The 54,405-nt window shown below is 62.2% G+C and carries 60 protein-coding genes and 1 tRNA gene (1 of these 61 only partly in view); 52 read left to right on the top strand and 9 right to left on the bottom strand.

Features of this window, described 5'->3' with window-relative positions:
- On the bottom strand, positions 1-135 hold the 5' portion of the coding sequence (locus JYG36_RS23065) for a SirB1 family protein (protein ID WP_213602399.1). It extends 672 nt beyond the left edge of the window; 135 of the gene's 807 nt are visible here — the first part of the coding sequence; its start codon is at positions 133-135; its stop codon lies off the left edge, out of view.
- A 125-nt stretch (positions 136-260) separates the two neighbouring features.
- Here JYG36_RS23065 and JYG36_RS23060 point away from each other — a divergent pair, with 125 nt between their 5' ends.
- Entirely contained in the window at positions 261-1,280 is a 1,020-nt protein-coding gene (locus JYG36_RS23060; RefSeq protein WP_045196126.1) for a Leu/Phe/Val dehydrogenase, read from the top strand.
- 7 nt (positions 1,281-1,287) lie between these two features.
- On the opposite strand, the gene JYG36_RS23055 is transcribed toward JYG36_RS23060, so the two are convergent.
- Entirely contained in the window at positions 1,288-1,551 is a 264-nt protein-coding gene (locus tag JYG36_RS23055; RefSeq protein WP_045196128.1) for a YebG family protein, read from the bottom strand.
- A gap of 226 nt (positions 1,552-1,777) precedes the next feature.
- On the opposite strand from JYG36_RS23055, the gene JYG36_RS23050 reads away from it, so the two are divergent.
- From JYG36_RS23050 to JYG36_RS22965, 18 genes are all read left to right on the top strand, one after another.
- Positions 1,778-2,284 (top strand): disulfide bond formation protein B, encoded by a 507-nt coding sequence (locus JYG36_RS23050; protein WP_045196130.1) that lies wholly within the window; start codon positions 1,778-1,780, stop codon positions 2,282-2,284.
- 565 nt (positions 2,285-2,849) lie between these two features.
- Positions 2,850-3,794 carry a ubiquinol oxidase subunit II gene (gene cyoA / locus JYG36_RS23045; protein WP_045196132.1) on the top strand — a complete coding sequence of 315 codons (945 nt, stop codon included), beginning with the start codon at positions 2,850-2,852 and terminating at the stop codon, positions 3,792-3,794.
- Positions 3,795-3,797: 3 nt separating this feature from the next.
- Entirely contained in the window at positions 3,798-5,816 is a 2,019-nt protein-coding gene (cyoB, locus tag JYG36_RS23040; protein ID WP_045196135.1) for a cytochrome o ubiquinol oxidase subunit I, read from the top strand.
- A gap of 3 nt (positions 5,817-5,819) precedes the next feature.
- Complete coding sequence (locus JYG36_RS23035) at positions 5,820-6,449, top strand: cytochrome o ubiquinol oxidase subunit III (protein WP_026001353.1); 630 nt, start codon at positions 5,820-5,822, stop codon at positions 6,447-6,449.
- Entirely contained in the window at positions 6,450-6,782 is a 333-nt protein-coding gene (cyoD, locus tag JYG36_RS23030) for a cytochrome o ubiquinol oxidase subunit IV (RefSeq protein WP_038997063.1), read from the top strand.
- An 11-nt stretch (positions 6,783-6,793) separates the two neighbouring features.
- Positions 6,794-7,681, top strand: coding sequence for a heme o synthase (gene cyoE, locus JYG36_RS23025; RefSeq protein WP_038997062.1), 888 nt, complete (start codon positions 6,794-6,796; stop codon positions 7,679-7,681).
- Between the two features lie 194 nt (positions 7,682-7,875).
- A complete protein-coding gene (locus tag JYG36_RS23020) occupies positions 7,876-8,871 on the top strand; it encodes an isocyanide synthase family protein (protein ID WP_093388028.1) in 996 nt (331 codons plus the stop codon).
- On the top strand, positions 8,868-9,575 hold the full coding sequence (locus JYG36_RS23015; RefSeq protein WP_195885692.1) for an HAD family hydrolase: 708 nt from the start codon (positions 8,868-8,870) through the stop codon (positions 9,573-9,575). The genes JYG36_RS23020 and JYG36_RS23015 overlap by 4 nt, the downstream gene beginning before the upstream one ends.
- Positions 9,576-9,602: 27 nt before the next feature.
- Positions 9,603-11,363 (top strand): isocyanide synthase family protein, encoded by a 1,761-nt coding sequence (locus JYG36_RS23010; RefSeq protein WP_213602397.1) that lies wholly within the window; start codon positions 9,603-9,605, stop codon positions 11,361-11,363.
- Positions 11,364-11,477: 114 nt separating this feature from the next.
- A complete protein-coding gene (locus JYG36_RS23005; RefSeq protein WP_093388034.1) occupies positions 11,478-12,611 on the top strand; it encodes a hypothetical protein in 1,134 nt (377 codons plus the stop codon).
- 113 nt (positions 12,612-12,724) lie between these two features.
- Positions 12,725-13,945: an alanine transaminase gene (gene alaC, locus JYG36_RS23000; RefSeq protein WP_045196146.1), complete on the top strand. Its 1,221-nt coding sequence runs from the start codon at positions 12,725-12,727 to the stop codon at positions 13,943-13,945.
- 180 nt (positions 13,946-14,125) lie between these two features.
- Positions 14,126-14,500 carry a YkgJ family cysteine cluster protein gene (locus tag JYG36_RS22995; protein WP_045196148.1) on the top strand — a complete coding sequence of 125 codons (375 nt, stop codon included), beginning with the start codon at positions 14,126-14,128 and terminating at the stop codon, positions 14,498-14,500.
- A gap of 54 nt (positions 14,501-14,554) precedes the next feature.
- Entirely contained in the window at positions 14,555-15,124 is a 570-nt protein-coding gene (locus JYG36_RS22990) for a GNAT family N-acetyltransferase (RefSeq protein WP_093388037.1), read from the top strand.
- Positions 15,125-15,212: 88 nt separating this feature from the next.
- Complete coding sequence (locus tag JYG36_RS22985; protein WP_045196152.1) at positions 15,213-15,731, top strand: sigma-70 family RNA polymerase sigma factor; 519 nt, start codon at positions 15,213-15,215, stop codon at positions 15,729-15,731.
- A 6-nt stretch (positions 15,732-15,737) separates the two neighbouring features.
- On the top strand, positions 15,738-16,712 hold the full coding sequence (locus JYG36_RS22980; protein WP_213602395.1) for a FecR family protein: 975 nt from the start codon (positions 15,738-15,740) through the stop codon (positions 16,710-16,712).
- Between the two features lie 80 nt (positions 16,713-16,792).
- Complete coding sequence (locus JYG36_RS22975; protein WP_213602393.1) at positions 16,793-19,312, top strand: TonB-dependent siderophore receptor; 2,520 nt, start codon at positions 16,793-16,795, stop codon at positions 19,310-19,312.
- Between the two features lie 73 nt (positions 19,313-19,385).
- Positions 19,386-19,913 (top strand): hypothetical protein, encoded by a 528-nt coding sequence (locus tag JYG36_RS22970; RefSeq protein WP_052676506.1) that lies wholly within the window; start codon positions 19,386-19,388, stop codon positions 19,911-19,913.
- Positions 19,913-20,467: a hypothetical protein gene (locus JYG36_RS22965; protein ID WP_195885696.1), complete on the top strand. Its 555-nt coding sequence runs from the start codon at positions 19,913-19,915 to the stop codon at positions 20,465-20,467. The genes JYG36_RS22970 and JYG36_RS22965 overlap by 1 nt, the downstream gene beginning before the upstream one ends.
- Here JYG36_RS22965 and JYG36_RS22960 read toward each other — a convergent pair.
- Positions 20,464-20,946 carry a DMT family transporter gene (locus tag JYG36_RS22960; protein WP_045196159.1) on the bottom strand — a complete coding sequence of 161 codons (483 nt, stop codon included), beginning with the start codon at positions 20,944-20,946 and terminating at the stop codon, positions 20,464-20,466. The two genes, JYG36_RS22965 and JYG36_RS22960, sit on opposite strands and share 4 nt — an antisense overlap.
- 88 nt (positions 20,947-21,034) lie before the next feature.
- On the opposite strand from JYG36_RS22960, the gene JYG36_RS22955 reads away from it, so the two are divergent.
- Together JYG36_RS22955 and JYG36_RS22950 are read left to right on the top strand one after the other, a co-directional pair.
- On the top strand, positions 21,035-22,006 hold the full coding sequence (locus tag JYG36_RS22955; RefSeq protein WP_213602391.1) for a LysR family transcriptional regulator: 972 nt from the start codon (positions 21,035-21,037) through the stop codon (positions 22,004-22,006).
- A complete protein-coding gene (locus tag JYG36_RS22950; protein WP_249744377.1) occupies positions 22,003-22,386 on the top strand; it encodes a lysozyme inhibitor LprI family protein in 384 nt (127 codons plus the stop codon). The genes JYG36_RS22955 and JYG36_RS22950 overlap by 4 nt, the downstream gene beginning before the upstream one ends.
- Before the next feature lie 2 nt (positions 22,387-22,388).
- Here JYG36_RS22950 and mnmH read toward each other — a convergent pair whose 3' ends face one another.
- Both mnmH and selD read right to left on the bottom strand, forming a co-directional pair.
- Positions 22,389-23,492: a tRNA 2-selenouridine(34) synthase MnmH gene (gene mnmH / locus JYG36_RS22945; RefSeq protein ID WP_213602389.1), complete on the bottom strand. Its 1,104-nt coding sequence runs from the start codon at positions 23,490-23,492 to the stop codon at positions 22,389-22,391.
- The gene (gene selD, locus JYG36_RS22940; RefSeq protein WP_213602387.1) at positions 23,492-24,526 is read right to left on the bottom strand and encodes a selenide, water dikinase SelD; all 1,035 of its coding nucleotides are present in this window, start codon (positions 24,524-24,526) and stop codon (positions 23,492-23,494) included. Before selD ends, mnmH begins: the two co-directional genes overlap by 1 nt.
- 121 nt (positions 24,527-24,647) lie before the next feature.
- Here selD and JYG36_RS22935 point away from each other — a divergent pair, with 121 nt between their 5' ends.
- The 4 genes from JYG36_RS22935 to phnE are packed head-to-tail and all read left to right on the top strand — an operon-like array spanning position 24,648 to position 27,878.
- Positions 24,648-25,502, top strand: a complete 855-nt coding sequence (locus JYG36_RS22935; protein WP_213602386.1) for a putative selenate ABC transporter substrate-binding protein — start codon at positions 24,648-24,650, stop codon at positions 25,500-25,502.
- Entirely contained in the window at positions 25,499-26,293 is a 795-nt protein-coding gene (locus JYG36_RS22930; RefSeq protein WP_213602385.1) for a phosphonate ABC transporter ATP-binding protein, read from the top strand. Before JYG36_RS22935 ends, JYG36_RS22930 begins: the two co-directional genes overlap by 4 nt.
- Entirely contained in the window at positions 26,287-27,114 is an 828-nt protein-coding gene (locus JYG36_RS22925) for a PhnE/PtxC family ABC transporter permease (RefSeq protein WP_213602383.1), read from the top strand. Before JYG36_RS22930 ends, JYG36_RS22925 begins: the two co-directional genes overlap by 7 nt.
- Entirely contained in the window at positions 27,111-27,878 is a 768-nt protein-coding gene (gene phnE / locus JYG36_RS22920) for a phosphonate ABC transporter, permease protein PhnE (RefSeq protein WP_045196173.1), read from the top strand. The genes JYG36_RS22925 and phnE overlap by 4 nt, the downstream gene beginning before the upstream one ends.
- Positions 27,879-27,892: 14 nt before the next feature.
- On the opposite strand, the gene JYG36_RS22915 is transcribed toward phnE, so the two are convergent.
- Both JYG36_RS22915 and JYG36_RS22910 read right to left on the bottom strand, forming a co-directional pair.
- Positions 27,893-28,558 carry a hypothetical protein gene (locus tag JYG36_RS22915; RefSeq protein WP_213602381.1) on the bottom strand — a complete coding sequence of 222 codons (666 nt, stop codon included), beginning with the start codon at positions 28,556-28,558 and terminating at the stop codon, positions 27,893-27,895.
- A 289-nt stretch (positions 28,559-28,847) separates the two neighbouring features.
- Positions 28,848-29,324, bottom strand: coding sequence for a GNAT family N-acetyltransferase (locus JYG36_RS22910; RefSeq protein WP_213602379.1), 477 nt, complete (start codon positions 29,322-29,324; stop codon positions 28,848-28,850).
- A gap of 137 nt (positions 29,325-29,461) precedes the next feature.
- On the opposite strand from JYG36_RS22910, the gene sodC reads away from it, so the two are divergent.
- Positions 29,462-29,974: a superoxide dismutase family protein gene (gene sodC, locus JYG36_RS22905; protein ID WP_213602377.1), complete on the top strand. Its 513-nt coding sequence runs from the start codon at positions 29,462-29,464 to the stop codon at positions 29,972-29,974.
- A gap of 72 nt (positions 29,975-30,046) precedes the next feature.
- Positions 30,047-30,352, top strand: coding sequence for a HigA family addiction module antitoxin (locus JYG36_RS22900; RefSeq protein WP_045196588.1), 306 nt, complete (start codon positions 30,047-30,049; stop codon positions 30,350-30,352).
- 49 nt (positions 30,353-30,401) lie between these two features.
- Here the strand turns inward: JYG36_RS22900 and JYG36_RS22895 are convergent.
- Positions 30,402-30,486 (bottom strand) — tRNA-Leu (locus tag JYG36_RS22895).
- Positions 30,487-30,594: 108 nt separating this feature from the next.
- On the opposite strand from JYG36_RS22895, the gene queA reads away from it, so the two are divergent.
- From queA to JYG36_RS22865, 6 genes are all read left to right on the top strand, one after another.
- Positions 30,595-31,644, top strand: coding sequence for a tRNA preQ1(34) S-adenosylmethionine ribosyltransferase-isomerase QueA (queA, locus tag JYG36_RS22890; protein WP_213602374.1), 1,050 nt, complete (start codon positions 30,595-30,597; stop codon positions 31,642-31,644).
- 14 nt (positions 31,645-31,658) lie between these two features.
- Complete coding sequence (gene tgt, locus JYG36_RS22885; RefSeq protein ID WP_213604480.1) at positions 31,659-32,774, top strand: tRNA guanosine(34) transglycosylase Tgt; 1,116 nt, start codon at positions 31,659-31,661, stop codon at positions 32,772-32,774.
- A gap of 47 nt (positions 32,775-32,821) precedes the next feature.
- Entirely contained in the window at positions 32,822-33,157 is a 336-nt protein-coding gene (yajC, locus tag JYG36_RS22880; RefSeq protein ID WP_010223473.1) for a preprotein translocase subunit YajC, read from the top strand.
- A 63-nt stretch (positions 33,158-33,220) separates the two neighbouring features.
- Positions 33,221-35,086, top strand: a complete 1,866-nt coding sequence (gene secD / locus JYG36_RS22875) for a protein translocase subunit SecD (RefSeq protein ID WP_045196186.1) — start codon at positions 33,221-33,223, stop codon at positions 35,084-35,086.
- Positions 35,087-35,095: 9 nt separating this feature from the next.
- Positions 35,096-36,007, top strand: a complete 912-nt coding sequence (secF, locus tag JYG36_RS22870; protein ID WP_045196188.1) for a protein translocase subunit SecF — start codon at positions 35,096-35,098, stop codon at positions 36,005-36,007.
- Positions 36,008-36,127: 120 nt separating this feature from the next.
- Positions 36,128-36,676 (top strand): glycine zipper 2TM domain-containing protein, encoded by a 549-nt coding sequence (locus JYG36_RS22865; protein WP_045196190.1) that lies wholly within the window; start codon positions 36,128-36,130, stop codon positions 36,674-36,676.
- A gap of 126 nt (positions 36,677-36,802) precedes the next feature.
- On the opposite strand, the gene suhB is transcribed toward JYG36_RS22865, so the two are convergent.
- Positions 36,803-37,621 carry a type III secretion system regulator SuhB gene (gene suhB, locus JYG36_RS22860; RefSeq protein WP_010223469.1) on the bottom strand — a complete coding sequence of 273 codons (819 nt, stop codon included), beginning with the start codon at positions 37,619-37,621 and terminating at the stop codon, positions 36,803-36,805.
- A 145-nt stretch (positions 37,622-37,766) separates the two neighbouring features.
- Between suhB and trmJ the strand changes: the two genes are divergently transcribed.
- From trmJ to der, 19 genes are all read left to right on the top strand, one after another.
- Positions 37,767-38,525: a tRNA (cytosine(32)/uridine(32)-2'-O)-methyltransferase TrmJ gene (gene trmJ / locus JYG36_RS22855; RefSeq protein ID WP_093388088.1), complete on the top strand. Its 759-nt coding sequence runs from the start codon at positions 37,767-37,769 to the stop codon at positions 38,523-38,525.
- Entirely contained in the window at positions 38,526-39,308 is a 783-nt protein-coding gene (gene cysE, locus JYG36_RS22850; protein WP_115088644.1) for a serine O-acetyltransferase, read from the top strand. It abuts the gene before it with no gap.
- A 153-nt stretch (positions 39,309-39,461) separates the two neighbouring features.
- A complete protein-coding gene (gene iscR / locus JYG36_RS22845; protein ID WP_036993915.1) occupies positions 39,462-39,953 on the top strand; it encodes a Fe-S cluster assembly transcriptional regulator IscR in 492 nt (163 codons plus the stop codon).
- 42 nt (positions 39,954-39,995) lie between these two features.
- A complete protein-coding gene (locus tag JYG36_RS22840; RefSeq protein ID WP_045196198.1) occupies positions 39,996-41,210 on the top strand; it encodes an IscS subfamily cysteine desulfurase in 1,215 nt (404 codons plus the stop codon).
- Positions 41,211-41,256: 46 nt separating this feature from the next.
- Positions 41,257-41,643: a Fe-S cluster assembly scaffold IscU gene (gene iscU / locus JYG36_RS22835; RefSeq protein WP_002552476.1), complete on the top strand. Its 387-nt coding sequence runs from the start codon at positions 41,257-41,259 to the stop codon at positions 41,641-41,643.
- 28 nt (positions 41,644-41,671) lie between these two features.
- Entirely contained in the window at positions 41,672-41,995 is a 324-nt protein-coding gene (gene iscA / locus JYG36_RS22830) for an iron-sulfur cluster assembly protein IscA (RefSeq protein WP_045196204.1), read from the top strand.
- Positions 41,996-42,003: 8 nt separating this feature from the next.
- Entirely contained in the window at positions 42,004-42,525 is a 522-nt protein-coding gene (gene hscB / locus JYG36_RS22825; protein ID WP_045196206.1) for a co-chaperone HscB, read from the top strand.
- A gap of 42 nt (positions 42,526-42,567) precedes the next feature.
- The gene (hscA, locus tag JYG36_RS22820) at positions 42,568-44,430 is read left to right on the top strand and encodes a Fe-S protein assembly chaperone HscA (RefSeq protein ID WP_195885705.1); all 1,863 of its coding nucleotides are present in this window, start codon (positions 42,568-42,570) and stop codon (positions 44,428-44,430) included.
- A 3-nt stretch (positions 44,431-44,433) separates the two neighbouring features.
- The gene (fdx, locus tag JYG36_RS22815) at positions 44,434-44,775 is read left to right on the top strand and encodes an ISC system 2Fe-2S type ferredoxin (protein ID WP_045196210.1); all 342 of its coding nucleotides are present in this window, start codon (positions 44,434-44,436) and stop codon (positions 44,773-44,775) included.
- Positions 44,776-44,788: 13 nt separating this feature from the next.
- Positions 44,789-44,989 carry a Fe-S cluster assembly protein IscX gene (gene iscX / locus JYG36_RS22810; protein WP_045196212.1) on the top strand — a complete coding sequence of 67 codons (201 nt, stop codon included), beginning with the start codon at positions 44,789-44,791 and terminating at the stop codon, positions 44,987-44,989.
- A gap of 91 nt (positions 44,990-45,080) precedes the next feature.
- A complete protein-coding gene (gene ndk / locus JYG36_RS22805; protein ID WP_007964426.1) occupies positions 45,081-45,506 on the top strand; it encodes a nucleoside-diphosphate kinase in 426 nt (141 codons plus the stop codon).
- A gap of 28 nt (positions 45,507-45,534) precedes the next feature.
- Positions 45,535-46,680, top strand: a complete 1,146-nt coding sequence (gene rlmN, locus JYG36_RS22800; protein WP_213602372.1) for a dual-specificity RNA methyltransferase RlmN — start codon at positions 45,535-45,537, stop codon at positions 46,678-46,680.
- A 13-nt stretch (positions 46,681-46,693) separates the two neighbouring features.
- The gene (gene pilW / locus JYG36_RS22795) at positions 46,694-47,452 is read left to right on the top strand and encodes a type IV pilus biogenesis/stability protein PilW (RefSeq protein ID WP_045196217.1); all 759 of its coding nucleotides are present in this window, start codon (positions 46,694-46,696) and stop codon (positions 47,450-47,452) included.
- Positions 47,452-48,462, top strand: a complete 1,011-nt coding sequence (locus JYG36_RS22790; protein WP_213602370.1) for a RodZ domain-containing protein — start codon at positions 47,452-47,454, stop codon at positions 48,460-48,462. Before pilW ends, JYG36_RS22790 begins: the two co-directional genes overlap by 1 nt.
- Before the next feature lie 3 nt (positions 48,463-48,465).
- Entirely contained in the window at positions 48,466-49,575 is a 1,110-nt protein-coding gene (gene ispG / locus JYG36_RS22785) for a flavodoxin-dependent (E)-4-hydroxy-3-methylbut-2-enyl-diphosphate synthase (protein WP_038997015.1), read from the top strand.
- 28 nt (positions 49,576-49,603) lie between these two features.
- Complete coding sequence (gene hisS / locus JYG36_RS22780; RefSeq protein ID WP_213602368.1) at positions 49,604-50,893, top strand: histidine--tRNA ligase; 1,290 nt, start codon at positions 49,604-49,606, stop codon at positions 50,891-50,893.
- A gap of 72 nt (positions 50,894-50,965) precedes the next feature.
- Entirely contained in the window at positions 50,966-51,574 is a 609-nt protein-coding gene (locus JYG36_RS22775) for a tetratricopeptide repeat protein (RefSeq protein ID WP_176470444.1), read from the top strand.
- Complete coding sequence (bamB, locus tag JYG36_RS22770; RefSeq protein ID WP_045196225.1) at positions 51,567-52,718, top strand: outer membrane protein assembly factor BamB; 1,152 nt, start codon at positions 51,567-51,569, stop codon at positions 52,716-52,718. Before JYG36_RS22775 ends, bamB begins: the two co-directional genes overlap by 8 nt.
- Before the next feature lie 116 nt (positions 52,719-52,834).
- Positions 52,835-54,298: a ribosome biogenesis GTPase Der gene (der, locus tag JYG36_RS22765; protein WP_213602366.1), complete on the top strand. Its 1,464-nt coding sequence runs from the start codon at positions 52,835-52,837 to the stop codon at positions 54,296-54,298.
- Positions 54,299-54,405: the final 107 nt, after the last annotated feature.

The raw sequence follows: 54,405 nt of genomic DNA, 5'->3' as shown, positions 1-54,405 counted from the left end.
CAAGGCCTGAACCTCGGCCATGACGCGCGCAGGCACCACGCTGTCATCGTGCTCGGCAGCGATCCACAGCGCCGCCTCCAGCAAGGCGACCGGGTCACGTTCAAGGCAAGCCAGACAGGCACTACGTGGGTTCATCACAACCTCCGCTCAAGCTTCTGTTGTAGCGCTGGCGCGGCCTTTCGTCCAGTGGTCCGAGTGTTGTCATCGGGGTGTAAAGCGCGACCTATACTGGGATCAGCACCTCATCGAGGAGCCTGCCGATGTTCGCTCTCATGCAAAGCACTCGCACGCAGTCGCTGCACCTGTGCATCGACCCGCCGACCGGCCTCAAAGCAGTGGTCGCCATTCATAGCGAACACCTGGGCCCGGCCATGGGAGGCTGTCGCTACCTGGCTTACCCGGACGACGACAGCGCCATGGTCGACGCCATTCGCCTGGCCCAGGGCATGAGCTACAAGGCCGCCCTGGCCGGGTTGCCGTTGGGTGGCGGCAAGGCGGTGATCATTCGCAACCCCCATGTGGAAAACCGCGCGGCCTTGTTCGAGGCGTTCGGGCGCTTCGTCGAAACCCTGCAGGGGCGCTTCATCACGGCCGTGGACAGCGGCACCTCGACCCTGGACATGGACTGCATCGCCCAGACCACCCAACACGTCACCAGCACCACCGCTGCCGGTGATCCGTCACCCCATGCGGCCATGGGCGTGTTCGCCGGCATTCGCGCCACCTCGATGGCGCGCCTGGGCAGTGACAACCTCGAAGGCTTGCGCATCGCCGTGCAGGGCTTGGGCAATGTCGGCTACGCCCTGGCCGAGCAGCTGCATGCCGCGGGCGCCGAGCTATTGGTCAGTGACCATGACCCGGGCCGGGTGCAACTGGCAATCGAGCAGTTCAATGCCCGGCCGGTGGCCAACGAGATGTTGATCAGCACGCCCTGCGACATTTTTGCCCCGTGCGGGGTAGGGCCGATACTCACCGGCCAGAGCGTGATGCAGTTGCGCTGTGCGGCGGTGGCGGGGGCGGCGAACAATCAGCTGACCACCCTGCAGGTGGCCGACCAGCTGGAAAGCCGCGGCATTTTGTATGCGCCCGATTACGTGATCAATGCCGGCGGGTTGATCTATGTGGCGCTCAAGCACCGTGGCGAGGACCTGGGCACCATTACCGCGCACCTGGCGCGCATTCCCTCGCGCCTGACCGAAGTGTTCGCCCACGCCCAGGCGGAAAAACGCTCGCCGGCGCGAGTGGCGCAGATGCTCGCCGAGCAGATGATCTACAACTGAACGGCGCCTACTCGGCGGCGCCCTCGGCGAGCAGCTCGGACAGGGCGTCGGGCTGGCTCTTGAAGGCCTTGGCGAACACGTCACGGTTTTTCGCCATATAGATACCGGCATCCTCGACCTGCTGTTCGCTCAGCGACGGCACGGCTTTTTTCAGGACCTCGGCCAGCAGCTCGGCCAGCTCCAGCATCTTGTCGTGACGGTCTGCTTCGGCTTTATCCATGAACAAGCGCTCCAGGTCGCGGCTGCTGCGGTATACCACTTCGACGGCCATTCATCACCTCACATGCCTTTGGTAATCGATGTATTCGATACTGTTTATTTGTACAGTGTTAATGATAGGGTAATCCACAGGACTAAGATAGTGGCAAATCAGTATTCTGCTGTTGCCCATTCTTCACCAGGGCCTGGGACGGCACTTTTGCCGCTCTCTATGGTCTGCTTCAGCGTGTAGAATTGCGCATCGGCAGTCGAGCCATCCAGTCTACGAAGGAACAGCAATGAACGAGCAAACATCGCGCCTGAATCGGGAACGGCGCTTTCTGGTACTGCTGGGGGTGATCTGCCTGGCGCTGATCGGCGGTGCGCTGTACATGCAGATCGTGCTCGGCGAGGCGCCATGCCCGCTGTGCATCCTGCAGCGCTATGCGTTGCTGCTGATCGCCGTGTTTGCCTTCATTGGCGCAGCCATGCCCGGCAAGCGCAGCCTGACCCTGCTCGAAGGCCTGGTGGTGCTCAGCGCCATTGGTGGCATCGCCGCTGCCGGTAACCACGTGTACATCCTCGCCAATCCGGCGGTCAGCTGCGGCATCGACACCTTGCAACCGATCGTCGACGGCCTGCCGCTGGCCTCGGTGCTGCCGCTGGTGTTCCAGGTCGATGGCTTCTGTTCCACGCCGTACCCGCCGGTCATGGGTCTGTCCCTGGCGCAATGGGCACTGGTAGCCTTTATACTGACCGCCGTACTGGTACCCCTGGGCATCTACCGCAACCGCCGTCAGGCTTAGACAAAAGTCATGTATTGACGCAAGCCTGTTGTGCAATCAGGTTTGCAAAGTTTGTCGCACCAAACTTGATCCTGATCAAGTTCTAACCCTTGTAGAACGGGCGTTCCAGGGGTATTGAAAGGGGTGCGACAAACTGTCGCGAAACTGATTTTTCGGGCGCGATTGTTACACAATTGGTAAAGGACTGTTGCTCAATAAGTCATAGTCAACGATAGGTTACCTATCTACAATCGCCCCCAATTTCCGTTCGGCACCGCTTGCGAGTCGCAGGATTAAAGGAGCTCCAGGGCTCTTTTCGCTGACTCTGACGAGCATCGCCTGCGGCGATGCCGGGCTGACCCCCCTCCGTGATTTCCCGCACCAAATGGAATTGGTCTGAACACAGGCCTGTTGCCTACTGAAGTCAAAATAATAAACACCGCAATACCCGGTTTATGCCGAGCCGCCGCAGCTGGCCTCAAGGTATGACCGTATTCGATCCCATAAATGCTGACGCTTGGCAGGACGAAGTGTTGGCGACCAAAACACAAATTGCATTGAAGCAAGCTGCTCTAGAGGTCGTGAGATGAGTAAAAAGCGTTACCCCAGACTGTTTGGCATTCTGCCCTTTTTAGGCATGCTTTTACTCAGTGGGTGCAACTGGACCCTGCTCGACCCGAAGGGCCAGGTCGGCATTGAGCAAAAGAACCTTATCCTGATCGCTACCGGCTTGATGTTGCTGGTGGTGATTCCTGTCATTTTCATGACCCTGGCGTTTGCCTGGAAGTACCGCGCTTCCAACAAGGCAGCCACCTACACCCCGGACTGGTCGCACTCGACCAAGATCGAAGTGGCGGTCTGGACCATCCCGGTGCTGATCATCATTGCCCTGGGTTACGTGACCTACAAGACCACCCATGAGCTGGACCCGTATCGTCCGCTGGTTTCCGACGTGAAGCCGGTGCAGATCGACGTGGTCGCCCTGGACTGGAAATGGCTGTTCATCTACCCGGAACAAGGCATTGCCACGGTCAACAAGATCGTCTTCCCGGCCAACACCCCGGTCAACTTCCGCGTGACCTCGGATTCGGTGATGAACTCCTTCTTCATCCCGGGCCTGGGCGGGCAGATCTACGCAATGGCGGGCATGACCACCAAACTGCACCTGATCGCCAACGAGAACGGTGAGTTCGACGGTATCTCCGCCAACTACAGCGGTGCTGGTTTCACCGGTATGAAGTTCAAGGCAACCGCCACCTCCCAGGCCGATTTCGAAGCATGGGTGAACGAAGTCAAGCAATCGCCTAAAAAGCTGGATGCCGCTGAATACGCAGCATTGGCCAAAACAAGCGAAAACAATCCAGTCGCGCTGTACAGCGTGGCCTCGCCTGAGCAGTTCCAGTCCATCGTCGACAAGTACGAAGGCATGAACCGCGGCCGGCCGGTCCACGAACAAGAGCAGAGCAAAGAAGCGGCCGGTACCGAAGGGATGGACGTGAGTATGCATTCAGCTGCTGGGGCAGAGGAGTAAGAGATGTTCGGTAAACTAAGTCTGGATGCGATTCCGTATCACGAGCCGATAGTCATGGTGACGCTTGCCATGATCGCGCTCGGCGGTCTCGCGCTCGTTGGTGCTATCACCTATTTCAAGAAGTGGACCTACCTGTGGTCCGAGTGGCTGACTTCGGTCGACCACAAGAAGATCGGGGTGATGTACATCATCGTCGCGATGATCATGCTGCTGCGCGGCTTTGCCGACGCCATCATGATGCGCACGCAGCTGGCCATGGCCACCGGCGGATCCGAGGGCTACCTGCCGCCCGAACACTATGACCAGATCTTCACCGCTCACGGTGTGATCATGATCATCTTCATGGCAATGCCATTCTTCACCGGCCTGATGAACCTGGCCCTGCCTCTGCAGATCGGTGCGCGTGACGTTGCCTTCCCGTTCCTCAACTCCCTGAGCTTCTGGCTGCTGGTGTCCGGCGTCGTGCTGGTCAACGTCTCGCTGGGTGTTGGTGAGTTCGCCAAGACCGGCTGGGTCGCATATCCACCGTTGGCGGGTATCCAGTACAGTCCTGGCGTGGGTGTCGACTACTACATCTGGGCGCTACAGCTATCGGGCCTGGGTACGACGCTAACGGGTGTCAACTTCCTCGCCACCGTGCTGAAAATGCGCGCGCCTGGCATGAAGCTGATGGACATGCCGATCTTCACCTGGACCTGCACCTGGGCCAACGTGCTGATCGTCGCTTCGTTCCCGATCCTGACCGCTGCACTGGCTCTGCTGACCGTTGACCGTTATCTGGACTTCCACATTTTCACCAACGAGCTTGGTGGGAACCCGATGATGTACGTCAACCTGTTCTGGGCCTGGGGTCACCCTGAGGTTTACATCCTGATCCTGCCGGCCTTCGGCGTGTTCTCGGAAGTCACCTCGACCTTCGCCGGCAAACGCCTGTTCGGCCACAAGTCGATGATCTACGCTTCGGGCGCGATCGCGGTACTGGGCTTTGCGGTATGGCTCCACCACTTCTTCACCATGGGTTCGGGCGCCAGCGTCAACACCTTCTTCGGTCTGGCGACCATGCTGATCTCGATCCCAACCGGGGTGAAGCTGTTCAACTGGCTGTTCACGATCTACCAGGGCCGTCTGCGCTTCACCGCGCCGATCATGTGGACCCTGGGCTTCATGGTGACCTTCTCGATCGGTGGTATGACCGGCGTACTGCTGGCTGTTCCAGGTGCTGACTTCGTTCTGCACAACAGCCTGTTCGTAATCGCTCACTTCCACAACGTGATCATCGGTGGTGCGGTATTCGGCTACATCGCCGGCTTCGCCTTCTGGTTCCCGAAAGCCTTCGGTTTCACCCTGAACGAGAAGTGGGGCAAAGCTGCCTTCTGGTTCTGGATCTCCGGTTTCTACGTGGCCTTCATGCCGCTGTACGCACTGGGCTTCATGGGTATGACCCGTCGTCTGAACCACTCCGACAACCCACTGTGGGAACCCTACCTGTACGTAGCCGTTGTCGGCGCCGTGCTGATCCTGTTCGGTATCGCTTGCCAGCTGATCCAGCTGTACGTGTCGATCCGCGACCGCAAGGACAACATGGACGTGACCGGCGACCCATGGGGCGGCCGTACCCTGGAATGGTCGACTTCGTCGCCACCACCGTTCTACAACTTCGCCACCATGCCTGAGAAAGTCGGCCTGGATGCCTGGCACGAAGCCAAGGAAGCCGGTGTTGCCTACAAGGTTCCAGCCAAGTACGAAGCGATCCACATGCCGAACAACACCTCTACCGGTGTGTTCATGGGTGCCTTGCTGACCGTGTTCGGTTTCGCCTTCATCTGGCACATCTGGTGGCTGGTCGGCGCAAGCCTGATCGGTACCATCGCGGTCTTCGTCGCCCACGCTGCTCGTGACGACCAGGGTTACATGGTTCCAGCCGAGGAAGTGGCGCGCATCGAAGGTGAGCGCATGAAGTCCCTGGGCCTGGCTACCGGTACCCCGGTTGGCGCACGTGTCGAATCGTTTGAACGGGTTTAATCAATGTCCAGTCATGTAATTAACGCTGATACTCATGCTCATGGTCACGACCATGGGCATGACGACCACCACCACGACTCGGGCCAGATGACCGTATTCGGTTTCTGGCTGTACCTGATGACCGACTGCATCCTGTTTGCGTCGCTCTTCGCCACCTACGCGGTGCTGTCCGGCAGTTTTGCCGGCGGCCCGTCGGGTCACGACATTTTCCAGCTGGACTTTGTCGCGGTCGAAACCGCACTGCTGCTGTTCTCGAGTATCACCTTCGGCTTCGCCATGTTGCAGATGTTCAAAGGCAACAAGGGCGGCGTGCTGGGCTGGCTGGCTGTCACCTTCCTGTTCGGTGCCGGCTTCATCGCGATGGAAGTCTATGAGTTCCATCACCTGATCGCCGAGGGCTTCGGCCCGCAGCGCAGTGGCTTCCTGTCGGCGTTCTTCGCGCTGGTCGGTACCCACGGTCTGCACGTAACCGCAGGTCTGATCTGGATGGCGGTGATGATGTACCAGATCAACAAGCACGGTATCACTGGCACCGCCAAGACCCGCATGAGCTGCCTGAGCCTGTTCTGGCACTTCCTGGACGTGGTCTGGATCTGCGTGTTCACCGTCGTGTATCTGCTGGGGGTTCTGTAAATGGCTAACGCACATAACAGCCACGCCGAGGGCAACCACGGTAGCGTCAAGTCCTATGTGATCGGTTTCATCCTGTCGGTCATCCTGACAGCGATTCCGTTCGGCCTGGTGATGTTCCCGAGCATGCCGAAGGACATCACGATCATGGTCGTGGTGGCCCTGGCGGTCATCCAGGTCGTGGTTCACCTGGTGTACTTCCTGCACATGGACCGTTCCGCCGAGCAGCGCTCCAACGTGTCGACCTTCATGTTTACCGTGATGGTCATTGCACTGTTGGTCGGCCTGTCGCTGTGGATCATGTTCAGCATCCACACCAGCATGATGGCGAAGTGAGGTAAGACGACATGTCCGTTAAGCACTTTATCCAAATCACCAAACCGGGGATCATTTTCGGTAACGTGCTTTCTGTGGCAGGCGGTTTCTTCCTTGCCGCGCAAGGGCATGTCGACTTCATGCTGTTCCTGGCCACGGTGATTGGCACTTCGTTGGTGGTGGCGTCTGGTTGCGTGTTCAACAACTGCATCGACCGTGACATCGACATCAAGATGGAGCGCACCAAGAACCGGGCGATGGTCCAGGGCCAGATCTCGCTGAAAGTCGCGCTGGCCTACGCCACCCTGCTCGGGGTGGCCGGCCTTGGCCTGCTGTATGTGCAGGCCAATGCTCTGGCAGCGTTGTTCGGCCTGATCGGCTTTGTCATCTACGTCGGGTTCTACAGCCTGTACCTCAAGCGCAAATCGGTGCACGGCACCCTGGTGGGCAGCCTGTCCGGTGCCATGCCTCCGGTGATCGGCTATTGCGCGGTAAGCAATAGCTTCGACCTGGCTGCACTGACCCTGCTGGTGATGTTCAGCCTGTGGCAAATGCCGCATTCCTACGCCATTGCGATTTTCCGCTTCAACGACTACCTGGCCGCATCGATTCCGGTGCTGCCGGTCAAGCGCGGGATCCTGGTGGCCAAGAAGCACATCCTCTGGTACATCGTGGCGTTCCTGGTAGCGACCCTGATGCTGACCCTGGGTGGCTACGCCGGCATGAGCTACATGGCCGTAGCCGCGGCCATGGGCATGTACTGGCTGTACATGGCCTGGACCGGCTACAAGGCTGTCGATGACCGCCTGTGGGCACGCAAGCTGTTCGTGTTCTCGATCTTCACCATCACTGCCCTGAGCGTGATGATGTCGCTGGACACCAAAGTGCCGACCGAGCTGCTGCTGACTTACGCGCACTGATTCATCAGCGTGTAATGAAAACGCCCCAGGCTGCGAAGCCTGGGGCGTTTTTGTTTGTGCGGCGTTTCTACAAACGACCGAAACTGCTGTTGACAAGTACCCCGTGTTTGCCGGATTTTATCGCCGCGCAGGTAAGGAGTATCTGCGCAGGGCCAGAGGATGCTGGCCGTGATTCATCACACAAGGGACTGTTCATGACCGAGCCAAACGCCGTTGCTCAACGGGCGTGCCTCGCGCTGTTGCGCGAACGCCACACTTCCGCTCATTTCGACACCGCCTTGCAGGTGCTCGATTGCCTGTTCCGTCGTCGCAGCCTGGCGCCCGGGCAGGATGACGAGCTGTCGGCCGAGGTGCTCGAACCGCATCTGGATAAAGTCCTCACCGCCATCGAAGCCGGCCAGCGCATCGAGATGGTTCTGCCAGCCTTCCCGGGCAAATCGCCGAACCGGCAGAAAACCCTCAGCCACCTGCCAGACCTTGCCGAGCGCCACGCTATCGACGAGCTGCAGCAGCTGTGCGCGGAAATCCAGGCCCTGTACGCACCGGGTGCGTTGATTCACATCTGCTCCGACGGCTATGTGTTCTCCGACCTGGTGCGCGTGCCGGATGAGCACGTCAAAGCCTACACCGACGAGATCCAGCGCTACGCCGAGCAGCACTACCCGAACAGCTTCGCCCTGTTCGATCTCAAGGATGCCTATCCGCAACTGGGTTGCCTGGACTCCATGCGCGAAGAGCTGATGATCGAGTACGGCCAGTCGCTGATTGCGCTGGGCCAGCGCTTTCAGGACGAGCCACACATGATGCTGATGTACTGCGGCATCCACCGCTTTCTGTCCGAGGATTACTCAGGCCTTGGCGAGTTCGCCGGCATGAGCCTGAACGCGGTGAAGAAGATCGCCAAGCCGGCCTCGCAACGGGTGATCCAGCGCAGTGAAGCCTGGAGTGCCTTGCTGCAGGCGCGTTATCCACAGTGCCTGCGCCTGTCGATCCACCCGCAGTTGGCGGTATCGGCGAAAATCGGCATTCGCCTGGTGCCTACCAGCGACCTCTGGCGTACGCCCTGGCACTCGGTGGCGATCAAGCGTAGCGGGGTGGTGATGCTCGACAAGCGCAGCAACATCGATGAGCGCTACAGCCGCCTGGTGTTCCGCCAGGGCCGTCCTTGCCACTACGCCAGTGCGCAATGATGCCGGTAGCGCTGGCGGCTGATGCGGTGATCTTCGACCTCGACGGCACCCTGGTCGACACCTTGCCCGATATCGTCTGGTGCCTGAACCACGTGCTGCAAGAGCAGGGCTACCCGCCGCTGTCACTGGAGACCATCAGTGCCTACGTAGGCGGCGGTACCGGGGCGATGCTCGAGCGGGTTGCCGCGCGCCTGGGGATTGTCGACGACAAGGCTCTGCATGAGCACTACATCGCCTGCTACCAGCAGCACCTGGTGCAGTTCTCGCGACCGTTCGATGGCGTGCCGGAGCTGCTTGAAGGCTGTCGCCGGCTGCAACTGCCGATGGCCATCGTCACCAACAAGGCCCATGACATGGCGCTGCAGGTGGCTGCGCAGCTGTTCCCGTCGGGTACCTTCGAGCTTGTCCTTGGCCAGCGCCGCGGCCACCCGCTCAAGCCGCAGCCTGACGCGGCTCTGGAGGCGGCCCGCTACCTGGCCGTCGAGCCCGCGCGTTGCCTGTTTGTCGGCGATACCGTCATCGATCTGATGACCGCGCGGGCGGCCGGCATGCACTGCGCCGCCGTGACCTGGGGCTATGGCCCGGTCTATGCCCTGCAAGCACAGGCGGCGGATCTTTACTGCGAGCAGCCGGCAGAGCTGTTGCGGGCCCTGCAACAGGCACTCACTTCTTGCATGGCTGGCACTCTCGCCAGCCAACGTTGAAACACCACCTCTCAAGGAAGAAAGGTCATGCAACACAAGGACACCTGGATCAAGGCGGTCAGCGACGTGCTGGCGGGTTATCTGCTCAAGGACAATGACGATCGCTTTGACGCGGCGGGCAGGGCCAATCTGGCCGTCAGCCTGGCCCGCTTCTACGATCAGCAGGCGCCGGTGCGTCTGGTGCTGCCGGGCTTCCCGTGCAAGTCGCCGAACGCCCGCGACCAGACCTTCGGCACGATGCCGGATTACGGCGAAGCCATGGCCATCGAGCGCCTCGACCAACTCGGCCAGGACATCGCCGCGCTGCACGCGCCGGGCTGCGTGGTGTCGATCCTCAGCGATGGCACCACCTTCAACGACATCGTTGGTGTACCTGATGACCTGCGCAAAGCCTACAACCAGGCCCTGCGCGAGTTGTGCACCACCCACACGATCAACTGGGTGAGCATGGAAGACCTGTTCCCCCAGGCCAGCAGTGCCGATGCCGTACGCGCGACCCTGGTCAAACAGGCACGTTTGCCGTGGAAGAACGTCGAGGCACTGATCGAGCAGAGCCGCCATGATGAAACCCTCAGCCACGCCCACGACAAGCTCTGCAGCCACCTCTACAACGACTTGCGCCTGTGCCGCGAAGCTGGGCAGAGCGAAGACGAGCACCTGCAGCAGATCGGCTACAAGGCCTACCAGATGATGTTCCGCGGCCAGGCGTTGAATGCCGCGGTCAATCGCTTCTTCCCCGACGACATCCGCCTGTCGGTGCATCAGTACGACAATGCCGGGCCAAAATTCACCGTGGCCCTGGCCGACGGCCTGACCCGGGTGTCCAGCCCCTGGCATGCGGTGCCGGTGCGCTACCTGGATGGCAGCCAGACTCTGCGCGGCCGTGCCGAGGTGGACATCGACAAGCATGTGCTGGTGCAGTACCAGGGGCGCCCGTGGCTGTACCACGAGAGCACCGGCGAAGCGCTGCAGGGCTTCGAGTTCGAGCTGCAGAAGCGTCCGTTGTTCGGCTTGGTGGTACGTGACCCGTTGGGGCTGGGCTTCGAACGTTTTTCGACGCAGCTGCTCGAAGCGCTGGTGGAGACCTTCGGCTTTGTCTGCCTGCGTGGCTGCCGCTTCGAAGACCGCGACAGCTTTGCCCGCGACTGCGAGCGCTTTGGCACCATCTACCAGTGGGCGTTCGGCAAGGTGCATGTGGTCAAGCCGGCGGACAAACCCGAAGGCGTGGTGCACTCGCTGGAAAAGACTCCATTGCATTGGGACCTGAACATGCTGCCGGACAGCGATGCTCAGGTTCAGCGCGATCCGAAGTTCTGCGCAAGCAAGTTCATGCTCTATTGCAAGACTGCGCCGCAACCGGGGGAAGGGCAGACCACCATCGTCGACAGCCGCAATGCCTTGCGCAAGGTTGGCAACCAGGTGGCGCGGTTGTGGCAGGCGGTTGATATCACCTATTACACGCGCATGACTTACTTTGGTGGGTCGCCGCGTCACTACAGCCTGGTCGACCTGCACCCGCGCACCGGCGAACGCATTCTGCGCTATCAGGAAGGCACCGACTCCAGCCTGCAGACCTTGAGCCAGGAGGTGCAAGGCTTCGAGGCGCAGGCCCAGCAGGCCCTGCTTGAGCAGCTCAATGCCCTGGTCTACGACGATGAATGCCTGATCGCCCATGATTGGGTCGAAGGTGATCTGGTGCTGATCGACAACTACCAGACCCTGCATGGCCGCTTGCCTATGTCGCCGGCCTCGGCCTCCCGTGAGCTGTGGCGGGTTCAGGTGTACTGAGCCGAACACTCCCTGGCAGCGGCTCGGTGCCCGCTGCCCGGGAGGCTTTCCGCCTGCCGCGGGTGCTGTGCCGGCGGTAGCGTGTCGTGATCTTCAACCTGACAGGATCATGGCATGAGTGTTTTGACCGTGTATTTTTGCGGCACCGGGTCGCACCGATTCGACGACAACAACCCCAACTTCTGGAATGGCGAGCTGGTTTCGACCCTCGCTTCAAACGACCAGGGCAAGGAGTATGCCCACTGGATCGCCGTCGATGGCCCGGGCAGTGGCAACCTGCAAGCCGATGAACTGTTCGTCGAACCCGGTGGTTATTACAACTGGAACCAGACCTTGTTCGGCAAAGGCTGGGAGGAGAACGTCCAGCACGCACTGCAGATCATCAAGGGGCAGAGCAACTGGCAGCGCACGGAACTGAGCGAGGAGGAGTATCAGCGCCTGAAGGCTGCTGGCATCCCTATCCCCAACTCGACCGCTACGGCGTCCTGGTTCTGGCGCACCTACAACTACGGCAATCGCAAGATTACCCCGCAGTTGCTCCAGGAGCAGATCATCAAGCAGTTTCGCAAGGAAGGCGTCATTCCCACCCAGGTCAACCTGGTGGGGTGGAGCAGGGGCGCCGTCAGCTGCCACATGCTGGCCAATGCCATGCTTGGCGACAGTGAGCTGAAAAAGCTTCCAGTGAATATATTCGCCATCGATCCGGTGCCGGGCATTGGTAACTTCGACCGCCATCGCGTGCAACTGGGCGAGAACGTCAAACAGTACGTAGGTTTCTTCTCCCGCGACGAGCGCTCCAAGGGCTTTGCCTGCGTAATTCCCAAAACCCATGACGCCACCCGTTGCCATGTCTACCCGATGCCGGGGCGCCACGCCACACTGGTGGGCAACGCGGCCGCCGACGGCGCCGCTGGCGGCAAGGTACTGGCCGAGCCCGGGCTGATCGTTCGCCATTTTGCCGAAGTCTGCCTGACCCGCTGGGGCGTCAAATTGCAGAAGATGCTTAACCTCAACGAACGTGACTTGCAGGCCTATCATCAGGTGCTTGAGCGTGATGAAAGCAAGTACCAGGCAATGCGCAAACATTCCTATACCTTGCTGACCGAAGCTGAAAAGGGTGAGCGCGCCGTTTCGCTGGGCAACCAGGGTACGGGTTTTTCAGCGGTGAAAGGCAGCGGTCTTATGCCTACCGAGGGCCTGGCTGCAGCCGTGAAATGGCAGGCATCGTCCTACAAGGAAATCCGTTAACGCCTGTTTTTGTGCTGGACAGCGCGGCGGTCGAGGCCCTATCTTCTGCTTCGGCCACCGCAGTGGCCAACGTCGCTCGGACGGTTCCGGGCGCTTACGTCTTCGAGGAAGCCATGGCTGACCAAGGTTCGCCGCGCCGCTTTGCGCGCATTGATCGTCTCCCCCCCTACGTCTTCAACATTACCGCCGAGCTCAAGATGGCTGCACGCCGTCGTGGCGAAGACATCATCGACCTGAGCATGGGCAACCCCGACGGGGCCACGCCGCCGCACATCGTTGAGAAACTGGTGCAGGTCGCCCAGCGCGAAGACACCCACGGCTATTCGACGTCCCGCGGCATCCCGCGCCTGCGCCGGGCGATTTCGCGCTGGTACAAGGACCGCTACGAGGTCGAGATCGACCCGGAAAGCGAAGCCATCGTCACCATCGGCTCCAAAGAGGGTCTGGCGCACCTGATGCTCGCCACCCTCGACCATGGCGACACCGTGCTGGTACCCAACCCCAGCTACCCGATTCACATCTACGGCGCAGTGATTGCCGGTGCCCAGGTGCGTTCGGTGCCGTTGATTCCGGGCGTGGACTTCTTTAACGAGCTGGAGCGGGCGATCCGCGAATCCATTCCGAAACCGAAGATGATGATCCTCGGCTTCCCGTCCAACCCGACCGCGCAGTGCGTCGAGCTGGACTTCTTCGAGCGGGTGGTGGCCCTGGCCAAGCAGTACGACGTGCTGGTGATCCACGACCTGGCCTATGCCGACATCGTCTACGACGGCTGGAAGGCGCCGTCGATCATGCAGGTGCCGGGGGCCAAGGACATTGCCGTGGAGTTCTTCACCCTGTCCAAGAGCTACAACATGGCCGGCTGGCGAATCGGCTTCATGGTCGGCAACCCCGAGCTGGTCAGCGCCCTGGCCCGCATCAAGAGCTACCACGACTACGGCACCTTCACCCCGCTGCAGGTCGCGGCCATTGCTGCCCTGGAAGGCGATCAGCAGTGCGTGCGCGATATCGCCGAGCAGTATCGCCAGCGCCGCAACGTGCTGGTCAAGGGCCTGCACGAGCTGGGCTGGATGGTCGAGAACCCCAAGGCGTCGATGTACGTCTGGGCGAAGATTCCCGAAGAGTATGCACACCTGGGCTCGCTGGAGTTCGCCAAGAAGCTGCTGGCCGAGGCCAAGGTCTGTGTGTCGCCGGGCATCGGCTTTGGTGACTATGGCGATGATCATGTGCGCTTTGCCCTGATCGAGAACCAGGACCGTATCCGCCAGGCGGTACGCGGTATTCGCCAGATGTTCCGGGCTGATGGCATCGGCAGCAAGCCGGCCCAGAAGTAAGCACTGACCCGGGCGCGGGTCAAACCTGTTCCTACAGCTGGAGCAGGTTTTTCCCGCGAAACAACCGTCCGTCAGCGGCGATTTATTTCTGCATTACCCCCCTTCTCAAACACCCGGCAAAGCATAGAATGGCGGCGGGTTTCTCCCTATAACGATAATCAACCTCCCCCCCTTCTCATCATGTCCGAACATAATCCTTGTTTGAACTGCGGCGCCTGCTGCGGGTATTTCCGTGTGTCTTTCTTCTGGGGTGAGTGCACGTCGGCGGGTGGTGTCGTGCCCGACGATCTGGTGGTCCAGATCAGCCCCAGCCGCGTTGCGATGATCGGCACCGACAGCAAGCCCTGTCGCTGCATCGGGCTTGAGGGCGAGATCGGCAAAGGGGTCAGCTGCAGCCTGTATGAACAGCGCTCAACCCCTTGTCGCGAGTTCGATGCGGCCTGGGTCAATGGCGAAGCCAACCCCAGCTGCGATGCCGCCCGTGCCGCCTATGGCCTGCCACCGCTGGAGGCCAACGAGCCGATCTGGCCGGACGAGGGCGCCGAAGTCGCCTGAGGCGTGACTTGAGGGTTACACTGCCGGGTTGATGAATCGGACAGGAGGTCCCGCGTGACCCGCATGTACAGTTTTCCCGCTGACCTGTGCCTCGAAAGCCCGCGCCTGCAACTGCGCCCGATGGTGGCCGAGGATGCTGCGGCGTGGTTTGCCATCATGGCCGATCCGCAGGTCATGCGTTACTGGAACCACGGCCCCTGGCAAGTGCTGGCAGAGGCCCAGGCAGCACTGGCCGAAGACCGCGACGCATACGCCGCCGGGCAGATGCTCAAGCTGGGAATCTATCGGCGCGACAATGGCGAGCTGATCGGCATGACCCAGCTGTTCAACCTGGAGCCCACCTCGCGCCGTGGCGAAATCGGCTATTGCCTGGCCAGCTGCGCGCAGGGCCGTGGCTACATGGACGAGGCACTGACCTGTTTCATCGATTACCTGGCCCATGGCCTGCACCTGCGCCGGCTGGAGGCCGAGATCGACCCGCGCAACCAGGGGTCGGCGCGTACCCTGGAGCGCCAGGGTTTCGTCCTTGAAGGGCTGTTGCGCCAGCGCTGGTGCGTGGCCGGAGAGCTTTCGGACTCGGGGCTGTACGGGCTGCTGCTCGATCAGGCGCCGCTGGACGGTTGAATCCTGGCTGCTGCCTGGCGGTTGCGTTGCGGTCGGGCATCTGGATATTATTCGGAACAATTCTCACTTACACACTTGCGAGTGCGCCATGTCCGTCGCCGAGCCGCCGCTGCAACGCGCGATCCACACGCTGTATTGCGAGCACCATGGCTGGTTGTTCAACTGGCTGCGGCGCAAGTTGCGCTGTTCACAGCATGCGGCGGACCTGGCACAGGACACCTTTGTACGCATTCTCGGCTCGCGCGACACGCTCCTGGGTATTCGCGAGCCGCGTGCCTTCCTCAGTACCACGGCGCGGCGCCTGATCATCGATCGGGCACGTCGCCAGCAGATCGAAGACGCCTACCTGCGCGAACTGGCCCTGACTGTCGAGGTCATGGAGGGCCATCAGTCGCCCGAGCAGATCCTCCTGACCCTGGAGGCGCTGGAGCAGATTACCTTCATGCTCGAGGGCTTGCATGAAAAGGCCCGCCAGGCCTTTGTCGACTATTACCTGGACGAGCTGAGCCAGGTGCAGATCGCCGAGCGCCTGCAGGTTTCGCCACGCATGGTGCGCAAGTACCTGATGCAGGCCCTGGTGCATTGCCACCAGGCCGTTAATGTTTGATTGCCGATGACGGCCCAAGCGTCAATCGAACAGCACGCCGCCGAATGGATTTTGCGCTTGGGCGAGGGTGAGCTGAGTGAGGCAGAGCGCCAGGCGCTGGAGGCCTGGCGTCGGCAGGACGCTCGCCATGAAGCCACCTTCACTCGCATGCAGGCGATCCTCGAACAGATGCACAGCCTGCGCCCGCAACGCCAGCCGGTGCGCGCCGCACTGCGCACGCCTGCAAATGCCCAGCGGCGCGCGCAGTACCCACGACGGGTGCTGTTGGGCCTGGCTTTGCTGGCAGCACTGGGCGTGCCCCTGAGCCTGTCCGGCTGGCATCCGCAAAACCTGCTGGCCGACCTGCACACCGCGCCAGCGCAATGGCAGAGCCACACGCTGAGCGACGGCACGCGGGTCATCCTCGAAGGCAACTCGGCCCTGGACTTGCGCTTCAGCGCCCACGAGCGACGTATCGAACTGTTGCGCGGCAAGGTGCTGGTGGATGTCGCGCACGACAGCAGCCGGCCTTTCGTGGTGGCCACCGCCGACGGCACGTTCCAGGCCCTGGGCACGCGCTTCGTGGTTGCCCGTGGCGGTGCCGGCAGCGAACTGACCATGCTCGAATCCCAGGTGATGGTGCGCAGTGCCGAGCAGGACAAGTCGCTGGCGGTGGCCAAAGGCGGGCGGGCCTGGGTTCGCCGGGATGACCTGGGGCTGCTGGCCAGTATTGATCCGGCCAGTGTTGACCAGGCCTGGCAGCGTCATCAACTGGTGGTTGAGCAATCGCCGCTGGTGGATGTCCTCGATGCCCTGGCCCGCCAGCGCCGCGGCCATCTGAGCTTTGACCGCAAGGCGCTGGCTGATCTGCGGGTGTCGGCAGTGCTGCCGCTGGACGACAGCGAGCGGGCCCTGCAGCTGCTGGCTGAAGTGCTGCCGATATCGATTCATTCGCATACGGCCTGGTGGACGCGTATCGAGCGCCGCAGTGCTGATAAGTAATTGTTCACGACTGGTTCCTCATTCTCATCTTGGCCCGTCCTTCTAGAAGCCAACATGATTAAACAAGGAGCCTTTTCACCATGCGCCGATTTACTGGCCGCCCCGTTTTGAGCCCTCTGGCGCTCTGTGTACAGCTGGCCTGCAGCGGCCTGCTGCTGACTGCAGTCGCTGTGCCAGCAATGGCCCAGGGTCAACAACAGCGCTTCGACGTGCCTGCCGGTGCGCTGAGCACAGCGCTCAACCGCTTCGCCCAGCAAGCCGGCGTCGCCCTGGCCTTCGATCCGGCTGATTTGGCGGGGCGTAACACAGCCGGCCTGCAGGGCAGCTTCGCCCTTGAAGACGGTTTTGCCCGCTTGCTCGAGGGCAGCGGCTACCGTATTGCCCAGGGTGACAACGGTTATGTGTTGCTACCGCAAGCCGCTGCACCGGCAGCCCAGGTGCTGGAGCTGGGGGTCACCACGGTGGCCGGCCAGGGCATGGGCGAAAGTACGGAAAATACCGGCTCCTATGCCCCGGGGCTGATCAGCGTAGGCTCCAAGTCACCGACCAGCCTGCGCGAAACGCCGCAGTCGGTGGCGGTGATCACCCGTCAGCTGATCGAAGACCAGCAGCTCACCGACATCAACGAAGCGATGAAGGCGACACCGGGAGTGATTACCCAGAGCACGACTTTCCGCATCCAGGATTTCATCTCGCGCGGTTTTTCCATCCAGAACCTGCAGATCGATGGCGCCGCCCCGCAGGCGCTGGGCACGGCCATGGGCTCGTTCTATTCGTCGAACATCTTCGACCTGGCCGAGTTCGACCACGTCGAGGTGCTGCGTGGTAGCGGGGCCTTGTTCGGCGGCTCGGGCGACCCGGGCGGGATCATCAACATGGTGCGCAAGCGGCCGATGTCCGAGAACCAGCTCAAACTGAGCCTGTCGGCCGGCAGCTGGGACAACTATCGCCAGGAACTCGACATCACCGGGCCCATGGGCTGGGACGGCCGCTTGCGTGGGCGCCTGGTGGTGGCCAACACCGACCGCCAGTACTTCATCGACAAGCGCAGCACGGAAAAGCCGCTGGTGTACGGCGTGATGGAAGCCGACGTGAGCGATGACACCATGCTCACCTTCGGCGTGCGCTACAACAAGTCCCATGAGAACGGCACCAACGCCGCTGTGCCGCGCTACAGCAATGGCGCCGATCTGGGCCTGCCACGGCACACCGGCCTGACCCAGTCCTGGGCATTCACCGACACCACGGCGCGCGAGTATTTCGCCAAGGTCGACCATCGCTTCAACGACGACTGGATACTCAACCTGTCGTACACCAACATCTGGGATGTGTCCTGGTTCAAGACCGCGTCGACCCTCAATGCGGTTGACCCGATCAGCGGCAGCGGCGTGACCTGGTACGGTACCCAGAGCCGCCAGGAAAACGAACAGCACCTGTACGACGTCAACCTGGCCGGCAATTTCCAGGCCTTTGGCCTGGATCACCAGCTGATACTGGGGGCTGACTACCAGCGCATCGACAGCCGCTGGCTGGGCACCGCGCCACATCCCGGCTTTGGCGGGCCGGTGAATGTCTTCGACCCCGACGCCACGCCCTGGCCGGAGCCTGCCAACCACACCGACTACAGCCGCGACTACAACCCCAACGCCCAGCGTCAGTACGGCCTTTACTCCAGCCTGCGCCTGCAACTGGCCGAACCGCTGCACCTGATCCTCGGTGCCCGCGCCCAGCGTTACCACTTCGAGCAGATGTACCAGACCCGCACCGGCGAGCAATGGAACGTGGCTTCGCAAGTCGACCAGCGCATCGGCACCAAGCTCACGCCGTTTGGTGGCGTGGTCTATGACCTTGATGACCAGTGGTCGGCCTACGCCAGCTACTCGCAGATCTACAAGCCACAGGCCAACAAGCTGGCCGGCCCGCAACCGGGCAGCCCGTTGCAGCCGATGACCGGCAAGACCTACGAGACCGGCCTCAAGGGCGAGCTGTTCGACGGCGCGTTGAACACCAACATTGCCTTGTACTACACCACCCGTGAAAACGAAGCGGTGCGTGACCCGCGCTTCACCTCGGCGAGCAATCTGTTTGCCGGCAGCTGCTGCTACCTGGACAACGGTGAAGTGGTCAGCAAGGGCATCGATATCGAAGCGTCGGGGGAACTGCTGCCGGACTGGATGCTGATCGGTGGCTATACCTTCAACCTCAATCGCAACCGCAGTGCCAATACCTCGCTGAGCACGGTGATGCCCAAGCACCTGTTCAAGCTCTACACCACTTACCGGCTGCCGGGTGTGTTGCAGGACTTCAAGGTTGGTGGCGGCGTGCAGGCGCAGAGCGCGACTTACGTATCCGGCACCACCAACCGTTTCAATGGCGATGGTTCGATCGCCGAGCGTGATGTGCCGTTCGACTTCACCCAAGGGGGGTATGCGACCTGGAGTGCACTGGTCGAGTACAAGGTCGACGAGCACTGGGACCTGACCCTCAACGGCAACAACCTGTTCGACAAGAAGTACTACCAGACCGTGGGAACCTCCACCTATGGCAACTACTACGGCGACCCCCGCAACTTCATGCTGACCCTGCGCGGCACCTACTAAGCGCCGGGCGACTTTGCGCAGGCCACCGGTCTGCGCTATTGTCGCGCGCTCTTTTACCAGCAAGGATTGCCTGGTGCCGTTCAATTATCTGACCTTAAGCCTGGCCTGCTACCTCACCAGCCTGTTCCTCCAGGCCTGCGCCCGTGAGCACGACGTAATGCGCGGCATGCACGCCCTGGCCCTGGGGGTGTTGAACGGGTCCTTCTGGTTTGCCAACCCACTGTATTTCGCCGCCCTGGTGATGCACCGGACCAAGCCGCAGGTAGCCCTGTACCTGGGCTGCGCGGCGTTGGCGCTCAGTGGCCTGATGGTGCCGCTGGGCTGGCTCGGCTTGACCCCGGTGCCTGATTCGGCCAACGGACCGGGGCTGCTGATCGGTTACTACGTGTGGCTGCTGGCGATGCTGGTGTTCATTCTCGGCCAGTGGCGTTACCGCCACGAACCTGCGGACAGCAGCAAGGTGCCGCTGCTGGGCTGGCCGGCCTGGGGGCTGGTCGCCGGCATCGTGTTGACCGTGCCGCTGGCCTTCACGCCCTGGAGTAAAGTGCCGTTCCGCTCGGCCCCCGAGCCAACCTCGTGCATTGAATGTGGAGGCAATTGATGGCCCGCTTTTACGTTGCGATCACCCTGGCGCTGTACCTGCTGAGTCTGAGTTGCAAGGCCATTCACCTGTCGGCCGATGGCTCTTTGCATGCCCTGCAGGTGCTGTTGCTCGGGCCTTGGGGCATCGTCATGCAGATCTACGGCTGGTTTGCCAACCCGTTGCTGGGGCTGGCGATCCTTGTGCACCGGCGTTGGCGCTGGCTGGCCCTGGTGCTTGGCCTCGGCGCCCTGTACCTGGGCCTCAGTGCCTTGATGGTGGAGCGCTTGCCCGACAATCACAGTTACAGCTTTCTCGACGTTACCGGTTTTGGCCCGGGTTATTACCTCTGGTTGCTGTCGATCAGCTTCTTCTGCGTCATGCAGGCCTGGTGGTGTCGGCAGGGGCTCAAGGGCGCGCAGCTACCCGGTTGGAATTGGCTGGATGGCGGCCTGGCAATCGTATTGAACATTGTCATCGTCTACGCCATCCAGACCCCCAGCCTGCACTTTCAGATAAAGAAAGTGATCGAACCGCCGCCACCACCGATCGAGATCGACAAGGACGCCATCTAGCGGGCGGACGCCGAGGTTCCCCACTGCACTACCAGCATGCCGACCACGATAAGCCCGACCCCGGCCAGGCGCAGGCCGTTGACCGGGCGTTCGGGCAAACCCATCAGGCCCCATTGGTCGATGATCAACGACGACAGCACCTGCCCGGCAATTACGCAAACGATGAAGCCGGCGGCGCCCAGCCTTGGCGTCAGCACCAGCGCGGCGGTGATGTAGGCAACCCCGGCAACGCCGCCCAACCAGGCCCACCAGGGCGCTTGGGCCAAGGCATTGAGTTGTGGCAGCGGCGCCCGCAAAACCAGCAATGCCGGGATCACCATCAGCACACTCACCGCCAGCGACACCAGCGACGCCCACAACGGGTGCCCGAGCAGGCGGCCGAGCGCTGCGTTGCTGCCGGCCTGGAAGGGCACGGCGGCGCCGGCCAGCAGGGCGATGGTCAGGGGCAGCAAGGTGGCGGTGATAGCGGGCAGGTTCATGGCATGGCTCTCAAAAGTGGCTTGCCAAAGTCTTTGCTATCCATCCCAATAATGGAAATTCGAATGCTGCACAGGAGTTATTCGTCTGGTGGATGATCTGCGCCGGATCGACCTCAACCTGCTGTTGACCCTGCACGCGCTGCTGGCCGAGCAGCATGTCTCGCGCGCGGCCTTGCGCCTGCATCGTAGCCAGCCGGCGGTCAGCCATGCCCTGGCGCAACTGCGTGAGCTGTTCGGTGATCCGTTGCTGGTGCGTCGCGGTGGTCGTCTGCACGCCACGGCGCGCGCCCAGGCCCTGATCGAGCCTTTGCAGCAGGCGCTGGAGCAGCTCGACGGCTTGCTCGGCAGCCCCGGTTTCGACCCGCGTCGGGCGCAACGCAGTTTTCGTCTGGCGATGTCTGATTACGGCGCGCGGGTAGTGTTGCCCGGCTTGATGCGCATGTTGCGCGAAGAGGCACCGGGGATCGATCTGATTGTCTCCCAGGGCAGCCGTGAGGCCATGCTCGGCCAGCTGTTCGACGGCGAGGCCGACCTGGCTCTGGCGGTGTTTCCGCAAATGGCCGAGGAGCTGCGGGCGCAGACGCTGTTTGAAGAGTCCTTCACCTGCATCGCCGATCGCAGCAGTTTGCCTGTGCGGGGCGGCCTGAGCCTGGATGCGTGGCTGGCACGGCCGCATGTGCTGGTGGCAGTGCGTCCGGGTATCGACAACGAGATTGACCTGGCGCTCCAGGGCATCGGTGCCCGGCGCCGGGTGGCGCTGGCCTTGCCCCATTGGACCGCGGCCCAGGAAGTGATTGCCGGCACCGACCTGATCCTGACCGTGGCCCGCCGCAGCCTGGACAGCGGTGCGCTGGATTCACGCCTGCGCAGGTTTGAGCCACCGCTGGCAATCAAACCCTTTGCCTTCCAGCAGGCCTGGCATCAGCGCCGCGAAGGGGAGGCGGGGCACCGCTGGTTGCGCGAGAAGGTGATGCAGGTGTGTCAATATGGCCGGCCTGATCGCGGGGCAAGTCGAGGCGTCGCACCGCCGCTCCCACCCAAGAAGGAGTCCGCAGAATGAAACATCCATTTTTGCTTGTCGGCCTGTTGGTCTGTTGTTCTTCAATAGCCCAGGCCCAGGACGAATACTCACAGGCCTACAGCGCCTGCATGAAAACCGCCGAATCCACCCTGGCCATGAACAACTGCAACGGCGCCGAGATCAAACGTCAGGACAGCCGCCTCAACAGTGCCTACAAAAAGGCCATGGCCAGCCTCGAAGGGCCCCAGCAAACCCAGTTGCGTGAAGCCCAGCGCGCATGGATCAAGTACCGCGACGCCAACTGCAACCTGTATTACAGCCTCACCGGCGGCACCATGGACCAGCTCAATGGCGCCGGTTGCATCCTCGGCAGCACCCGCGACCGGGCCGACGAACTGCAGGCTTTGCTGCAGCCTTGAGGTCAGCGCCGGGCGGCGCGGGCGCGCAGGTACTCGCGCACTTCGCGCTGGTCGCCGGCAAACTCGATACGCTCAGCCTTGCTCTGGCGCTGGTAGGCATACATCGGGTCGTAGTATTCGTTGAGCAAACCGCTGATCCAGGCCCGATGCAGGTCCACCGCACCCGTTCGCAGCTGCTCTTGCAACGCTTGCCCGAGTAACGCCGAGAGCCGCTGGTAACGCTCGCCGCCGAGGCGCTTGAGGATGTTGGCCATGCTTTGGGTCAGGCGTTCGGCAAACCGCGGCAGGCCGTTTTCATCCCCGTGCAAGGCAACGAACTCGGCACTCAGGTCGATCACGTAATCGCGCAGAATCCGCTCGACCCGGTTGTCAAAGCTGTCTTCCAGCCACACCAGCGGGTAGTGCTGCATGCCCTGGTAAAGCTCCAGCGGCAGGGTGCAACTGCCGACGATGCGGCCCTCATCTTCGAGTACAAATTGCTCGACGCCGCGTGCGCGTTTTTTCAGTACGTCGATGGCCAGCTGGTTCTCGAAGTCGATCTGTGCCGGCTGGCCGGTAGCGCGTTTGCCGAAGCTTGAGCCGCGGTGATTGGCGTGGCCTTCCAGATCAAGCGCATTGTCCAGCGTTTGCAGCACCTCGGTCTTGCCGGTGCCGGTGAGGCCGCCGATCAGCACGAAGTCACAGTCGGTTACCGCTTGCTGGGTGGTATGCAGCAGGAAGTTGCGCATCGCCTTGTAGCCGCCGACCACCTTGGGGTAGTGGATGCCGGCTTCGGCCTTGAGCCACTGCTGGGCGATCTGCGAGCGCAGGCCGCCGCGAAAGCAGTAGAGGTAACCCTCGGGGTTGGCCCGGGCGAAGGCCGCCCAGGCGGCAATGCGTTGGTCCTTGAGCGGGCCGCTGACCAGTTGATGGCCGAGGTCGATGGCGGCCTGCTGGCCCTGCTGCTTGTAGCAGGTGCCGACCTTCTGCCGTTCAAGGTCGTTCATCAGCGGCAGGTTGATCACGTGGGGGAAGGCGCCCTTGCTGAATTCGACCGGGGCGCGCATGTCCATCATGGCTACATCGTTAAGAAACAGCTGGCGGTAGTCGGTGCAGTTGTCGCGCATCAAAGCACCTCAACTGCATGGCTCTGTCGCTCGACCAGCTCGCCGATTGGCGCCAGGTTCAGGCCCAGTTCGCCGGCCACGGCGAGAAACTCCGCTTCACCCTCTGGCGCCACCGCCACCAGCAGACCGCCGCTGGTTTGCGGGTCGCACAGTAGGTGCTTTTGCTCGTCGCTCAGCGCGGCGATTTTTTCGCCATAGCTGTCGAAGTTGCGCAGGGTGCCGCCCGGAACGCAGCCCTCACTCAGGTAGTGCTCAACGCTCGGCAGGCGGGGCACCGCTCTGTAGTTCAGGCGGGCGCTGAGGCCGCTGCCGTCGGCCAGTTCCACCAGGTGGCCGAGCAGGCCGAAGCCGGTGACGTCGGTCATGGCCTTGACCCCGGCCAGCTTGCCGAAGCGGCTGCCCGGGGTGTTCAAGGTGCACATCCAGTCGCGGGCCAGGCCCTTGTCCTGGTCGCGCAGCTTGGCTTTTTTCTCGGCGGTGGTGAGGATACCGATGCCCAGCGGCTTGGTCAGGTACAGGCGACAACCGACGGTGGCGGTATCGTTGCGCTTCATATGGCGCTTTTGCACCACGCCGGTCACGGCCAGGCCGAAGATCGGCTCGGGGGCATCGATGGAGTGGCCCCCGGCGAGTGGAATACCGGCCTCGGCGCAGACGGCGCGGCCGCCACGGATCACTTCACGGGCCACTTCCGGGGCCAGCACATTGACTGGCCAGCCAAGAATGGCGATGGCCATCAGCGGGTCACCGCCCATGGCGTAGATGTCGCTGATGGCGTTGGTGGCGGCGATGCGGCCGAAGTCATAGGGGTCATCGACGATGGGCATGAAAAAGTCAGTGGTCGAGACCACACCGCGTTCGTCATCGAGGGCGTAGACGGCTGCGTCGTCGCGCGAGGCGTTGCCGACCCAGAGCTTGGGGTCCAGGGCCTGGGTGCCGCTTTCGGCGAGGATCACCTCGAGCATCTTCGGAGAGATCTTGCAGCCACAGCCGGCGCCATGGCTGTACTGGGTCAGGCGAATCGGCTCGCTCATACGCACCTCGAAAATTCGTGAAGGCCCGAGTGTAGCAAAGCTGGTCTTTACGCCGATGCCTCTTATAATTTCCGGGGTGGCCCGTGTGGCCCTTTCCCCGCTATTGAACCGGAGAATCCCCATGCTCAAACGTCCCCTGGCGCTGTTTGCCGGCCTGGTATTGTCGTGCTCGTCCTACCTGGCCATGGCGGCCGACACACTGCGAGTCAGTGCCATCCCTGACGAAGCGCCGACCGAACTGCTGCGCAAGTTCAAGCCATTGGGCGAGTACCTGGAGCAGAAGCTGGGGATGAAGGTCCAGTTTGTGCCGGTGGCCGACTACCCGGCGGTGGTCGAGGCGCTGGCCACCGATCGCCTGGATCTGGCCTGGCTCGGCGGCTTTACGTTCGTCCAGGTACATCTCAAGGACCCGACCGCCACGCCTTTGGTGCAGCGCGAACAGGATGCCAAGTTCACCAGCAAATTCATCACTGCCAATCCTGATGTGAAGAGCCTTGCCGACCTCAAGGGCAAGACCTTTGCCTTCGGTTCTGTTTCGTCCACCTCGGGCAGCCTGATGCCGCGCTACTTCATGCTCAAGAATGACAACATCAAGCCGGAGAGTTACTTCAGCCGTGTTGCCTATTCCGGTGCCCACGACGCCACTGCCGCCTGGGTCCAGGCCGGCAAGGTCGACGCCGGCGTGCTCAACGCCAGCGTCTGGGACAAACTGGTGGCCGCAGGCAAGGTCGATACCAACAAGGTCAAGGTGTTCGCCACCACCCCAAGCTACTACGACTACAACTGGACCGTGCGCGGCAGCCTCGAGCCGGCACTCAAAGCCAGGATCAAGCAAGCCTTCCTCGACCTTGATCCGGCCAAACCTGGCGACAAAGCCATCCTCGACCTGCAGGCTGCGAGCCGCTTCATCGAAACCAGCCCGGATAACTACAAGGGCATCGAAGAGGCCGCGCGCGCCGCCGACTTGCTGAAATGACCATCCGTTTGCGCGGCGCCAGCCTGCGCCACGGCCAGGTCCAGGCGCTGCACGGTATCGACCTGCAGGTTGGCGTCGGCGAGCGGGTGGCGATCATCGGCCCGTCGGGCGCGGGCAAGTCGAGCTTGCTGCAACTGCTGGGCACGGCCATCGCGCCCAGTACCGGCAACGTAGAGCTGCTCGGCGTGACACCCTGGCGCTTGTCCGCCGCTGCGCTTCAGCGCCTGCGCGCGCGTATCGCCCTGATCCACCAGACGCCGCCGTTGCCACCACGCCAGCGGGTGGTAACTGCAGTGCTGGCCGGGCGCCTGGGACAGTGGAGCACCTTGCGCGGGCTGCTCAACCTGCTGCACCCGACGGATGTCGCCGGTGTGCGTGAGGTGCTGACGACCCTTGGCATGGCCGAGAAGATTTTTGTCCAGTGCGGGCAATTGTCCGGTGGCCAGTTGCAGCGGGTCGGCATTGCCCGCGCGTTGTACCAGCAACCGCAGATGTTGCTGGCTGACGAACCGGTCTCGGCGATGGACCCGGTGCTCGCCGAACACAGCCTGAAAACCCTCAACCAGCATGCCAGCGAACGCCGCGTGACCCTGATCGCCAGCCTGCATGCGGTAGAGCTGGCGCTGGCGCATTTTGCGCGGGTTATCGGTATTCGCGAGGGGCGCATCGTCTTTGACCGCCCGGCGAGCGAGGTGTCCAGCGCCATGCTCGATGCCTTGTATGCCAACGAGCAACTGCTGCCGCCGGCGTTACCGCTGCCGGCCTTGAACCTGCAGATTCCCCGATGCTGAAGGCCGATCGCCGTGACCCGGCGGCGTTGCCCAGGCTGCTGCTGGCGCTGCTGGCGATAGCCTTGCTGTGGCCGGGTATCCGCCTCAGCGAGCTCAACCCTGGGGTGCTTCTGCAGGCCGATAACCGCCGGGAGATGGGTAATTTTGTCAGCGCCTTCTGGCCGCCAGCCCATGAAGCGGACTTTCTTCGGCTGCTGCTTGAGGCCACCTTGCAAACCCTGGCCGTAGCCACCGCCGGCATGACCCTGGCGTTGCTGCTGGCGATCCCGGCCAGCCTGCTGGCCAGCCGGGCGCTGTCGTTGCGCGCCGCTTCCCGTGGCGGTCGCCTGGGCTTCTGGTCGCGCACCCTGCGTCTGCCGGTGCGCGGCCTGTTGATCTTTTTGCGCAGCGTGCCGGAGATCGTTTGGGCGCTGCTGTTCGTGCGTGCCGTGGGCCTGGGCCCGACCGCCGGGGTGCTGGCCATCGCCATCACCTACAGCGGCATGCTTGGCAAGGTCTATGCCGAGATTTTCGAATCGGTCGACCAGCGCCCGGCGCATGCCTTGTTGCAGACCGGCAGCAGCCGCTTGAGCGCGTTCTGCTACGGCATCCTGCCGACTGCGGCGGCGGAGCTGGTGTCTTATACGGTGTACCGCTGGGAGTGTGCGATCCGTGCCTCGGTGGTGATGGGTTTTGTCGGTGCAGGGGGGCTCGGCCAGCAGATCGACCTCTCCATGCGCATGTTCGCCGGCGCCGAGGTGGCGAGCATGCTGCTGACATTTCTGTTGCTGGTATGGCTGGCCGACCAGCTCAGCCGCCTGCTGCGCGGGAGGTTGGCATGAGAGTGCTGATCAATACCGCGCTGGTGCTGGCACTGGTGGCGGCGGTGGCAGCTTCGTTCGCTTACTTGAGCCTTGATCTGCAGGCGCTGTTTGGCAACGGCGGGTTAGGGCAGATGGGCGCTTATGCGCTGCGCTTCCTCAGCCCCGAGCTGAGCCCCGAGCACCTGCGGGCGGTCGCCAAGGGCGCCCTGGAAACCCTGGCCATGTCGGGCCTGGGTACTTTGCTAGCGGTGGTGCTCGGGCTGATGCTGGCCTTGCCTGCCGCCGGGCGGTTCGGCTGGCCGCTGCAAGGCGTTGCGCGCCTGCTGCTTAACGCCCTGCGCGCGATACCAGAGCTTGTGTGGGCGGCCTTGACCGTCCTGGCCGCGGGCCTTGGGCCCAATGCCGGGACCCTGGCCCTGGCATTGCACACCTCAGGCGTACTCGGCCGGCTGTTCGCCGAGGCACTGGAAAACGCCCCGCCAGAGCCGGCTGCGGCCATTCGTCTGCAAGGCGGCAGCCAGGTCACTGCATTCTGCTTCGGCACCTTGCCTAACCTCTGGCCGCAGATGCTTGCCTACAGCCTGTACCGCTGGGAAAACAACATCCGCATGGCCAGCGTGCTGGGTTTTGTCGGTGCCGGCGGCCTGGGGCAGATGCTCTACACCACCCTGAGTCTGTTCCAGGAAGCCCGGGCCAGCACGGTGATCATCGCCATGCTGGTGCTGGTGTTGCTGGTCGATGCCTTGAGCGATGTGCTCCGGCAGCGCTTTGTGCGGGCTTGAAAGCCGCAGGATGATCAGGGCTTGGGCAGATCATGGCTGGCCCATTCCAGGTAGCGGATGATCCGCTCCTTGTAGTGCAGGTGATCACGCACCACCATCAAGCCGAACCACAGCACCAGCAACACGGCGAAGGTCAACAGGATGACCAGGTTGCCGTTGCCGAACGCCCACAGCTCGGTGAACTTGGCCTTCTCGGCGGCGATGGTGGCGAGGAAGGTGATGATCGCCACGAACATCGCGTTCTGGGTCAGGTTCAACGACTTTGGCGGGTTTTCGGAGATCTTTGCAAACGCCGCGATCTCGCCAGCCTGGGCCGCACGGACAGCATTTTGCTCAAGCATCTGCAGGAAATGCGCGTAGCGCAGGTAGCTGTCGCGCTGCAGCAGCGGCTGGCTGGCGATGGCGTGGCGTTGATACAGGCTTTTGAACTGCTCGGCGACAAAGTACTCACGGGCCAGCAACATCGCCCACATGCACAGGCTGGTGCTGAGCATCACCGTGACCGGGCCTAGGGGGTGCTGTTGCACGCTGAACGAGGCGCTGACCACCAGGACGGTTGCCAGCACCACCAGCCAGGTCGGCAACAGGTGCGGGGCCAGCGGATTGTTGCGGATGGCGTGCCAATAGTTCGGGCGGCTGCGTTTGTAGAGCTGCAGCATTTCGCTCCATTGTTGAAACATCGTTACCTCATGGGCAGGGGCTTACCTGGAGGATAACGGCCGCGCCGGGGAAATCATCACTGGGTTTTGGCGGATGTGTTCTCGGCTTGTTGCAAACCCAGTCCCACGGACAACCAGGTAAGGCTTGCAAGGCCGGCTCCTACAGTGGACCTGTGTTCGCCCAATCCTGTGGGAGCTGGCCCTGCCAGCGATCGAGCGCGAAGCGCTCGCTATTAGTGGGCTATCCGGACGCAGGTCAGCGCTCGATGGTTTCACAAATCGCATCCATCTGAATCTGGTGCTCGATCGATTACAGCGCCTGCTTCATCTGCACCAGCGCCACCCGGGTATTGCCAGGGCCCTGGCGCTCCTCGATGGCAAAAGGCTCAAAGCCCAGCTGTGGATAAAGCAGCAGCCCGGCGGCATTGCTGTTGAAACACGACACCTGCACCTCGCGCGCTTCGAACTGGCTGCGAGCCAGCTCGATCATGCTCTGCACCAGATAACGTGCCACGCCATGACCGCGCGCGGCGGGGGCCACCACCACATTGCCGAGGGCGCACACGCCGCCGTGCTCGGCCTTGTAGAAGTTGGCAAAGGCCAGCAGCGTACCGTCACCCTCGACCACAGTGGAGCCGCTGCGCTGGGCGATGGCCTCGCTCAATTGCGCGGGTGTCAGCGGGTACGCAGCTTTGGGGAACATGTAGAACAGCTCGTCCGGGCCTTGGGGGAAGCAGCAGATGGCAGCGATGTCCTGAGGCTGGACGGGGCGGTGGGTCAATTGCATGGCGCGACTCGATCAGCAAATGAGGGAACAGTGATCCTACACACTTCGACAAAGCTGGTAATGGAATCCCCACGCTGCGCCAGGGTCCACCTTGATAAGGTGCCCTTCGGCTGCATCGACCCACAAGGAGCAACATCATGAAAGCACTTCTGTTCACCGCCGCCCTGGCAACAGCGGGCCTGGCTCAGGCCCAGACCGTGGAAATGGCCCTGGTGGGCGCCGACGGCAGCGCCAAACCGGTCGGTACCATTACCCTTGAGCAGAATAAGTACGGCACTTTGCTCACGCCTGACCTGCGCGACTTGCCGCCAGGCGTACACGGCTTTCACCTGCACGAAAACCCCTCCTGCGCACCGGCCACCGCCGACGGCAAGACCACGCCGGCAGGTTCTGCGGGCGGGCATTGGGACCCGCAGCAGAGTAAAAAACACCTGGGCCCGTACGACGATGCCGGGCACAAGGGCGACTTGCCCGCCCTGTATGTCAGCGCCGACGGCACCGCCCGCTACCCGGTCCTGGCCCCACGCCTGAAGGCCGACGAGTCCAAGGGCCATGCGCTGATGGTGCATGGCGGCGGCGATAACCACAGCGATCACCCGCAGGCGTTGGGTGGTGGTGGGGCGCGGATTGCGTGTGGGGTGGTGCAATAAAGGGCTATCCACTGCGCAATGCGCTAGGCCTGCACGTGTTGCAATAATGGACTTTCACTGAGGTGCATCATGATCTGCAAAAACGCCATGCGTCCGGTACACCCAGGGGAAGTCCTGCGCGAAGATTTTCAGAGTGAGTTGGGTGTTAGTGTCGCCGCTTTGGCTCGCGCGTTGGGCGTGTCTGCCTCTGCGATAAATGCGGTTCTTTCTCGGCGTCGCGGCGTTTCGGCAGACATGGCCTTGCGCCTCGCCACTTGCCTGGACACTACGCCGGAGTTCTGGCTCAACCTGCAGACGGCGTTTGACCTGCGCACCGCCGAGTTGAATCACGGCGATGAGATCCACCGGCAAGTGCGGCGCCTGGTGGCTTGTGCTTGAATTGCCGGGCACAAAAAAACCGACCCTGGGGTCGGTTTCTTTTTGCGTTTGGTGCCCCGAGGGAGACTCGAACTCCCACTCCTTTCGAAAACGGATTTTGAATCCGCCGCGTCTACCAATTCCGCCATCAGGGCTTGTGGCGGCGAAGTATAGAGAGGCGCCTACCGTTGGTCAATCAGCTTTCATGGTCAATTTTCACGGTTTCGGCTAAACTTTCCGGCCCTGTCGAACCGAACACCATCATGCGCGTCGCCGATTTCTCCTTTGAGCTTCCTGATTCCCTGATCGCTCGCCATCCGCTGGCGCAGCGCCATAGCAGCCGGCTGTTGACCCTGGACGGGCCGAGCGGGGCACTGGCGCATCGCCAGTTCACCGACCTGCTCGAGCATCTGCGCCCGGGCGATCTGATGGTGTTCAACAATACCCGGGTGATTCCGGCGCGTCTGTTCGGCCAGAAGGCCAGCGGCGGCAAGCTGGAAATCCTCGTCGAGCGCGTGCTCGACAGCCACCGGGTACTGGCCCACGTGCGTTCGAGCAAGGCGCCCAAGCCTGGCACGCAGATTCTCATCGATGGCGGTGGCGAGGCCGAGATGTTCGCCCGTCACGATGCGCTGTTCGAGCTGCGTTTTGCCGAAGAGGTACTGCCGCTGCTTGATCGCGTTGGCCACATGCCGCTGCCGCCGTATATCGACCGTGCGGATGAGGGCGCCGACCGCGAGCGCTACCAGACGGTGTACGCCGAGCGCGCTGGCGCCGTGGCCGCGCCAACCGCCGGCCTGCACTTCGACGAAGAACTGCTGGCCAAAATCGCCGCCAAGGGTGTGGAAACCGCCTTTGTCACTCTGCATGTAGGTGCTGGTACCTTCCAGCCGGTGCGGGTCGAGCGCATCGAAGATCACCACATGCATAAAGAGTGGCTGGAGGTCAGCCAGGATGTGGTTGACGCCGTGGCTGCCTGCCGGGCCCGTGGCGGGCGCGTGGTTGCCGTGGGCACCACCAGCGTGCGTTCGCTGGAAAGCGCCGCCCGTGATGGCGAGCTCAAGGCCTTCAGTGGCGATACCGATATCTTCATCTTCCCGGGCCGGCCGTTCCATGTGGTCGATGCCCTGGTGACCAACTTCCATTTGCCTGAATCCACGCTGCTGATGCTGGTTTCGGCCTTCGCCGGTTACCCCGAGACCATGGCTGCCTACGCGGCGGCGGTCGAACACGGGTACCGCTTCTTCAGTTACGGTGATGCCATGTTCATCACCCGCAATCCGGCGCCACGCGGCCCCGAGGATCAAGCATGAGTCGCACCTGTCGTATGTCCTTCGAATTGCTCGCCACTGACGGCAAGGCCCGTCGCGGCCGCCTGACTTTCCCGCGTGGCGTGGTCGAGACCCCGGCGTTCATGCCGGTGGGCACCTATGGCACGGTCAAGGGCATGCTGCCGCGCGACATCGAGGCGATCGGCGCGCACATGATCCTCGGCAACACCTTCCACCTGTGGCTGCGCCCGGGCACCGAGGTGATCAAGGCCCACGGCGACCTGCACGACTTCATGAAGTGGCAGGGCCCGATCCTCACCGACTCCGGCGGTTTCCAGGTGTTCAGCCTGGGCGCCATGCGCAAGATCCGCGAAGAGGGCGTGACCTTCGCCTCGCCGGTCGACGGCTCCAAGGTGTTCATGGGCCCGGAAGAGTCGATGCAGGTCCAGCGTGACCTGGGCTCGGACGTGGTGATGATCTTCGACGAATGCACCCCGTACCCGGCCGATGAAGACGTCGCCCGGGTGTCCATGGAGTTGTCCCTGCGCTGGGCCCAGCGCTCGAAGAACGCCCATGGCGACAGCACTGCGGCGCTGTTCGGCATTGTTCAGGGTGGCATGCACGAGAACCTGCGCATGCGCTCGCTCGAAGGCCTGGAAAAGATCGGCTTCGACGGCCTGGCCATCGGCGGCCTGTCGGTGGGCGAGCCCAAGCACGAAATGATCAAGGTCCTGGACTACCTGCCAGGGCGGATGCCGGCTGACAAACCTCGTTACCTTATGGGGGTAGGCAAGCCGGAAGATCTCGTTGAGGGTGTGCGCCGCGGCGTCGACATGTTCGATTGCGTGATGCCCACGCGCAACGCGCGCAACGGCCATCTGTTTGTCGATACCGGCGTGCTGAAAATCCGTAACGCGTTCCATCGCCACGATGATTCGCCCCTGGACGCGACCTGCGATTGCTATACCTGCCAGAACTTCTCCCGCGCGTATCTGCATCATCTGGATAAATGCGGCGAAATGTTGGGCAGTATGTTGAATACGATCCATAACTTGCGTCATTACCAGCGCTTGATGGCTGGTTTACGCGAGGCTATTCAACAAGGTACATTGGCCGTCTTTGTCGATGCCTTTTACGCCAAGCGCGGGCTGCCTGTGCCGCCCTTGGACTGATGTTCTGTCGATCCCTAACAAGTACTGATTTGCAACTGGAGTGCTAAATGAGCTTTCTGATCCCTGCCGCATACGCGGACGCAGCTGCCCCAGCCGCCGGCCCAGCCGGTACTGGCTTCGAGTGGATTTTCCTGGTCGGTTTCCTGGTCATCTTCTACCTGATGATCTGGCGCCCGCAGGCCAAACGTGCCAAAGAGCAGAAAAACCTGCTGAGCAACCTGCAAAAAGGTGACGAAGTTGTCACCAACGGCGGTATCGCCGGCAAGATCGTCAAAGTTGCCGACGACTTCGTGGTTCTGGAAGTGTCCGACAACGTCGAGCTGAAGTTCCAGAAGGGCGCCGTAGCCGCGACCCTGCCTAAAGGCACGCTCAAAGCGATCTAAGTTTCAGTTTTTTACCAATCGACGGGGCGCGCAAGGCGCCCCGCGTCTTGAACGGGCGGCGTGATGCTGAACAAATACCCTCTGTGGAAATACGCACTGATCCTGGTGGTACTGGCGATCGGTTTTATTTATTCCGCTCCCAACCTCTACCCTGATGATCCGGCCGTTCAGGTCAGCGGTGCCAGTACTGCACTGCAGGTCACTCAGGCCGATCTGGACCGCGTGAGCAAGGCGCTCAACGAGTCCGGTATCCAGGTCAAGGCCGCGAGCCTGGGCGAGAAGGGCAAGGTTGGCCTGGTGCGCCTGAGCAAACAGGAAGACCAACTGCCAGCCAAGGATGTAGTGCGCAAGGCACTGGGCGACGACTATGTAGTAGCGCTCAACCTGGCCCCGACTACCCCGCAATGGCTGCGCAACCTGGGCGCAAGCCCGATGAAGCTGGGCCTGGACCTTTCCGGTGGTGTGCACTTCCTGCTTGAAGTGGACATGGACAAAGCCATGTCGGCGCGCCTGAAAGTCTACGAAGGCGAAGTCAAGAGCCTGCTGCGCAAAGAGCGCGTGCGCTATCGCAGCCTGCCGCAACAAGATGGCGGCATCCAGCTGGGCTTCTCCGATGACGAATCCCGCGAACAGGCCCGCAGCCTGATCCGCAAGAATTTCAACGATTTCGAGCTGACCACCACCGAGCGCAACGGTCTGTCGGTGCTGCGCCTGGCGATTACCCCGGCCAAGGTCGCGGAAATCCGTGAATACTCGATCAAGCAGAACCTGACCACGGTACGTAACCGCGTCAACGAGCTGGGTGTAGCCGAGCCACTGGTTCAGCGCCAGGGTGCCAACCGCATCGTGGTCGAGCTGCCAGGCGTGCAGGACACCGCCGAAGCCAAGCGTATTCTTGGCAAGACCGCCAACCTCGAATTCCGCCTGGGTGCTGAGCCTGGTGCCTCGAAAGCCACCACCGAAACTTTCGAGTTCCGTGAAGGCGGTCGTTCGGCTGCGGTCGAGCGTGGCCTGATCATCACCGGTGACCAGGTGACCGACGCCCAGGCCAGCTTCGACGAGCAGGGCCGTCCGCAGGTGAACATCCGTCTGGATGGTCATGGTGGCGAGCTGATGAGCCGTGCTACCCGTAGCAACGTCGGCCGCAGCATGGCGGTGATCTTCATCGAGCAGCGTCCAACCACGCGCTACGTCAAGCAGATGGTCGACGGCGTCGAGAAAGACGTTGCCGTGCAGACTTTCACCGAAGAGAAGAAGATCATCAGCCTGGCGACCATCCAGTCGCCACTGGGCAGCCAGTTCCGCATCACTGGCCTGAACGGTCAGGGCGAGTCGTCGGAACTGGCCCTGCTGCTGCGCGCTGGTGGCCTGGCGGCGCCGATGTACTTTGCTGAAGAGCGCACCATTGGCCCGAGCCTGGGTGCCGACAACATCACCAAGGGTATCGACGCATCCCTGTGGGGCATGCTGTTCGTCTCGCTGTTCATCATGGCCATCTACCGCTTCTTCGGCCTGATCGCGACCATCGCCCTGGCCGGTAACATGGTCATGCTGCTGGCGCTGATGTCGCTGCTGGGGGCAACGCTGACCCTGCCGGGTATCGCCGGTATCGTCCTGACCATGGGTATGGCGGTTGACGCCAACGTGCTGATCTTCTCGCGGATCCGCGAAGAGCTGGCCAATGGCATGTCGGTGCAACGCGCCATCCACGAAGGTTTCAACCGTGCCTACACGGCGATTGTCGACGCCAACCTGACCACCTTGCTGGTCGGCGGCATCCTCTTCGCCATGGGTACCGGCCCGGTCAAGGGCTTCGCGGTTACCATGTCCCTCGGGATTTTCACCTCGATGTTCACGGCCGTCATGGTCACCCGTGCAATGGTCAACCTGACCTGCGGCGGGCGTGATATCAAGAAGCTGTGGGTATAAGGGGCTGCCATGTTACGTACAATCAACTTCATGGGTGTGCGCAACCTTGCGTTCGGCATCACCCTGCTTCTGACCGTGCTGGCGCTGTTCAGCTGGTTCTACAAAGGCCTCAACTTTGGTCTGGACTTCACCGGCGGTACGCTCATCGAGCTGACCTACGAGCGTCCGGCCAACCTTGGCGAGGTCCGTGAAGAGCTGGTCAAGGCCGGCTTCCAGGACGCCGTGGTGCAGAGTTTCGGTGCTACCACCGACCTGCTGGTGCGTATGCCGGGCGATGATCCGCAACTGGGTAACCGCGTGTCCGAGGCGCTGCAAAAGGTCAGCACCGACAACCCGGCAGTGGTCAAGCGTGTCGAGTTCGTCGGCCCGCAGGTCGGTGAAGAGCTGCGCGACCAGGGTGGCCTGGGCATGCTTCTGGCCCTGGGCGGCATCATGATCTACCTGGCCTTCCGCTTTCAGTGGAAGTTCGCCCTGGGTGCGATCCTGTCGCTGATCCACGACGTGGTCGTGACCATGGGTATCCTCTCGTTCTTCCAGATCACCTTCGACCTGACGGTGCTGGCGGCGGTGCTGGCGATCATTGGCTACTCGCTCAACGACACCATCGTCGTATTCGACCGGGTACGTGAGAACTTCCGGGTTCTGCGCAAGGCTTCGCTGATCGAGAACATCAACATTTCGACCACCCAGACCCTGCTGCGGACCGTGGCGACCTCGGTGTCGACCTTGCTGGCGATTGCCGCGCTGCTGTTCTTCGGTGGCGACAACCTGTGGGGCTTCTCCTTGGCGCTGTTCATCGGTGTCATGGCCGGTACCTACTCGTCGATCTACATCGCCAACGTGGTGCTGATCTGGCTGAACCTGAACAGTGAAGACCTGATCCCGACGGTGAAAGCCGAAGGTGTGGACGACCGTCCATAAGGGAATTTCCCGCACTGTTGGTCGTACAAAAGGGCGCGAGTGTTGAACTCGCGCCTTTTTTTATGCTCCAAGGCAGGGAGAAGGCGGGCAATGTTCCGCAGGTATGATCAGGAGGTTCAGGTGAACAAATCGATGCTGGTGGGTGCGGTTCTGGGTGCTGTCGGTGTAACAGCCGGAGGTGCTGTTGCCACCTACAGCCTGGTCAAGGGCGGGCCGGAATATGCCGAAGTTTTGGCGGTGCAGCCGGTCAAGCAGACGGTCAAGACACCCCGTGAAGTGTGCAAGGACGTCACTGTGACGCGTCAGGCGCCGGTCAAGGATCAACACCAGATTGCCGGTACCGTGGTCGGTGCGCTGGCAGGTGGCCTGCTGGGCAACCAGATCGGTGGCGGTACCGGCAAGAAGATCGCTACCGTGGCCGGTGCGGTCGGTGGCGGCTATGCCGGCAACAAGGTGCAGGAAGGCATGCAGGAGCGTGATACCTACACCACCACGCAAACCCGCTGCAACACGGTCAACGACCTGAGCGAGAAGGTGGTCGGCTATGACGTGAAGTACTCGATCGGCGACAAGGTCGGTCAAGTGCGCATGGACCGTGACCCGGGTTCGCAAATTCCGCTGGATAAAGAAGGCAAGCTGGTACTGAGCCAGGCCCAGGCTGGCCAGTAATCTACTGTAGGAGCGGGCTTGCCCCGCGATGCGGTGTAACGGTTAGATCGCTATCGCGGGGCAAGCCCGCTCCTACAGGCCAAAAAAAAGCACCCCGAAGGGTGCTTTTTTTGTGCTCGATCGTACTTAGCGTTTGATCGAAGCAGGCAGGTGCGGCTGGATGGCAGTCAGAACGGCCTTGAAGCACTTGGTGTTACCGGCAACGATGTGACCCTTCTCGAGGAAGTCGTGGCCACCGGTGAAGTCGCTCACCAGGCCGCCCGCTTCCTGGATCAGCAGGGCGCCTGCAGCCATGTCCCATTCCGACAGGCCCGATTCCCAGAAGGCATCGAAACGACCGGCGGCAACGTAGGCCAGGTCCAGGCTGGCAGCACCGGCGCGGCGGATGCCGGCGGTCTGGCCAACCAGGGCGCGGAACATGCCCAGGTAGTTGTCCAGGTCAGCCATCTGGTTGTCGCGGAACGGGAAGCCGGTACCCAGCAGGGCACCTTCCAGGCTGGTGCGAGGGCTGACGCGCAGGCGGCGGCCGTTCAGCTGGGCGCCACGGCCACGGCTGGCGGTGAATTCTTCCTGGCGGACAGGGTCCAGCACCACGGCGTGCTCAAGGCGGCCACGGTATTTGCAGGCAATGCTGACAGCAAAGTGCGGAACGCCACGCAGGAAGTTGGTGGTGCCATCCAGTGGGTCGATGATCCACAGGTAGTCTTTGCCTTCTTCGCCGCTACCGGCATGCAGGCCGGTCTCTTCGCCGTAGATGGAGTGGTTCGGGTAGGCCTTGCGCAGGGCATCGATGATTTTCTGCTCTGCGGCGCGATCGACTTCGGAGACGTAATCCTTGGCGTCTTTTTCATCAACCTTGATGCTATCCAGGCGCTCGATGGAGCGGAAAATCAATTCACTGGCGCTGCGGGCGGCGCGCAGCGCGATATTCAGCATGGGCTGCATGGACGTTTCACCTGGGTCGTTAAAGAAAGCCGAACATTCTAGCAGAAAACTTTGCGCGAAGAAGGGTGACATTTGCTTTCGTAGCGTAAAGTCGGTCGCTTCTGTAAGATTTGCTCCCCCTTCGCAACGTCTGTGAGCGCTCGCCTTGCTGCAAAATATTCGTGTTGTTCTGGTCAATACCAGCCACCCCGGCAATATCGGCGGCGCTGCGCGTGCCATGAAAAACATGGGCTTGTCGCGCTTGGTGCTGGTCGATCCGCAGCATTTTCCCTCGCCCGAGGCGGATGCCCGTGCGTCGGGTGCCGATGATGTGCTGGGCGGCGCACAAGTGGTCGCCACCCTTGAAGAGGCGCTGGTCGGCTGCAACCTGGTGTTCGGTACCAGTGCCCGCGAGCGCCGCATCCCCTGGCCGCTGGTCGACCCGCGCGAGTGCGCCAGCAAGGTCATCGAGCATGCCGTTCAGGGCGAAGAGATTGCCCTGGTGTTTGGCCGTGAGCACGCCGGCCTGACCAACGAAGAACTGCAGCGTTGCCATTTCCATGTGCACATCCCCTCGAACCCGGACTTCAGTTCGCTGAACCTCGGCGCCGCAGTGCAGGTGCTGGCCTATGAGGTGCGCATGGCCTGGCTGGCGCAGGAAGGGCAGGCGTCGCCGGTGGAAGTAGTCGACAGCAGCGAGCTGGCGACCATGGATGAAATGGAACTGTTCTACCAGCACCTGGAAAAGACCCTGGTCGATATCGGCTTTCTCGACCCGCTCAAGCCCAGGCACCTGATGCCGCGCCTGCGTCGCCTGTACGGGCGCAGCTCGGTGGATCGTTCGGAAATGAGTATTTTGCGCGGCATTCTCACCGAAACCCAGAAAGCGGCCCGTGGCGAGCCGCATAAGCGCAAGGATCAATAGATGTTCGAGCGTCTGCGTGAAGATATCCAGAGCGTTTTCCACCGCGACCCGGCGGCGCGCAATGCCTTTGAAGTGCTGACCTGCTACCCCGGCATGCACGCGATCTGGCTGCATCGCGCGGCGCACGCCTTGTGGCGGCGGGACTGGAAGTGGCTGGCGCGGCTGGTGTCGAACTTCGGCCGCTGGCTGACCGGGATCGAGATTCACCCTGGTGCCAAGGTGGGGCGGCGCTTCTTCATTGACCACGGCATGGGCATCGTCATCGGCGAAACCGCCGAGATCGGCGACGACGTCACTCTGTACCAGGGCGTGACCCTGGGCGGTACCACCTGGAACAAGGGCAAGCGTCACCCGACCCTGGAAGACGGCGTGGTCGTTGGTGCCGGGGCCAAGGTGCTGGGGCCGTTCACCGTCGGCGCCGGAGCCAAGATCGGTTCCAACGCGGTGGTCACCAAGGCGGTACCGGCCGGCGCGACTGCGGTGGGTATCCCCGGGCGGATCATCGTCAAGACCGATGCCGAGGTCGAGGCCCGGCGCAAGGCCATGGCCGAGAAGATCGGCTTCGATGCCTATGGCGTCAGCGAAGACATGCCCGACCCGGTGGCCCGCGCCATTGGTCAGTTGCTTGACCACCTGCAGGCGGTCGACGGGCGCCTGGAAGACATGTGCGGCGCGCTTAAGAATCTTGGCAGCGACTACTGCGCCAAGGAGCTGCCGGCACTGCGTGAAGAGGACTTCGCCGAGATCAAGGATGAGGCCCGCAGCGACGCGTCGACGCATTGACAGAAGGGGCGTGCGCAAGCGCCCCTTAGTTTGCTATCATTCCGCCGCCCTCTTGCGGTAAACCCGACTAAAGCACTAGGTCTTATAGTTGACTTAAATGCTCGGGAATAGCATACTCGCTCCCATCCCGTAACCCCGTGGTACCTACTAGCCATGCGACTGACTACAAAAGGCCGATACGCCGTGACCGCCATGCTCGACCTGGCGTTGCACGCGCAGAATGGGCCGGTGTCTCTGGCCGACATTTCCGAGCGCCAAGGCATTTCCCTCTCTTATCTGGAGCAGCTGTTTGCAAAGCTGCGCCGCAGCAGCCTGGTTTCCAGTGTGCGCGGCCCTGGCGGCGGCTACCAGCTGTCGCGAAGCATGGAGAGCATTCAGGTCGCCCAGGTCATCGATGCGGTCAACGAATCGGTCGATGCCACGCGCTGCCAGGGGCTGGGTGATTGCCACGCCGGCGACACCTGCCTGACCCACCACCTGTGGTGCGACCTCAGCCAGCAGATTCACGAATTCCTCAGCGGCATCAGCCTGGCTGACCTTGTCACTCGCCGTGAGGTACAAGAAGTCGCCCAGCGCCAGGATCTGCGTCGTATCGCAGGCCGGGCACCGCAGCTGGACAAGATTGAGACGTCCGCCGTCGAATGACCGTTTCGACGCGCGGCGCGACCGCCTGATAGGAGATATTCAATGAAGTTGCCGATCTACCTCGATTACTCCGCGACCACCCCGGTCGATCCACGCGTTGCCCAGAAGATGAGCGACTGCCTGCTGGTCGACGGGAACTTCGGTAACCCGGCGTCGCGCTCCCACGTCTTTGGCTGGAAAGCCGAAGAAGCGGTCGAGAACGCCCGTCGCCAGGTCGCCGACCTGGTCAATGCCGACCCGCGTGAAATTGTCTGGACCAGCGGTGCCACCGAGTCCGACAACCTGGCAATCAAGGGCGTCGCGCACTTCTACAGCACCAAGGGCAAGCACCTGATCACCTCCAAGATCGAGCACAAGGCTGTCCTGGACAGCACTCGTCAGCTGGAGCGTGAAGGCTTTGAAGTGACCTACATCGAGCCAGGCGCCGATGGCCTGATCACCCCGGCCATGGTTGAAGCTGCCCTGCGTGAAGACACCATTCTGGTGTCGATCATGCACGTGAACAACGAAATCGGCACCATCAACGACATCGCCGCCATTGGCGAGCTGACCCGCGCCCGCGGCGTCATGTTCCACGTCGATGCCGCGCAGTCCACCGGCAAGGTCGAGATCGACCTGCAAAAGCTCAAGGTCGACCTGATGTCGTTCTCGGCGCACAAGACCTATGGCCCTAAAGGCATTGGCGCGCTGTACGTCAGCCGCAAGCCTCGCGTGCGCCTGGAAGCCACCATGCACGGCGGCGGTCACGAGCGCGGCATGCGTTCGGGCACCCTGGCCACCCACCAGATCGTCGGCATGGGCGAAGCCTTCGCCATCGCCAAAGAGCTGATGGCCAGCGAGAACCTGCGCATCAAGGCCCTGAGCGACCGCTTCTACAAGCAGGTTGAAGGCCTCGAAGAGCTGTACATCAACGGCAGCATGACCGCGCGCATTCCGCACAACCTGAACCTGAGCTTCAACTACGTCGAAGGCGAGTCGCTGATCATGGCGCTCAAGGACCTGGCCGTTTCGTCCGGCTCGGCCTGTACTTCGGCTTCGCTCGAGCCGTCCTACGTGCTGCGTGCCCTGGGCCGCAACGACGAACTGGCACACAGCTCGATCCGCTTTACCTTCGGTCGCTTCACCACCGAAGAAGAAATCGACTACGCCGCGCAGAAGGTTTGCGAGGCCGTAACCAAGCTGCGCGAATTGTCGCCGCTGTGGGATATGTACAAAGACGGCGTCGACATCTCCAAGATCGAGTGGGCTGCGCACTAAGTAGTCGCCGACAAGAGCGGCTCTCTGATGAGGAAGGAATTGCACCATGGCATACAGTGAAAAGGTCATCGACCACTACGAAAACCCGCGTAACGTCGGCAAGATGAATGCCGAGGACCCGGATGTCGGCACCGGCATGGTCGGCGCTCCGGCGTGCGGCGACGTCATGCGCCTGCAGATCAAGGTCAACGAGCAGGGCGTTATCGAAGACGCCAAGTTCAAGACCTACGGCTGCGGTTCGGCCATCGCTTCCAGCTCCCTCGCTACCGAGTGGATGAAGGGCAAGACCCTGGACGAAGCGGAAACCATCAAGAACACCCAGCTGGCCGAAGAACTGGCGCTGCCGCCGGTTAAAATCCACTGCTCGGTACTCGCCGAGGACGCCATCAAGGCGGCCGTGCGCGATTACAAGCAGAAGAAAGGTTTGCTCTAAGGTCGCCTGTTGCAGGTAAGGAGTCTCGATGGCTATCAGCATGACAGAAGCCGCCGCCAAACATGTGCGGCGCTCCCTCGACGGACGCGGCAAGGGTGAAGGTATTCGCCTTGGCGTGCGCACCACTGGCTGCTCGGGCCTGGCCTATGTGCTGGAGTTCGTCGATGAAGTAACCTCCGATGACCAGGTCTTCGAAAGCCATGGCGAAAAGGTCATCATCGATCCGAAAAGCCTGACGTACCTCGACGGTACCGAGCTGGATTTCGTCAAGGAAGGGTTGAACGAAGGCTTCAAGTTCAACAACCCCAACGTGCGCGGTGAGTGTGGCTGCGGCGAAAGCTTCAACGTCTGAGGCTGCGCGTGGGTACTCCTTGTCATTTCGCCCTGTTTGACCTGCAACCTGGCTTCCGTCTGGACCTCGACAAGCTGGCTGTTCGCTATCGCGAGCTGGCCCGCGAGGTCCATCCGGATCGCTTCGCCGATGCCTCCGAACGTGAACAGCGCATTGCGCTGGAGCGTTCGGCTGCGCTGAACGAGGCCTACCAGACTCTCAAGAGCGCGCCCCGGCGTGCCCGCTACCTGTTGGCGATCGGCGGCCATGAAGTGCCGCAGGAAGTCACCGTCCATGATCCCGAGTTCCTGCTGCAGCAGATGCAGCTGCGTGAAGAGCTCGAAGACCTCCAGGACAGTGCCGACCTCGATGGCGTGGCCGTCTTCAAGCGTCGCTTGAAAGCCGCCCAGGAAGCACTCAACGAGGACTTCGCCGCCTGCTGGGATGATCCTGCGCAGCGTGAACAGGCCGAGCGCCTGATGCGCCGCATGCAGTTTCTCGACAAGCTCGCCTACGAAGTGCGCCAGCTGGAAGAGCGCCTCGACGATTAACCCGGCGCTGCTTCTGGCGGCGCCCCTGGTATTCAGATAAGCATGGCCCTACTGCAGATCGCCGAACCCGGTCAGAGCCCCCAGCCGCACCAGCGTCGCCTGGCGGTGGGTATTGACCTTGGTACCACCAATTCCCTGGTTGCTGCCCTGCGCAGCGGCCGCAGCGAGCCCCTGCCCGATGCCCAAGGCCGGGTGATCCTGCCGTCCGCAGTGCGCTATCACGCTGACCACATCGATGTCGGCCAGAGCGCCCGCGACGCCGCCTCCAGCGACCCGCTCAACACCGTGCTGTCGGTCAAGCGCCTGATGGGCCGTGGCCTGGCAGACGTCAAGCAATTGGGTGAGCAACTGCCGTACCGCTTTGTCGGTGGCGAGTCGCACATGCCGTTCATCGACACCGTCCAGGGCCCGAAAAGCCCGGTGGAAGTCTCGGCCGACATCCTCAAGGTGCTGCGCCAGCGCGCCGAAGAGACCCTCGGCGGCGAACTGGTTGGCGCGGTGATCACCGTGCCGGCGTATTTCGACGACGCCCAGCGCCAGGCCACCAAGGACGCCGCGCGTCTGGCCGGCCTGAACGTGTTGCGCCTGCTCAACGAGCCGACCGCGGCGGCCGTGGCCTATGGCCTGGACCAGAATGCCGAAGGCCTGGTGGCCATCTATGACCTGGGTGGCGGTACCTTCGATATCTCGATCCTGCGCCTGACCGGCGGTGTCTTTGAAGTGCTGGCCACCGGTGGCGACAGCGCCCTGGGCGGCGACGACTTCGACCACGCCATCGCCAGCTGGATTGTCGAGCAGGCCGGCCTGTCCTCGGACCTCGATCCGGGTGCCCAGCGCCAGCTGCTGCAGACCGCCTGCGCAGCCAAAGAGGCCCTGACCAATGCTGATGTGGTCACGGTCGCCTATGGCAACTGGCAGGCCGAGCTGACCCGCAGTGCCTTCGATGCCCTGATCGAGCCCATGGTCGCCCGCAGCCTCAAGGCCTGCCGCCGCGCCGTGCGTGACAGCGGCGTCGAGCTCGAAGAAGTTGCTGCAGTGGTCATGGTCGGTGGTTCGACCCGCGTGCCGCGTGTGCGCGAGGCCGTCGGCACATTGTTTGGGCGTACCCCGCTGACCGAAATCGACCCGGACCAGGTAGTCGCCATCGGCGCCGCCATCCAGGCCGATACCCTGGCTGGCAACCGCCGTGATGGTGGCGAATTGCTGCTGCTGGACGTGATTCCGTTGTCCCTGGGTCTGGAAACCATGGGTGGGCTGATGGAGAAGGTGATTCCGCGCAACACCACCATCCCGGTTGCCCGCGCCCAGGAGTTCACCACCTACAAAGATGGCCAGTCGGCCATGATGATTCATGTGCTGCAGGGCGAGCGCGAACTGATCAGTGACTGCCGCTCCCTGGCGCGCTTCGAACTGCGTGGCATCCCGGCGATGGTTGCCGGTGCGGCGAAGATCCGCGTGACCTTCCAGGTCGATGCCGACGGCCTGCTCAGCGTTTCGGCGCGCGAGCTGGGCTCGGGCGTCGAATCGAGCATCCAGGTCAAGCCGTCCTACGGCCTGACCGACGGCGAAATCGCCCGTATGCTCAAGGACTCCTTCGAGCATGCCGGTTTCGACAAGGTGGCGCGCCAGCTGCGCGAGCACCAGGTCGACGCCGAGCGCCTGCTCGAAGCGGTACAGGGCGCCCTGGACGCCGATGGCGAACGCCTGCTGGACGCCGAAGAGCGCCTGGCAATCGAGCAACAGATGCAAGACTTGCGTGATTTGATCAACGGCACCGATGGCGCGGCCATCGAGCAACAGACCAAGCGTCTGTCGCAGGTGACCGATGCCTTTGCCGCCCGTCGCCTTGATTCGACGGTAAAAGCCGCTTTGGCCGGGCGCAACCTGAATGAGATCGAGGAATAACTGATGCCGCAGGTGATTTTTCTGCCCCACGAGAGATTCTGCCCGGATGGCATGGTCGTGGAGGCCGAGACCGGGAAATCCATTCTCGAGGTGGCCCATGACAACCACATTGAGATCGAAAGCGCTTGTGGTGGCGTCTGCGCCTGTACCACGTGCCACTGCGTCATTCGCGAAGGTTTCAATTCGCTCAATGAGGCTGACGAGCTGGAAGAGGACTTCCTGGATCGCGCATGGGGCCTTGAGCCTACGTCGCGCCTGACCTGTCAGGCCGTGGTCGGTACCGAGGATGTAACTGTCGAGATTCCGAAATACTCGCTCAACCACGCTGCCGAAGCGCCGCATTGATCCTGGAGCCGACATGAGCCTGAAATGGGTTGATGTACTTGAAATTGCAATCCAGCTTGCCGAAAGCAAGCCGGAAGTTGATCCTCGTTATGTGAACTTCGTCGATCTGCACCGTTGGGTGCTGGCATTGCCGGAATTCAGTGACGATCCGACCCGTGGCGGCGAGAAGGTTCTCGAAGCCATCCAGGCGGCCTGGATCGAAGAAGCCGACTGAGCGCGCTCGGCAGGTTAGGCAATCCCCCGGAACCCGCGTATAATTCGCGGGTTTAATTTTTCGCTTCACTCAACGTTTCTGGAGTTTCACCATGGCTGTTCAACGTACTTTCTCGATCATCAAGCCTGACGCCGTTGCTAAAAACGTGATCGGCGAGATCACCACCCGTTTCGAAAAAGCCGGCCTGCGCGTCGTTGCCTCGAAACTCAAGCAACTGTCCAAAGCCGAAGCCGAAGGCTTCTACGCTGAGCACAAAGAGCGCGGCTTCTTCGGCGACCTGGTTGCCTTCATGATCTCCGGTCCTGTTGTTGTCCAGGTTCTGGAAGGCGAAAACGCCATCGCTCTGAACCGTGAGCTGATGGGCGCTACCAACCCTAAAGAAGCTGCTGCCGGCACCATCCGTGCTGACTTCGCCGAGTCCATCGACGCCAACGCCGTTCACGGTTCGGACTCCGAAGCCGCCGCTGCTCGCGAAATCTCGTACTTCTTCGCAGCTACCGAGGTAACCACTCGCTAAGCGAAAGCTTACGGGTGAGGGTGAATCCATGACGACATCGACTGGCAAAACTAACCTGTTGGGACTTACCCAGCCGGAAATGGAAAAATTCTTCGACTCTATCGGGGAGAAGCGTTTCCGTGCCGGTCAGGTAATGAAATGGATTCACCACTTTGGCGTCGATGATTTCGACGCCATGACGAATGTCGGCAAGGCCTTGCGCGAAAAGCTCAAGGCTGTTGCCGAGATTTGCGGTCCGGAAGTGGTCAGCGAGGACATCTCCAGCGACGGCACCCGTAAATGGGTGGTGCGCGTGGCGTCCGGCAGCTGCGTCGAGACCGTGTACATCCCCCAGGGCAAGCGTGGCACCCTGTGTGTCTCGTCCCAGGCCGGTTGCGCCCTGGACTGCAGTTTCTGCTCCACCGGCAAGCAAGGATTCAACAGCAACCTCACCGCCGCCGAAGTGATCGGCCAGGTGTGGATTGCCAACAAGTCGTTCGGCAGCGTGCCGGCCACCATCGACCGTGCCATCACCAACGTGGTGATGATGGGCATGGGTGAGCCACTGCTGAACTTCGACAACGTGGTCGCCGCCATGCACCTGATGATGGACGACCTCGGCTACGGCATTTCCAAGCGCCGGGTGACCCTGTCCACTTCCGGCGTGGTACCGATGATCGAAGAGCTGGCCAAGCACATCGACGTCTCCCTGGCCCTCTCGCTGCACGCGCCGAACGATGCCCTGCGCAACGAGCTGGTACCGCTCAACAAGAAGTACCCGCTCAAGGTCCTGCTCGAAGCCTGCATGAACTACATGTCGCAGCTGGGCGAAAAGCGCGTGCTGACCATTGAGTACACCCTGCTCAAGGACGTCAACGACAAGCTCGAACACGCCGTGGAAATGGCCGAGTTGCTCAAGAACGTGCCGTGCAAGATCAACCTGATTCCGTTCAACCCGTTCCCGCATTCCGGTTACGAGCGGCCGAGCAACAACGCCATCCGTCGTTTCCAGGACCACCTGCATCACGCCGGCTACAACGTTACCGTGCGCACCACCCGTGGTGAAGACATCGACGCGGCGTGCGGCCAGCTGGTCGGCCAGGTGATGGACCGCACCCGCCGCAGCGAGCGCTATATCGCCGTACGTCAGTTGAATGCCGACGGTGACGTGCAAGAAAGCGCTGCGCGCAACTGAAGAGAGGACCTCCATGACCCTGCGCTTCGCGCTGTCGATCCTGGCGCTCGCCCTGCTTGCAGGTTGCGTGTCCGGCGGGAGTTCGGACGCGCTGGGCAGTCGTGAAGGTCGCGAGCAGGCACGCCAAGCCTATGTGCAGTTGGGCCTGGGTTATTTGCAACAAGGTTTGACCGAGCAGGCCAAGGCGCCGCTGAAAAAAGCCCTCGACCTCGATAGCCAGGATGCCGCAGCCCATGCGGCCCTGGCTTTGGTGTTTCAGGCCGAAGACGAGCCGGAACTGGCCGAGGCGCACTTTCGCAAGGCCCTGGCCCGGCGCCCGGACGACACCCGAATTCGCAACAATTACGGCAGTTTCCTTTATGCTCGTGGGCAATACGCCCAGGCGCAGCAGATGTTTGCCCAAGCGGCGGCCGATACCCTGTATCCTGAACGCTCCCGGGTGTTCGAGAACCTTGGCCTGACCGCGCTCAGGCTGGGGCAGCGCGCCGAAGCGCAGGAATACCTGGTAAAAGCTTTGCGACTCAACCAGCAGCAGCCGCGCGCGTTGCTGGAAATGGCTGAGTTGTCTTACGAAGACAGGCATTATGTGCCGGCCCGTGACTACTACGATCGTTTCAGCCAGCTGAGCGACCACAGTGCCCGCAGCCTGCTGCTGGGCAGCCGCCTGGCCAGCGTCTTCGAAGAACGGAACAAGGCCAGCGAACTGGGCCTGCAATTACAACGACTTTATCCCGGTACGCCGGAATATCAGCAATACCTGTCGGAGCAATGATGAAAGCGGCGCATCCCGAAGCAGCAGCAGCGACTCGCGAAAATCCCGGTGAAATCCTGCGTCAGGCCCGCGAGAGCAGGGACTGGTCCCAGGCCGAAGTGGCCCGCAAGCTCAACCTCACCGTGAGTTCCCTGAACAATCTAGAAGCCGGCGCCTTCGACAAGCTGCCGGGGCATACCTTTGCCCGTGGCTACATACGCGCCTATGCCAAGCTGCTGGACATGGACCAGGCTGCCCTGGTGCAGGCTTTCGACCAGTGCACCGGCACCCACGCCCAGGGCAGCGACGTTCACGCCCTTGGCCGCATCGAAGAGCCGGTGCGCCTGTCCCACAACATCCTGCGTATCGTCAGCCTGGTGCTGCTGGTGGTGGTGATCGGTGGTGGCTTCTTCTGGTGGCAGGACCAGACCAGCCTGCGTGGCAAGGACCTGGCCAACATGGCCCTGGAGCACGTCGAAGTCGAGAGCGCCGACGGCACCACCCAGATTCACCCGCTGGACGAGCCTGAAGACCAGGCTGTGAGCGCTGGCCAGCAACCGCAAAGCACTGCCTTGAGCCTTGAGCAGGCCCCGACAGAACCGGCTGGCGCTGCACCTGTCGAACAAGCACCGGCCAGCCCTGCTGCCACGCCTGCTGCGCCTGCCGCCAGCACCGCGACCACGCCGGTTGTACCGGCTCCAGCGCCAGCCCCGGTGGCGCCCGTGGTCAACAGTGCAGTGGTTGCCGCAGCGCCAGCAGCACCTGCTGTCGCCGCTCCAGCCCCGGCCGGTAGCGGCCAGCTGCACATGCAATTCAACGCCGATTGCTGGACCTCGGTCACCGACGGCAACGGCAAGCTGCTGTTCAGCGCCATCAAGCGCAAGGGCGACAGCCTGGACCTGACCGGCAAGCCGCCGTTTTCGGTACGCCTGGGCTTTGCCCGCGGCGTGCAGGTCAGCTACAACGGCCAGCCTGTCGACGTTGCGCCGTTCACCAGTGGCGAGACCGCTCGCCTGAAGTTGGGACAATAAGTCATGCACGGCGAATCTCCGATCAAACGTCGCGAATCCCGGAAAATCTGGGTAGGTAATGTGCCTGTTGGCGGCGATGCTCCCATCGCGGTCCAGAGCATGACCAACACCGACACCAATGACGTGGCCGCGACCGTGGCGCAGATCAACCGCCTGATCGATGCCGGCGTCGACATCGTGCGCGTCTCGGTACCGGACATGGACGCTGCCGAGGCCTTCGGCAAGATCAAGCAGCAGGTCAGCGTACCGCTGGTTGCCGACATCCATTTCGACTATCGCATCGCCTTGCGCGTGGCCGAACTGGGCGTTGACTGCCTGCGCATCAACCCGGGCAACATCGGTCGCGAAGACCGCGTTCGGGCGGTGGTCGATGCCGCCCGCGATCGCGGTATTCCGATCCGTATCGGCGTCAACGCCGGTTCCCTGGAAAAAGACCTGCAGAAAAAGTACGGCGAGCCGACCCCGGCGGCGCTGGTCGAGTCCGCCATGCGTCATGTCGAGCACCTCGACCGCCTGGATTTCCAGGACTTCAAGGTCAGCGTTAAAGCCTCTGACGTGTTCATGGCCGTCGAAGCCTACCGCCTGCTGGCCAAGCAGATCATCCAGCCGCTGCACCTGGGTATCACCGAAGCCGGCGGCCTGCGCTCGGGCACGGTGAAATCCGCGGTGGGCCTCGGTATGCTGCTTGCCGACGGGATTGGCGATACTATTCGCATTTCGCTGGCCGCCGACCCGGTCGAAGAGGTCAAGGTCGGCTACGACATCCTCAAGTCCCTGCACCTGCGTTCGCGTGGCATCAACTTCATCGCCTGCCCGAGCTGCTCGCGGCAGAACTTCGATGTGGTCAAGACCATGAACGAGCTGGAAGGGCGCCTGGAAGACCTGCTGGTACCGCTGGACGTCGCCGTGATCGGTTGCGTGGTCAATGGCCCGGGCGAGGCCAAGGAAGCCCACGTGGGGCTCACCGGTGGCACGCCGAACCTGATCTACATCGACGGCAAGCCTGCGCAGAAGCTGACCAATGACAACCTGGTCGATGAGCTGGAAAAGCTCATCCGCCAGAAAGCGGCTGAAAAAGCCGAGGCCGACGCGGCGCTGATCGCCCGTGGCTGACTGACACAGAATTGTTAAGGGATTTTCCGTGAGCAAATCGCTGCAAGCCATTCGTGGCATGAACGACATCCTGCCCGAGCAGACGCCGCTGTGGCGTTATTTCGAGAACACCGTGGCCGGCCTGCTGGATACCTATGGCTATCGCCAGATCCGCACGCCGATCGTCGAGTTCACCGAGCTGTTCAAGCGCTCGATCGGCGAAGTCACCGACATCGTCGAAAAAGAGATGTACACCTTCGACGATCGTAACGGCGACTCCCTGACCTTGCGCCCGGAAGGCACCGCCGCCTGCGTGCGCGCCGTGCTCGAGCACGGCATCACCGGCAGCGGCCAGGTGCAGAAACTCTGGTACATCGGCCAGATGTTCCGTCACGAGCGCCCGCAGAAAGGCCGTTATCGCCAGTTCAACCAGATTGGCGTTGAAGTCTTCAACCTCGACGGCCCGGATATCGACGCCGAGCTGATCATGCTCACCTGGCGCCTCTGGGGCCAGTTGGGCATTCGCGACGCGGTCAAGCTCGAACTCAACAGCCTGGGTACCAGCGAAGCCCGGGCCCGCTACCGTGACGCGCTGGTCGAGTTCCTCTCGGCGCGCCTGGAGCACCTGGACGAAGACAGTCAGCGCCGCCTGAAAAGCAACCCGCTGCGCATCCTCGACAGCAAGGACGCCAATACCCAGGCGGTGCTGGTCGATGCGCCGAAGCTCGAAGACTACCTGGACGAAGAGTCCCGCGTGCACTTCGAGGGCCTCAAGGCACGCCTGGATGCCGCCGGCATTCCGTTCGTGATCAACACCAAACTGGTGCGCGGCCTGGACTACTACAGCAAGACCGTTTTCGAATGGGTCACCGACAAGCTCGGCTCCCAGGGCACCGTATGTGCCGGTGGTCGCTACGACGGCCTGGTCGAGCAGATGGGCGGCAAGCCGACCCCGGGCGTTGGTTTCGCCATGGGTATCGAGCGCCTGATCCTGCTGCTGGAAACCCTCGAGCAGGTACCCGAGTCGATCAAGCGTCAGGTCGACGTCTACCTGTGCGCCTTCGGCGAGCAGGCCGAGCTTGCCGGCCTGGCCCTTAGCGAGCGCCTGCGTGACCGTCTGCCGAACCTGCGCCTGCAGGTCAACGCCGGTGCTGGCAGCTTCAAGAGCCAGTTCAAGAAGGCCGACAAGAGCAACGCGCTGTTCGCCTTGATCCTGGGGGACGACGAGCTGGCGCAACAAGTGGTAGGTTTCAAACCCCTGCGCGGTCAGGGCGAACAACAAAACATTGCCTGGGATGCTCTGGCAGAGCACCTGGAAGCCTCGCTCGCGCAGGCGTGAGGCGAGTCAACAGCCGATTTGGTGAAAAGGAGTATTGGGGTGTCGAGTACCGATGATGAACAACTGGTCGCGATGAAGGACTGGTGGGACCGCAATGGCAAGCCGCTGGTAACCGGTGGCCTGCTGGCGCTGGTCGTGGTGTTCGGCTGGCAAGCCTGGCAGAAATACCAGACCAACCAGTCGCAAGGCGCCTCGAACCTTTACCAGGCCCTGCTGGAGACTACCCTGACGCCAAGCGGCGAGCCCGACGCGGCCAAGGTTGCCGAGCTGTCCGGCAAACTCAAGAACGAATTCGGCGGCTCGGCCTATGCCCAGTACGCCAGCCTGTTCGTCGCCAAGGTAGCCGTCGAGAGCGGCAAGCTCGATGACGCCGCGGCCGAGCTCAAGCTGGTGATGGACAAGCCGGCCGACGCGACCCTGGGTGAGATCGCCCGTCAGCGCCTGGCCCGTGTGCTGGCCGCGCAGAAAAAGGTCGACGAAGCGCTGAAGCTGCTCGAAGGCGATGCCGACAAGGCGTTCCTGGCCAGCCGCGAAGAGCTCAAGGGCGACCTGCTGGTGCAACTGGGCCGCGCTGGCGACGCCCATGCCGCTTACGAAAAAGCCAAGGCTGCGCTGTCTGACGACGCCGCGATCGGTGGCCTGCAACTCAAGCTCGACGACCTGGCCAAAGGGGATGCGTGACGTGATCGGTTGGAAACATGCAGCAGTGCTGACCCTGGCCCTTCTGGCCGTGGGTTGCAGCAGCAACAGCAAAAAGGAATTGCCACCGGCCGAACTCACCAAGTTCACCGAAGAAGTGGTCCTGAAGAAGCAGTGGAGCCGTTCGATCGGTGACGGTCAGGGCGAAACCTTCAACATGCTGGTGCCGGCGATCGAAAACGACCGCATCTACGCCGCCGATGTTACCGGCGTGGTGATGGCGCTGGATCGCAGCAACGGCGACGTGGCCTGGAAGAAGGACCTCGAACTGCCAGTGTCCGGTGCCGTTGGCGTCGGTTACGGCATGGTCATGCTCGGCACCCTCAAGGGCGAAGTGATTGCCCTGGATGCCAGCACCGGTGAGGAACGCTGGCGCTCGCGCGTTACCAGTGAAGTGCTGGCGCCACCAGCGACCAACGGTGACGTGGTGGTAGTACAGACCCAGGACGACCGCGTCATTGGCCTGGACGCCAGCACCGGCGACCGTCGCTGGATCTACGAAAGCACTCCGGCGGTACTGACCCTGCGCGGTACTGGCGCACCAATCGTGACCAACCGTCTGGCCGTTGCTGGCCTTTCGACCGGTAAAGTGGTTGCCCTCGACACCCAGAACGGCGCGCCGGTCTGGGAGCAGCGTGTGGCCATCCCGCAAGGTCGCTCGGAGCTTGACCGGGTTGTGGATATCGACGGCGGCCTGCTGCTGTCCGGCGGTACCCTGTACGTTTCCAGCTACCAGGGCCGCGTTGCCGGCCTGGACCTGGAGAGCGGCCGGTTGCTGTGGCAGCGTGATGCTTCCAGCTACACCGGTGTGGCCCAGGGCTTCGGTAACGTCTACGTGAGCCTGGCTTCGGGCACTGTGGAAGGCATCGACGAGCGCTCGTCCAGCGCCCTGTGGAGCAACGATTCGCTGGCACGCCGCCAGCTGTCGGCGCCGGAAGTGTTCTCCAGCTACGTAGCGGTGGGTGACCTGGAAGGCTACCTGCACCTGCTCAGCCAGGTCGATGGTCGTTTCGTCGGTCGTGAGCGTATCGACAGCGATGGCCTGCGCGCCCGTCCGCTGGTGGTGGGTGACACCATCTATGTGTACGGCAACAGCGGCAAGCTCGAGGCGCTGACCATCCGCTGAGGCTATGCTTGAGGCCATGCCGGCCTCGGGCTGCGGCACTTCGGGTGCCGCTCGAACTCCGGCCGCTGCAGTGCAGCGGCCTTTGTATTTTTCGAATTTATGAAGTGGAGAGCCGAATGGTTCCCGTAATCGCCCTGGTGGGCCGACCGAACGTCGGTAAATCCACCATGTTCAACCGCCTGACCAGGACCCGCGACGCTATCGTCGGCGACCTGTCCGGGCTGACCCGAGACCGCCAGTACGGTGAAGCGTGCTGGCAAGGCCGTTCGTACATCCTGGTCGACACCGGTGGTATTTCCGGTGACGAGGAAGGCATGGACGAGAAAATGGCCGAGCAGTCGCTGCTGGCCATTGAAGAAGCCGATGTGGTCTTGTTCCTGGTCGATGCCCGCGCCGGTCTGACCGCCGCCGACCAGATGATTTCCGAGCACCTGCGCAAGCGCAACAAACGCTCGTTCCTGGTTGCCAACAAGATCGACAACATCGATCCGCTGGCCGCCATCGCCGAATTTTCGCCACTGGGCATGGGTAACGCCATTGGTGTTGCCGGCGCCCAGGGCCGTGGCGTCAACAACCTGCTGGAAGCGGTGCTGAGCGACTTCCCGCGGGACAAGGACGAGGAAGAGATCGACACCGACGTCGCTGAAGGCGAGGAAGCGGTGCGTATCCCTGGCCCGAGCGAAAAAGACGGGATCAAGATCGCCATCATCGGCCGGCCTAACGTCGGCAAGTCGACCCTGGTCAACCGCATGCTCGGTGAAGAACGGGTCATCGTCTATGACCAGCCCGGCACCACCCGCGACAGTATCTACATTCCCTTCGAGCGTAACGAAGAGAAATACACCCTGATCGACACCGCCGGGGTGCGCAAGCGCGGCAAGATCCACGAAGAAGTCGAGAAGTTCTCCGTGGTCAAGACCCTGCAGGCGATCAAGGACGCCAACGTGGTGATCTTCGTCATGGACGCCCGCGAAGGCGTGGTCGACCATGACCTGAACCTGCTGGGCTTTGCCCTGGAAGCCGGTCGCGCCATCGTTATCGCCCTGAACAAGTGGGACGGCATGCAGCCGAGCGAGCGCGACTACGTGAAGACCGAGCTGGAACGCCGGCTGTTCTTCGTCGACTTCGCCGACATCCACTTCATCTCGGCGCTGCACGGCACTGGCGTGGGTAACCTGTACCAGTCGGTGCAGAACTCGTTCAAGTCGGCGGTGACCCGCTGGCCGACCAGCCGCCTGACCCAGATCCTCGAAGATGCGGTCAGCGAGCACCAGCCGCCGATGGTCAACAGCCGCCGGATCAAGCTGCGCTATGCCCACCTCGGTGGCGCCAACCCGCCGATCATCGTGATCCACGGCAACCAGGTCGAGAAGGTACCCAAGTCCTACTCGCGCTACCTGGAAAACACCTACCGCCGCGTGCTCAAGCTGGTCGGTACGCCGATCCGCATCGAGTACAAGGGCAGTGACAACCCGTACGAAGGCAACAAGAACACGCTGACCGACCGCCAGGTCAACAAGAAGCGTCGCTTGATGTCGCACCACAAGAAAGCCGAGAAGAAGCGTAAAGACAAGCGCTAGAAGCATCGCGGGGCAAGCCCGCTCCTACGGGAGCGGGTTTGACCGGCGATTGGCCTGCGACCGTAACAACCTTTTTCCTGACTGATCAATCCGCTATGCTCGGTCCC

The organism is Pseudomonas sp. SORT22, assembly GCF_018417635.1.
GTDB lineage: Bacteria > Pseudomonadota > Gammaproteobacteria > Pseudomonadales > Pseudomonadaceae > Aquipseudomonas.
The sequence above is the reverse complement of the archived record's forward strand: the minus strand, read 5'-3'. Positions and strand labels throughout refer to the sequence as shown.

Excerpts from the sequence above, each read along its gene's own strand:
- JYG36_RS22930 (WP_213602385.1), top strand. The coding sequence starts at position 25,499 with ATGACCATCCGTTTGCGCGGCGCCAGCCTGCGCCACGGCCAGGTCCAG.
- JYG36_RS23060 (WP_045196126.1), top strand. The coding sequence starts at position 261 with ATGTTCGCTCTCATGCAAAGCACTCGCACGCAGTCGCTGCACCTGTGC.
- cysE (WP_115088644.1), top strand. The coding sequence starts at position 38,526 with ATGTTCGAGCGTCTGCGTGAAGATATCCAGAGCGTTTTCCACCGCGAC.
- JYG36_RS22960 (WP_045196159.1), bottom strand. The coding sequence starts at position 20,946 with ATGAACCTGCCCGCTATCACCGCCACCTTGCTGCCCCTGACCATCGCC.
- secF (WP_045196188.1), top strand. The coding sequence starts at position 35,096 with ATGTTACGTACAATCAACTTCATGGGTGTGCGCAACCTTGCGTTCGGC.
- phnE (WP_045196173.1), top strand. The coding sequence starts at position 27,111 with ATGAGAGTGCTGATCAATACCGCGCTGGTGCTGGCACTGGTGGCGGCG.
- secD (WP_045196186.1), top strand. The coding sequence starts at position 33,221 with ATGCTGAACAAATACCCTCTGTGGAAATACGCACTGATCCTGGTGGTA.
- cyoA (WP_045196132.1), top strand. The coding sequence starts at position 2,850 with ATGAGTAAAAAGCGTTACCCCAGACTGTTTGGCATTCTGCCCTTTTTA.
- cyoE (WP_038997062.1), top strand. The coding sequence starts at position 6,794 with ATGTCCGTTAAGCACTTTATCCAAATCACCAAACCGGGGATCATTTTC.
- JYG36_RS23020 (WP_093388028.1), top strand. The coding sequence starts at position 7,876 with ATGACCGAGCCAAACGCCGTTGCTCAACGGGCGTGCCTCGCGCTGTTG.
- JYG36_RS23055 (WP_045196128.1), bottom strand. The coding sequence starts at position 1,551 with ATGGCCGTCGAAGTGGTATACCGCAGCAGCCGCGACCTGGAGCGCTTG.
- alaC (WP_045196146.1), top strand. The coding sequence starts at position 12,725 with ATGGCTGACCAAGGTTCGCCGCGCCGCTTTGCGCGCATTGATCGTCTC.
- JYG36_RS23035 (WP_026001353.1), top strand. The coding sequence starts at position 5,820 with ATGTCCAGTCATGTAATTAACGCTGATACTCATGCTCATGGTCACGAC.
- der (WP_213602366.1), top strand. The coding sequence starts at position 52,835 with ATGGTTCCCGTAATCGCCCTGGTGGGCCGACCGAACGTCGGTAAATCC.
- iscU (WP_002552476.1), top strand. The coding sequence starts at position 41,257 with ATGGCATACAGTGAAAAGGTCATCGACCACTACGAAAACCCGCGTAAC.
- ndk (WP_007964426.1), top strand. The coding sequence starts at position 45,081 with ATGGCTGTTCAACGTACTTTCTCGATCATCAAGCCTGACGCCGTTGCT.
- JYG36_RS22840 (WP_045196198.1), top strand. The coding sequence starts at position 39,996 with ATGAAGTTGCCGATCTACCTCGATTACTCCGCGACCACCCCGGTCGAT.
- suhB (WP_010223469.1), bottom strand. The coding sequence starts at position 37,621 with ATGCAGCCCATGCTGAATATCGCGCTGCGCGCCGCCCGCAGCGCCAGT.
- JYG36_RS22935 (WP_213602386.1), top strand. The coding sequence starts at position 24,648 with ATGCTCAAACGTCCCCTGGCGCTGTTTGCCGGCCTGGTATTGTCGTGC.
- iscR (WP_036993915.1), top strand. The coding sequence starts at position 39,462 with ATGCGACTGACTACAAAAGGCCGATACGCCGTGACCGCCATGCTCGAC.
- JYG36_RS22995 (WP_045196148.1), top strand. The coding sequence starts at position 14,126 with ATGTCCGAACATAATCCTTGTTTGAACTGCGGCGCCTGCTGCGGGTAT.
- bamB (WP_045196225.1), top strand. The coding sequence starts at position 51,567 with ATGCGTGACGTGATCGGTTGGAAACATGCAGCAGTGCTGACCCTGGCC.
- iscA (WP_045196204.1), top strand. The coding sequence starts at position 41,672 with ATGGCTATCAGCATGACAGAAGCCGCCGCCAAACATGTGCGGCGCTCC.
- JYG36_RS22980 (WP_213602395.1), top strand. The coding sequence starts at position 15,738 with ATGACGGCCCAAGCGTCAATCGAACAGCACGCCGCCGAATGGATTTTG.
- iscX (WP_045196212.1), top strand. The coding sequence starts at position 44,789 with ATGAGCCTGAAATGGGTTGATGTACTTGAAATTGCAATCCAGCTTGCC.
- hscA (WP_195885705.1), top strand. The coding sequence starts at position 42,568 with ATGGCCCTACTGCAGATCGCCGAACCCGGTCAGAGCCCCCAGCCGCAC.
- tgt (WP_213604480.1), top strand. The coding sequence starts at position 31,659 with ATGTCCTTCGAATTGCTCGCCACTGACGGCAAGGCCCGTCGCGGCCGC.
- JYG36_RS22985 (WP_045196152.1), top strand. The coding sequence starts at position 15,213 with ATGTCCGTCGCCGAGCCGCCGCTGCAACGCGCGATCCACACGCTGTAT.
- rlmN (WP_213602372.1), top strand. The coding sequence starts at position 45,535 with ATGACGACATCGACTGGCAAAACTAACCTGTTGGGACTTACCCAGCCG.
- cyoD (WP_038997063.1), top strand. The coding sequence starts at position 6,450 with ATGGCTAACGCACATAACAGCCACGCCGAGGGCAACCACGGTAGCGTC.
- JYG36_RS22950 (WP_249744377.1), top strand. The coding sequence starts at position 22,003 with ATGAAACATCCATTTTTGCTTGTCGGCCTGTTGGTCTGTTGTTCTTCA.
- JYG36_RS22775 (WP_176470444.1), top strand. The coding sequence starts at position 50,966 with ATGAAGGACTGGTGGGACCGCAATGGCAAGCCGCTGGTAACCGGTGGC.
- JYG36_RS23050 (WP_045196130.1), top strand. The coding sequence starts at position 1,778 with ATGAACGAGCAAACATCGCGCCTGAATCGGGAACGGCGCTTTCTGGTA.
- JYG36_RS23005 (WP_093388034.1), top strand. The coding sequence starts at position 11,478 with ATGAGTGTTTTGACCGTGTATTTTTGCGGCACCGGGTCGCACCGATTC.
- JYG36_RS22910 (WP_213602379.1), bottom strand. The coding sequence starts at position 29,324 with ATGCAATTGACCCACCGCCCCGTCCAGCCTCAGGACATCGCTGCCATC.
- JYG36_RS22965 (WP_195885696.1), top strand. The coding sequence starts at position 19,913 with ATGGCCCGCTTTTACGTTGCGATCACCCTGGCGCTGTACCTGCTGAGT.
- pilW (WP_045196217.1), top strand. The coding sequence starts at position 46,694 with ATGACCCTGCGCTTCGCGCTGTCGATCCTGGCGCTCGCCCTGCTTGCA.
- fdx (WP_045196210.1), top strand. The coding sequence starts at position 44,434 with ATGCCGCAGGTGATTTTTCTGCCCCACGAGAGATTCTGCCCGGATGGC.
- JYG36_RS23015 (WP_195885692.1), top strand. The coding sequence starts at position 8,868 with ATGATGCCGGTAGCGCTGGCGGCTGATGCGGTGATCTTCGACCTCGAC.
- JYG36_RS22925 (WP_213602383.1), top strand. The coding sequence starts at position 26,287 with ATGCTGAAGGCCGATCGCCGTGACCCGGCGGCGTTGCCCAGGCTGCTG.
- yajC (WP_010223473.1), top strand. The coding sequence starts at position 32,822 with ATGAGCTTTCTGATCCCTGCCGCATACGCGGACGCAGCTGCCCCAGCC.
- JYG36_RS22975 (WP_213602393.1), top strand. The coding sequence starts at position 16,793 with ATGCGCCGATTTACTGGCCGCCCCGTTTTGAGCCCTCTGGCGCTCTGT.
- cyoB (WP_045196135.1), top strand. The coding sequence starts at position 3,798 with ATGTTCGGTAAACTAAGTCTGGATGCGATTCCGTATCACGAGCCGATA.
- JYG36_RS23010 (WP_213602397.1), top strand. The coding sequence starts at position 9,603 with ATGCAACACAAGGACACCTGGATCAAGGCGGTCAGCGACGTGCTGGCG.
- sodC (WP_213602377.1), top strand. The coding sequence starts at position 29,462 with ATGAAAGCACTTCTGTTCACCGCCGCCCTGGCAACAGCGGGCCTGGCT.
- selD (WP_213602387.1), bottom strand. The coding sequence starts at position 24,526 with ATGAGCGAGCCGATTCGCCTGACCCAGTACAGCCATGGCGCCGGCTGT.
- JYG36_RS22915 (WP_213602381.1), bottom strand. The coding sequence starts at position 28,558 with ATGTTTCAACAATGGAGCGAAATGCTGCAGCTCTACAAACGCAGCCGC.
- mnmH (WP_213602389.1), bottom strand. The coding sequence starts at position 23,492 with ATGCGCGACAACTGCACCGACTACCGCCAGCTGTTTCTTAACGATGTA.
- queA (WP_213602374.1), top strand. The coding sequence starts at position 30,595 with ATGCGCGTCGCCGATTTCTCCTTTGAGCTTCCTGATTCCCTGATCGCT.
- ispG (WP_038997015.1), top strand. The coding sequence starts at position 48,466 with ATGCACGGCGAATCTCCGATCAAACGTCGCGAATCCCGGAAAATCTGG.
- JYG36_RS22790 (WP_213602370.1), top strand. The coding sequence starts at position 47,452 with ATGAAAGCGGCGCATCCCGAAGCAGCAGCAGCGACTCGCGAAAATCCC.